This window comes from Ruegeria sp. TASC047 (assembly GCF_059612445.1).
The window spans coordinates 1-48,771 of record NZ_JBXWQP010000046.1 but is presented as its reverse complement, the minus strand read 5'-3'; the positions used below and the strand labels follow the sequence as shown (position 1 = coordinate 48,771).

Below are 48,771 nucleotides of genomic sequence, written 5' to 3'. Positions count from 1 at the left end.
TTCGGTCGCTTGTTTGCCATTCTTAGTCCTCCGTTTCCTAAACATAGCGTCGGACCAGTTCAGTGGGGGAGGCTCAGTAGAGCTTGTCCTTGGTGGGCATGTCGGACGGATTGCCGTCCCACTCAAGAACCCTGCGGTCGATCCGGTTGACTTCCTGAACGATGGGCAGCTTCAGCTTTAAACCGGCCGTTATAACTGGTTCTCCCACGGGTTTGCCGAATTGGGTGATAATGGCCTGTTCGACTTCGCCAACTGTGTAGAGGGAACCGGAGGCAATCACGCCAACTGCAGCCGCAATCCCTGCAATGAGACCCAGTCTGATGCTCATGACGGATCCTCCTGAAGCCTGTTGAGGTTCAAAAGCGGCAGGATGCTCGCAGTCGATCCTTCGACAATGATTTTTGACAGGATTGTGGGCAGAACATCCTGGAGGGTTTCTATGTATATCCGCCGCCTCGTGACCTCTGGTGCCTTGACGTATTCGGCCAAAAGCGCGGTGAACCGCGCAGCGTCGCCTTCCGCCTCGTTGATGCGTTTCAGGCGATAACCGTCAGCCTCTCGAATCCGCTGATCTTTCTCGCCCTCGGCCAGCGGAATGACTTTGTTGTACTCGCGGCGCGCCTCGTTGATCAGGCGTTCCTTTTCCTGCTGTGCCTGGTTGACCTCATTGAATGACGCCTGAACAGGCCCCGGCGGGTTGATGTTCTTCAGCTGCACCTGGTCGATACTGATGCCCATGGCGTATTTCGTGGACAGAGCCTGCATCTTAAAAAGTGCCTCGCTCTCAATCTCTTGCCGGCCGATGGTAATGACCTCGTCAACCGTGCGGTCTCCAACGACCTCGCGCATCACCGACTCAGAGACGTAGCGTAAAGTCGCGCTTGGCTCGCGTACCTCGAACAGGAACTTCAGGGGGTCCGAGATCCGGTACTGCACCACCCATTCCACAAGCGCGGCGTTCAGATCTCCCGTGACCATTTCGGTTTCGCGTCGGCCGTCTGACGGGCTTTGGAAGGGATCACTCCTGCCCGGCGTGGTGAATCCGAATTCCTGCTTCAGCTGCCGTTTCACGGGCACCAGTGTGGCAACGTCGATGCCAAACGGGAATTTGAAATGCAGGCCAGGCGGAACCTCAGCAGTGTATCTGCCAAAACGCTGGACAACGGCGACCGAGTCGCTCGGGACAGTGTAATAAGAAGACCAGGCCGCGACCGCCGCCAAGACTATCGCTCCTGCAACCAGTACCCCTCTCAGAGGCGGCCGCCCTTCAGGGAGTAATCCGCTCAGGCGGTCGCGGCCTTGACGAAGAATATCGTCAATCTCGGGAGGATTGCTCTTCTGTTTGCTTTGCCATGGCCCACGGTCTTCCGGGCCGCCGTTCTGGTCGGGCATATCGTTTTCTCCCTTGCTCGTGCGAACCGGCACTCGGCGCAGACCCTAGCGGTCGGCGGGGTGGATCCACGTGTCTTATTCCCTCTGTGTCGGCATTCCTTCGTTCTCCGCAGCCTGTATTTGTGAGTTTTCTTGTGGCGAAGTACCTGTTGTATCCGCATCCCGTGCCTCTTTGTCCGCCTGAGATGCGCGCCCGCCCGCGTAGAGATGCCGAAGCTGCATCTCGGAAACACCGTCGGCCTCCATCACCAGCCGAACCATCGGGTCTGCCAGCATTTCTTCGAGGAAAATTTCGGCCAGATCTTTTCCGGTCAGCTTGTCCTTTGCCAGGGCGTCATCGAGGTCGGCCAGTGAAACGGTCAAGGTTCTCGCTAGGCCGGGGTGGGATGCCGGAGAATGCAGCCTCACCGCTACAGATGCTTTCCAGACTTCCGGGTGCAGCTGGTCGGGCGGGGAACACAGTTCCGTTTCAATGTCATACTCTCCTGCCGGAAGCCTCTCGTCGAAGTCAGGCACACTGAAAGGCCGGGCGAAAACCGCAATGGACTTTCTGACTAGCTCGTTCACAGGAGAAGTCCTTTCATCAAAGCGACAAGCGCGCCAAAGCTGCGGCTGCCAGAGCATTGCCCTTGTCGTGGTAGTCCCCGTGGAATACGCCATCCACCTTGACCTCCCAGATCCCATTCCTCTCTCTGACACGGACACGATCAGCTTGCGCAGTGGGATAATAGGGGTGTGCCGAAGTTTGTCTCTTTTCCGGTTGGTGCAATGGCTTAACGAGTACGCTGGAGCTCACCGCCTTTGGCAATTGCGTTTCTCCAAGGGCCATCACGGCGCGAATAAACTCCTCCGCGTAGTCATCCGCGTTCCGGTGGTCATGCTCGTGCCGCACCATGGCCATCGGCTCAACAAAACGCTTCTTCAGGTGCTCAACAAAACGCGGTTCAGTGTGGGACATGTACGCAATGAGCGCCTGGAGAACTCGCTCATGGGCCAGAACCCGCCGTTCAAGATCTGTGGTTTCAGGTAATAACGATGTCATATCAAATTCATCCTTCGCCGCTTGTGTTGTCCGGACGCTCAGGCGTCTTACCAATGTTAAGAGAGGCAAGGCAGGCCTGCGCGATGTCCAGGTCGGGCTTCGTTGATCCCGGTACGGTTGCCCAGCCAGCCGAAATCAGGGCGTCTCTCTGTTGGTAGGTCGGAGCATCCTCGATTGCCTCTAGTTTAGCTGCCCGTTCCGGATCGGTTTGGGCCATGTCCAGGCAGACAGGTACCAAGGCCGTGACAACATCGCCGCGGGACATGGCCATAGCCATGCCATACGACGTTCCGCTGGTCACCCAGCCGCCCAAGGTAAATCCGCCGAGGCCCAGTAATGCCCCACCAATCACGGCGCCGCTGATGCCGGGTTTAAGCCATTCGGGAGTGTTCATCGTCGTTCCTCCAGCGGGGAAAGCGCCGCCTCGCTATCTTCAAGTGTCGCGTTACTGGTCTTGGCCAAGCGCTGCTTCCAGGTCGGCCCAGGTAATTGGCCGCAACTCTGTCCGGCCCGGCAAACGCCCCTTGCCGTGTATGGTCAGGTAAATCGCCGTTCTGCGGTAAGCCGTGAAACTCAGCCCTTCGATAAGTTCCTCCTCGACCAGCACTTCGTATTCGCCGGAAGGCAGTTCGTCTGGATATCCGGACAAGGTAAACGGCTGCGGGAAAGTCACGGTGGATCTGATTGATCGCAAGGCCATCACCGGTCTCCGCGATGTTTGCATGTCTTCCGCGCGGCCTTGGCTGCAGCATCCCGGTTGCAGAGAGGCAGCCAAACTTTGCGGTCCTCATAAATTATCCCGGAACCGGGCGGTGCGCGCTGACCCATGTTAGCGCCGCTGAGACCCGCGGAGATCCTGACAGTGCGGGCGAACCTGGACCTGTCCCGCGGCTTTAATTCAGGGGTTTGAATACGGGCTGATCTGCGTCAGCGCCTGCTCCGGGCGATGCCGGTATGATCGGAGTTATCCGAAGCTTTTTACCCGGCAAGGGGCGGCCCCGCTCATCCGCAACAGCCGCTCCCAGATCCGGGCACATCAAATGGGAGGATATGCCGATGCCTGCAGCTGGCATTCATTACCCGCATAACCCTGAGTTTGACCGCTTTTTGCAAGCCTTCGTTGGCGAGGACCGGAATGGCAATGCTGTTACGGTTCTTTCGGCGCTTGCGCGGCTTGATCTCGAGCCTTGGGAGGAGGCAACCGCGCTTGCGGCGTTGGAAAAAGAGGCCGCGGGCTCGCGACTGGAGATGCTGCTGTCGCAATTCCGCGACGTGCCCGCACTCAAGAAGGATAGCGGAACGCTCGCGCGGAAACTGACCCGCCTTCTCCCCAAACATCGCAAGCGCTTGACGGTTGTTTCTGGCGGTACAGAAAACGGGACGGCAAATTTGTCTGGATTGATCTGGGCGGTACTGACGATTCTCTTTCTGATTATGCAGTTGATACTCACGGGCGCTCCGGGGACGGGCCAATGAGGTCAGGCAAAGCACAGAATGGCGACCCCAGTGATGGTAAGGACTATGCGATCCTCTGGGATCTGGAGGAGCGGTGCTGGACCAGCGGTGCGGACAGCGCCCGCACTGTGACTGCAAAAAATGCAGTGATGGTGCTTCCCTATCCGCCGGGCATCCTTCAGGGCGGGCAGATACTGGAGCATGTGAAGCAAAACACGGGCTGGCGAACCGTGGAAATGAAAGACTGCAGCCAAATCAGGCAAGGGGCCGTTGCGGTACTCGCCTACCGCGTATTCGCCGAGAAGTCAGGCTTGCCAATCTATGAGGCGCTCTGCGCGTCCACATATCTGCTGGACAACAGCCGGTGGCTGCGGCTTTCACATCAGCAAACCCCCACCACCTGACGCCAGCAGGATGAATCCTCGCCTTGGGGCGAAACCTTTAACGCACATTCCGGCATGTGAACCGGCTCATAAGTTTTTTCAAATATCACCGGCTGTAAGACGCGGACCCCGCCCCGAGCTTACAAGCTAACCTGCGTCAGTGCTGCGGAGCGGAGAACATGGGTATATGGCTTTGTGCCTGCCGAATCTCCGGCGGCACTCATTTCCGAGCAAAATAGAAGCGCGTGAAGCGTGCGGTTCTTGAAACGAGCCGCATTGCCCAGCGTTTCCTATTCTCGGAATGTCCAGGAAAGGACATTCTAATGACGCCTGAACAAACCAATGTCACCGAGAAGATGATCTCGGTCAAAGCAGCTTGTGACAAGGCACCTGCCGGTCCCAGAAAGGATCGGGCGCTGGAACACTACCAGGCTGCCGAGAAAGCGCACGAGGCGAATAACTACGACGAGACGGACAGGGAACTCAACGCGGCTGCAGAAGAGATTATCTGACTTATTTCGTCTTAGAAGAAAATCAGGCCGCCCAAGTTTAGCGACGGGCGGCCTCCTTCATTTCAGAAGTGGGCCGGTCTGATCCAGATACGCCGTATCGAAACCTGAAATGGCCACCAATCCGTCATAGTCGTCGAACGTCACGCGGCCATCCTGAAAGGTCAGCAGCCGTTTTTCGCGAAGCTGCCTCAAAACACGGTTCACATGGATGGCGCTTAAGCCGAGTGCATCAGCAAGATGGTACTGCGTCAAAGGGCAAGTGAATCCTTTCTTGCTCCCCATTCCGATCAGCCTCAGCCGTTCCGCCAGTTCCAAGAAGAAATGCGCCATGCGCGAATCTGCGGCGCGTCGGCCAACCCCAACGAGGTGTTCGACGACCATGGCTTCGTCCCGTGATGCTGCCCAGAGAACGGCTGCCGCCAGGCGAGGCGTTTTCTCGAATGCTTCCAGAAGGTCGCCCCCCAGAACCTCCACCGCCTGAATGTCCGTGACCGGCTCGAAACTGTGGTCGGAGGTGCGCAGAAGGACGCTGCGCAATCCAAGAAAATCCCCTGGTATCTGGAAGTCTACGATCTGTCGGGTTCCATCCGGCTGAAGCTTGTAGGAACACACCCAACCAGCGGCCAGAATGTAAGCGGCCTGATCCGACTGCCCCTGATGCACAAGATCACGCCCCGCGGTGAAGGAACGGCGGCGCAGATGCAAACGCTTCAAAACGTCCAATTCATCGTCAGACAAGGCGACGAAGACTTGCAGCTTCCGTGTCAGCGGGCTTTCAAAGATATCCGTCATCGGGGCCTCACAAGCCGGAAAAGCTCCAGGCGCAATCGTGCAGAGACTGCTTTCGGTTAGCCCAACATAGCCTTTTTTCTGCGAAGATGCTTGTGATAAGCGAGGCCGCCCGGTCGCGCGTTACTTTAACCGTTACCTGGAAGGAAGTCACAAAATGCGTAGCGAACAGGACTTCTCGGGAATGGCGGCCCTCGCAATCTGCGAGTCGATGCTGCTGGCGATGAACGATCACAAGCTTCTCGCAGAACGTGAGATCATGGGTATCCTTCGCGATGCTGCAAAGACGCATGAAACCGCGGCTGTAACTGATGGAGAGATAGAGGCGCATCGGTCCGTGGCGGTTCTCATCAACCGGATCATTGCTGGCGGGAACTCCGTTCGGAGGCCGCCGGGATGACACATAATTTCAGCGAGATAGATATCGCCCATGCCGTTTTCGTCCAACTCGAATAACGCACGGGGCCAACAGCCCGACCAGCAGGACATGCCGGGTGGCATGGGCCACCAAGACGGCAGCATCCAAACCGACATGCAGACTGCCGGATCTGCCTCGACCGCGCGGCAAGCGCGGCTCCAGCCAGGACCCTTGCCCGTCACGGGCGGGGCACCCGGCGCGGGATACCCCTCCAGTGTAGCCGGTCCAAGACAGGAAGAGGCGCGGCTGACCGCATCAGACTGGACACGAACCCTGATGAAGTACCGGCAGCCAATCCCCTCTCGCAGTATTTTCGAACTGACGGTCACGCTCGCGCCTTTCGTGGCAATATGGGCGGTTGCCTGGTGGGTGCTCTCGATCAGCACCGCGTTGGCACTGGCTCTCGCGTTGGCGAATGCAGCCTTCCTGCTCCGGCTGTTCATAATCCAGCACGACTGCGGGCATGGTTCCCTGTTCCGCGACCGGCGTCTGTGCGATTGGATCGGTCGCGTGATCGGCGTTATCACGCTGACACCCTACGACGTCTGGCGCAAGACCCACGCGATCCACCACGCCACGAGCGGAAACTTGGACCGGCGGGGCATCGGAGACCTGCCGGTGCTGACAGTCAGGGAGTACCGCGGGAAGGGATGGCCAGGCCGTACGCTCTACCGCCTGTTACGCCATCCGGTTTTCCTGTTCGGGGTGGTGCCGTTCTACACGTTCTTCCTGCACAACCGGCTGCCAGTACACCTGATGCGGTCCGGCTGGCGCTACTGGTTGAGTGCGATGGCGACAAATGTTGCCATTGGCCTCACTCTGACAGTGATTGTCTTGCTGGGCGGTTGGGAGGTAATGCTGTTCGTCTTCCTGCCGACGATGCTTCTGGCCGCAATAGCCGGCATGTGGTTTTTCTACGTGCAGCATCAGTTTGAGGAAACCAGCTGGCGGCACGAGGAAGACTGGAACATCCGGGACGCGTCCCTTCACGGCAGTTCGCACTACGCTCTGCCCGGCATCCTGCGCTGGATCACCGGGAACATCGGAGTCCACCATGTGCATCACCTGGCCAGCCGCATCCCGTTTTACAGTTTACACGACGTAGTCAAGGATCACGACGTCCTGGCACAGACCAGACGCATTACGCTTTGGGAAAGCTTCCGCTGCGCGCGACTACACCTTTGGGATGAGAAAAGCCGCAGATTGCTGTCGTTTGCAGAGGCCCGGGCACTTCCCACCTGAGCCTTGCGTAATATTGCCACTGGTCAGTGAATTGGTGCGTTGGATAGGAAACTGGGAGCACCTCAATAGGACATTTGTTGCTCCACGGACGGCCACGTCTGTGCCAGTAGAGTTTCTTTCTGAGCCAGTATTGTCGGGACAATTGGGCTGACTATTCAGTTGTCGCTCTATTCAGGAAGGTGGATGCTGCGACCGGTATATCGTCAGCGGCAAAGGTATGAATGAAGGAGGGCGGACTGATTGATCTCATAGCCGACTATGAACCCTATCTTGCGCTCGCAATTGTCATCCTTCTGTTCGCAGCATTTCTTTCCGAGCGCTTCGAACCGGACGTAACCGCTGCGGGGGCCGCCGCGCTGTTTGTCGTATTGGGGTTTGTCCCCACGAATGAAGTTCTGGCAGTGTTTTCGAACCCTGCACCCATAACGATCGCCGCGATGTTCGTAATCAGCGGCGCGCTGGTCCGAACCGGGCTTCTCGACGCACTTGCGAACAAGGTTGTCGCCGCAGGGAGCAAGCGCCCGGTCGCTGGTATAGCGGCGTTTCTCATCGCGACGCTAGTCGCCTCGGGTCTGATTAACAACACGCCGGTCGTCATCGTTCTCATACCGGTGGCCATTCGTTTGGCGCAAGGCCTGGGCTTTGCTGCGACACGCCTGTTGATTCCGCTATCCTACATGTCCGTCCTGGGCGGGACGTGTACTCTGATCGGCACTTCGACCAACCTTCTGGTGGACGGCGTTTCCCAGGCGTCTGGCTTGGAACCGTTTTCAATTTTCGAGATCACACCGGTCGGTCTGGTGGCCGCGGCCACAGGCGGTGTGGCGCTCCTCCTGCTTGGACCTGTCCTACTGCCGGACCGAAAGGATATTGCGGAACAGGGCGGCGACGATAAAGCGACTTTTTTGACCGAGGTACGCCCGCAAGAGGACTACCCCAATATTGGTCGAACGATTCATGAAATCGCCGCCCTCAGCCGAAGAGGTGTTGAAATCGTCGGCATCCGTGCGCGGTCTGGAGTCAAGAGAGAGGGATTGAGTGAACACATACTCGAACCGGGCGACAGGATCATTGCCAAGGTTGCGACATCAGAACTGCTCACCCTCAGGAAACTTGAAGGGATCGAAGTCGGGTTGCGCCAGGGGCCATCGGCCGAAAACACCTCGGAGCTGATCGTCGCCGAAGCTATCGTGACGCTTTCACGCCGAAGCCGCGGAGTGCGCATTGCCCAGCTTGCCATGGGGCACCGATACGGCATGCGTGTTCTTGGCGCCCATCGACATGGGGAAGTGCTTGGACCCGATCTGTCGACGGCGCTTTTGCGCCCCGCCGATAAGCTGCTTTTGGAAGGAACACCTGAAGGCTTTGCCCGAATGACCGAGGCGGGCGATCTTGCCGCGATCACGGATGCCGGGGGCCGCGCCTTCCGCCGCGGTAAAGCGCCGCTAGCTCTGTTCGCGCTTTTCGCGGTTGTGGCGCTCGCCGCAGCCGGGTTCGCCGAGATCAGCGTGCTTGCCCTTGTCGCGGTCGCTGCCATCCTCGTGCTCCGGTGCATCGACAGCGGCGAAGCCTGGGCGTCCATCGACGCCAGCGTCCTTGTGCTGATCTTTTCCATGCTAATCGTCGGAAGCGGTATGCAGAATGCAGGAGCTGTCAACCTGATCGTGGAGACATTGGTGCCGACTCTCGTAGAGTTGCCCCTAATTGTTACGCTCGCTGCGATCTACATACTGTCTTCGGCGCTCACCGAGGCGGTTACCAACAACGCCGTTGCCGTCGTCGTTACACCTCTCGCGATCGGTGTTGCGGAACAACTCGGTGTCGACGCAAAGCCGTTCGTCGTCGCTGTGATGTTTGGTGCAAGTGCAAGTTTCGCCACTCCGGTCGGCTATCAGACCAACACATTGGTATATGGCGCAGGGAACTACAGGTTTTCCGACTTCCTCAGGATCGGCGTTCCGATGAATCTTATCGTCGGCGCAGCCGTGGTCGGGGTGATCCCGGTATTCTTCCCATTCTAGGGTATCCGGTCTTGTTCTACGGTGCTTGTAGCGCATTTTGCGCGCGTTGCATGAATTGTCAGCAGGAGCAGCATGAGGATCCCGGCCGTTGCGGCAATAGCTGATCCTGACAGACCTGTTCATACTTCGCGGCGCGCCGAGTTTCATACGTTCTGACAATGGGCCGGAATTTGTCGCCCAGGCTGTCCGAGACTGGATCGCCGCCGTTGGCGCCAAGACCGCTTACATCGAACCTGGGAGCCCGTGGGAGAACGGATATTGTGAAAGCTTCAATGGCCGGTTCAGGGATGAGCTGCTCAACGGCGAAATCTTCTACAGCCTGCGCGAAGCACAAATCCTGATCGAACAATGGAGGAGACACTACAACACAAAACGCCCCCACAGTGCACTGGGCTACCGCCCGCCAGCGCCCGAAACCATCATCTCAATGGATCACAGGCCAATGATGCACTAACAATCAACTTGGACCAGTCAGATGAGGCTGCTCAGGAGCATCGAACGCGGGGATTTCGATCGTCGACAACTATCCCGTCGAAATCCGGTTCTACGACCAGGGCGATTACGACTTCGTTCTGGACCAGATCGCCCGGAACGCCGTTCTGAACATGTCGATGATCGACCAGGACATCACCTATGGTATCTTCACGCTCAAAGGCTCGTCCGCCGCTATCAAATCGTTGCGTGCGGCCTGCAACTCCGGCGCATCGGCGTCTCAGTCCCAAGGCATGGAAGCGCCTGAGGGTATCGTCTACTGCGGCGGCGGGGCCGTTCAGCGGGTCATCGAATATGCAATCGTTGGCCAGTCCGGTGACCAGTGGGATGCCGTTGTGACCGTCAATGGAGACACTGTTCGTGCCATGACCTCATACAGCTTTTTCGGAAACTCTCAGCCGCCAGCCGGTTTCCAGGTCGCGCTGCTTGGCGAAGACCGTTCCGAGTTCCTTGTCTTCAGCGACGGGGGCCGGAACTGGATCGAGTTCGGCGACTACTCCTACGAACAGTGCAATTGACGAGTTGTCTGGGAAGGCGATCACGGGCTCTTGCCAAGGAGAGGGTCTTTGCACCAGCCTTCCTCCCAAACTCGTAAGCGAATTATCGAAGACATGAACAATCGAAAGGCAACCAAATTGAGCACAACGCTTAAACTCGTTTCCGGCCTGCTCGTGGGGCCTCTGCTCACGGCTTGCGTGGAAGATACCGGCTCCTCTAGCTCGGCTCCCAATCGCGCGGATCAGGATTGCTTGACAGCCGTCGCCCAAGCGACGGGCAATAGTCAAGTGAGCGTCCTGTCTTCCGAGGCCCGCGAGGCCAATATCCGAGTGATCGTCGGCGTCGGACCAGATGCAGCACCTTGGCAGTGCATCACCTACGGAGATGGAACGACCGAAGGCATCATGTCTTTGACAAACGAAGGTAGCCTCTGACGCGGCCATGGCGCGTACCTCCAGTATGCCTTCCGTGCGACGATAACGGCTATCCAATCGCAGTGTCGTCAGCGCGGCAGGCACTACTGGATTGACCGGACAAAAAGCGCGATCGGCTGTCCGTATCGAGCTCGCCAAAGTCGGCTTCATGAGTGGAAGGAGAAAAAGCAATGTGGCCCCCCCTTGTCGTATCCATTTGCAAAGCCCCCTGGCGGCTCCTCTTGCCCGCGGTCTCCGCAGTGTTCTGCACAGCCTCGGCGAGCGCCCAGGATCTGTCCGATTTGCCCAGCCAATTGCTCGAAAAGGTCGAGGCCGCCCAACAGGCATGTTCAGATTTCGAGAACGGGCAGTTCGCCCTCGAGTTCGGAGCCGTGCACCGCGTCGACCTTGATGGCGACTACTATCTGGACTGGGTTCTGGATGAAGTCGGGTTTGCCTGTTCCTCTGCCGTCTCGCTTTATTGCGGCACTGGCGGCTGCATGTCTCACTTCCTGGTCGGTGATCGTATGTCCTCGCTTCTGAACCGGGGATGGGAGATGACGAATATCGGCAGGGATCGCGTGCTGCTGGCGGATGTCCACGGCTCCCAATGCGGTGGCATCAACCCGACACCCTGTATCGTGGCCAGTGCCTGGGATGCTGAGGAGAAGGTCTGGCGCAGCACTGTCGCACAGTGGGAGTAGAAAAGATGATCCGCCTCGAAAAGGCGATGTCCGTCATCGCTGGCTGCGCCGTTGCACTGGCCCTGACGGGATGCGTCGAAGCGCCCCCCGAAGTCGCGATCAGTGAACCCGATCCGGAACTGGTCTTCGTCCGCGGTTACCGCGGTGCTGACCGAAGGCATTGCGGACTGTTCTGCCTGATGCAGAGAAATTCTGCTCCATTTGTCGGTCAAGCAACACGATTGTCACTCTGAGAGAAGCTGTACCGAAAAGGCATGCCGGGGAAGAGGCGTCACCGATTTACTTTTGTGCGCCTTGGGTTGATGGCGAACAAAGCCGTTTCAAACGCAATGCTTGTTCCTTTCAGACGTTGGAGCCTAAGATCACCTGAAAACTAAAAGAACAGACAGGAGCCGAACGCCGTGGCCAACATGCCGAGTACTCATCGCAATTGGTATGCCGCGATTCTTGCGCTGTTGCTGTCCACGGTCACTCTCTCTTCTGCGCTTGCGCAAGTCGGGCAGCATCCGTTGGTGCCTTGCGACACAAGCAGTCCTCAATCGACCCTGCGTTCATTCTTGCAGGCAGTGGACGAAGTCTATGCCATCGCCAACACCCCGGACGCCGAAGGATACCAGTCTGTCGTGCCGCTCGAGCGTGCCGCACACTGCCTCGATACATCAGGATTTCCCGCCGAGATACGCCGTAGACAGGCGGTGGAAGCGGCGCTGATGTTGGATGACGTGTTGAACCGCGTCGACAAGCCCGAGCTTTCCGAAGTGCCCGGCGGCGATGGCGAATTGCCAAAAAAATGGCGCTTCCCTAATACGCCCATCACGATCGGGCTCGTCGAGGAGGGCCCGCGGGCCGGCGAGTATCTGTTCTCGGCGGAAACCACCGTGAATGCCCGCCGGTATTACACTCTGATGCTTGAGCATCCGTACCGGGACGGATCGACCCCAGGTCTCTATACGGCCTATCTGACAACCCCCGGGCGCGGCATCGAACTGGGGTGGAGTGCCAATTTTCCGGAATGGAGCAAGAATATCGCATTGGGACAGACGTATTGGCAATGGATTGCTCTGGCTCTGGTCTTGCTGTTTCTGGCGCTTGTATTTGTTCCAATTGTTGTGCTGGCCCGCCGCGCGAGTTCCGAGGCCGGCCCGGAGACAACCTCACGTGGTCGCGGTCGGTTGCTGGCCTCTCTTGTGCTTGGTCTTGCCGGAATCTTGACTGCGGAATGGTTCATCGACGAATTTGTTAATCTCACCGGCGATCCGCTGGTGGTTGTTTTCTATCTCTTAGCGGCGATGCGATATGTTCTTCTGGGTTGGATTGTTTTGATTAGCGGCAGTCTTTTAGTCGATACTGTCATTCATGTGAAAGGTATGCGACCGGGATCAGCCAGCGCGCTACTAATGAGGGTCGGAAGCTGGATCGTGATCAGCTTTGTGCTGGTGGGACTGGGGATAGCAGCGGCACAGAGCTTTGGTTTCCCGGCCTATTCGATAGTGACCGGTTTGGGTGTCGGTGGCATTGCCATCGGGTTCGGGGCACAATCGCTGGTTCGGGACATCCTGTCCGGTGTTTTCTTTCTGCTGGACGACGCCTTTCGGGAAGGAGATTACATCGTGGTCGGTGAGGCACAGGGGACGGTCGAGAAGATTTCGATCCGTTCGATGCAGTTGCGTCACCATCGCGGCGCGGTGCACACGATTCCCTATGGCGAAATTCTGCAGCTTACGAATTACAGCCGTGATTGGGTTATCTTAAAGCTTAAATTCACCGTACCTTTCGATACCGATCCAAACCAGATCAAAAAGATTTTCAAAAAGATCGGTGCCGAAATGATGGAGGACCCCTTGTACAAGGATGACTTTCTGGAACCGTTCAAAAGCCAGGGCGTTTTCGATTTTGACGACGTAGGCATCGTGGTGCGCGGCAAGTTCATGGCCAAGCCGGGCACGCAATTCACGATTCGCAAAGAGATTTACAATCGCGTGAAGGCGGAGTTTGATGCCGCCGGGATCGATTTCGCGCGCCGCGAAGTGCGCATCGCGCTGCCTGGTGAAGCGCGTGGCGAGGAACTTTCAGGGGAAGCGAGAGTTACGGCGGCCGCCGCAGCGGCTAGTGCCCTGCAAGCTTCAGAAAGCCTGAAATAGTTCATAAACCACAGGTCGTACTCAAGTCATGAGGCAGATGGCCGTTTCAGGACGACCGGTTTGCTGCGCCAGAAAAGGACGCGAATTCAATCCGGCTGCATTGGGCTGACCCCGGAAGCGGACGTTGGGCACGAGGCGTGCGAATGAAGTACCAAGAGGGGATTCAAGCCATTGGCGGCAGACAGCACGATGACCAGCTATATCCGAAGTCGAGCCTTGATTACGTGAGCAATCAAAAACGGAGCCAAAAAAGCCCTCAATTGAAGGCGATTGCGATCGGGATGGACCCCAGCACATCCTGGAGTTCCGTGGCGCGCTGGTTTCGATCAAACCGAGCATTGTTGTTCAAGCCTTCTCCGATGAGCTTAACTATCTCCGGAGAACCCGCAAATTTCGAATGGCTACCCGATTTTGAGTTGCTGATCTGAGACAAGTCAACCGCAATGACCCCGAGTTCTGACAGTTCCTGAATGTCCGAGGCCCCAACCCGAGGCACTCCGCCTGAGATTCGGCGGGAAACGCTCAGGGCGCTGTCGTCTTCAGACAAGAGCACGTAGAACCGGTCGAACTTGGTGTCTATTTGGTCGAGTTGGCTTCGAAAAAGGTCCATATCGATGTCCGGAGACGCCAAAACAATGGTTTGAAGTCGACCAGTATTGTTCAGCCTGCCAAGTTGAGCCTGATCGCGCATCGCTTCCATCGTCAGGAATGCGCCCATTGAGTGCGCAAACACATCATAACCTTCCGCGTTTGTGCGGGCCATGATTGCACTAATTTCCCCAATCTTCGGCCGGGCAACCAACGCACTGTTAAGGTCGTAGACATATCGAGTAAGGCTGGCGGCCGAAGCCCACGAGAACAATACGGGCACACCCTGAAACCCACTATCCTCAACGAATTGAGCCATTCTCAGGAGAGAGTCGCTGGTGGTGTTATTGTAGCCGTGCACAAAAAACAGGATGTCCCGTTTGCCCCGGGGAAGTTTCGCAAGCTCTTGGTTCACCGAGGAAATAAAGGCTCTGTCGTTTGCGTAAACCGTTGGATCTACGATCGCAAATTCCGTACGCGGGTCCGGGGGCAGTCGCTTTGGCCGCTCCAACTCGCCAACTACGTGATTTGGCGGAATTGAAACCTGAACCGACGCCAATCCCAACTCAGGGGCGCGGCTACCGGAAAAGAACGCCCCCACCTCTTCAGTCGCTTCCCGTGTAGTTGCCAGAAAGATCTTACGTTTGACCGCGCCCTGAACCGTCAGTGCCGGCACGTCCGGATTGTCCACACCAATCAGTGGGGGTGGAGCTGCACAGCCGGCCAGTGACACTGCAGTGACTGCAAAAAACAAGGCTAAGGAGCGGCCTCCAGCCAGGACCAAAGCATCAAAGCCCCACCGGTAAAAAAGTTTTTGCATCGGATTCACCTTTCAGAAACATTTCTATTCGACCAAGCTACGTTAATCGAACATTGCTCTCGCCAAACAAAAGCAACAGCTACCCGGATGCCTCCTGCATCTAGAGACCAATGTAGCTCCGTTATTGCTCGCGGAAGTTACTGGGCGATCTCGGGCTCCGGAAATGACCACGATCCATCAAGAATTTGCTCCTTGGGTTGATACAGCCTGACGATGAAGTTCCAGCCGGGAACGATCGGCAGGAAGTTGGGTTAATCGGGATCGCCTCCGAAGTGGATGGTCGCACTTCCGTCGTCTGCTCTCTCCGCCGTAACGCTGTTGAACGAGTAGGCGTTGAACTCATTGACGGGCATCCAGCCTTGTTCGTCGTAGAGGGTCACAGACCAAAAGGCATCCACAGGCACATCCTTGACCGTGAGCTTGTAGGCGGTCTCGCCATCATTCTGCTCGGGAACGAAATTCAGGTATGTTGCCGCTTCTGCCGGTAACCCGCCCCAGCCGAGCGCGGCCCCTAGCATCCAATATACGGGGTCCAGATCCTCCTTTCGGCCGAACATCTTCGACGAGTCCGCGACCGTGGACCCAACCACGTTGATCGCATTGCGCGTCTGTTCCAACGCGTCCTGATCCCAATTGGGCAAATCAAGGACGCCAATATCCGCCTGCTCGACCTTCACCGCATCCTGAAGCCGGTGCGCGGCTGCCACATCTGCCGCATCGTTTGGATCCATGAAGGTCCGCACAGTCAGCATCACATATCTGGTGCCGACATTTTCTTCGGTCAGAGTGATCACGTTGGGGCTGTAGGCCGCGTCGAGCGAATGGTCCTGGTTCACAACCATCAGGGACTGATAGCGACCCCCGGTCTCCGGCAGTGTGATGGTAAGCGGCGACGTCAGATCGAAAACACCGAACGAGTACAGCGTATCCCGATTGCCCCGAACAGTCACCTGATTGTCAACATTGTAGGGCTCACGACTATGAAACAACTGCCCGAAGGTGTATGGCTCTTCTGCATAGCCTCTCATCTGAAAATCCGACTCTGCGCGGACGTAGTTGTCAGATGTGACCGTCTGAGGGGCTTCTGCAAAAGCCGGCGTCAAAGTCACGGCTGACGCCCCCACAAGAAGCAAGGTTCGCAGAAGGCAATACAGGTCTTTCATGGAGTTCTCCTTTCGAGTTCTTCTTCAGTCCACCAGCTGTATCTCGCCCGGCCGCCAGGTGCGGTCGAACCAAGGCTCCAGCGGGCCGTAGAGGCGCAGTGCGGTGAACCACCCCTTGCCGGGCACGGTCTGGATCCAGTTCGCATCCTTGCCCTCGGGCGCCTCTGGGCCGAAGTAGAGATCGATCGAGCCGTCCGGGTTCACGTCCATGTCATGCCGCTGGTTGTTTCGTCCCGGAAACGGTTGGCTGGTCTGCAATTGCGACCGCGTCTGCGGGTCATAGGCGACCACCGACCAGAAGTCTTTCGCGGGTACATCTGCTGGAATGTTCAGCTTGTAGGTCTTGGCGCCGTCCATGTAGGCGCCGGTCTCGTCCACATTGATCATGGCATACTGAGACCCGGCCCCGACCATGGGGACGACCATGGCGGGCGTGATGACCGTCGCGAAGTAATGGAACAGAATACGCGCATCGAGGTAGCGGCCCCCGGCGCCGTCGTTCTTCAGGAATTCGTGACTGCCGCCGACAAAGCCGGTGTACCACCCGGAGCCCTCGTAATAGTAGGTTCCCTCCTCGCGCGAGCGGATCCAGATTGCGCGCGCGGTCGCGTTTCCGACAGCAACGGCGTCTTGGAGCAGCTTGCGCATGCGTTCGTCCGGGTCGAACTCCTGGCCCTTCTCGATCCCGATCGAGGCGAACAGCCCGCGCAATTCAGGATCAAGGAACCCGATCGGTTCTCTCTGGATGACCTCGTCCAGTTCGTGAAAGAACTCGAAGTTGTTGGCGTGAATCGTGTTGAAGGGCTTCTCGGACCCGTTAAAGAACTGCATGTCCGGCGGATCGCCAGCCTCGGAAAGCGGGTAGATCTTCAGCCCGTTACGGAACATTGCAGACGCCGCATCGGGTTTTCCATCCACGAGGAACCCGCGCAGGATCAGCCAGTTCACGTAGCTTGGCGAGCGCGTGACAAACATCTTCTCGGTTGTCCCGTTCACCTCGACGTCCTGTTCCAACCCGCCGATCGGGGCTTGAAGGGGGCCGTCATACTCTGGGGGCAGGATCAGGTACTTGCCACCGTTGCCCTGGTCGGGGCCAGGCGCGCCCATATCGATCACGAAACGGAAAAAGGCGTCGTTCACCGTGCCCGGACCCGACCCTTCAGGGATCTCGACCACAGTGGGTCCGTCCGCGTTCAGGTCGAGAAAGGCGGCCGCATAAACGGTGTCCGTGTTCCCCGTCAGGAAGATCGGGTCGGAATCCATCAGATCGTCAAAAATGACCACGTGATGGCTTTCGGTGGCGCCAAGTTCGACGTTGCCGCGCCGCAGGCCCTCGATCGACGATGCAGGCATGCCGTTGAGGAATGTCTGCACCCCCCGCATGAAATCGAGGTTGTCGTAGACAAGCGCCACGGTTTCATCCGCGGGGCTTCCGTCGAAGAATTGCAGGGTTCCGATACGTGTCTCCACGGTGTCCGGCGTGAGAATGGTTTCGGGGATCTCGTTGTTGTAGCCCGGCGTCACATCCGCGCTCGCCGGTTGCGCGAAGGCCATCACTGCCGCCAGAAGCGCACCGCCGTTCATTGTCTTCAGGTGTCGCATGTCTCGTCCTTTCAATGTCTATTTGCGGATCAGGTTGGAAGAGCCGTTGGTGGCCCAATGGGTGCCGTAGAGCGTTGAGATCCAGACGCGGGACAGCGCCGTGCTGACAGGCTCCGGTCGCTGCCGTGGACGGGTTCCGAATGCTGAAATCGCGGTTCTGGCGTTCATCCGGTTGAGCGCAAAGATGACCGGCTCGGGCTCGAACGCACCAACGAGACCTTGTTCCTGGTCAGCCCGGACCCGCGCCGCTCCCGCAACATCGAATTCACCAAGAAACGACTCCCAGCCCTTCTCGAAACGCGCGTCGCTAGCGGCAGCGTCCGAGATGGCCTTCAGGAACGGCCCACGCTGAAAGCAGACGCGCATCAGGGCTGCAATTGTTTCCGATATCAGCCTGACAGGGTCCCCAACGCCCGTGAGCCAGGGCCTCACCGCGTCGAAGATCTCATGCTTGAGAAGGTCCAGCACGGCCTCCATCGGCTCGTGGAGGTCATTGAAATGCGCATAGAATGTCGACCGCGATGATGAGGTCAAATCCATCAGCGAGGAGATCGTCATGTCAGCAAACGGTCGCGACCAGGTGAAATCCAATACGGCGTTCACGATCTCCGCGCGCGTGCGTTCGGATTTTCCGATCTTCTCGATCGCTTGCGGCTGGGCTCGCAACGGGGACGTCGAAATTATTTTGACATGGTGTCAATCATAGATGGCGCCACGTCAGAATTCAAGGTCCGCTTTCAGGCTGCGCGACAATCGCTACAGTCGCAAACCGCAGATACCAGACACTCAAGTTTGGATGTCGACGGGCAGGTTTGTCCTGCAATCTGTGAGTTCGAGCATCCCTGGATTTTGCGCACGCAGCGAATGACCGGAATGCGGGCTGCGACAGCAGCATCTCGACCCAGTGGTGAATGGCAGGTAAGGGCCGACCTTCTTGCCGCGACTGCAAGCGTGTGAAGCCGCAGCAATGGCGGCAAAGGGCTCTGACCGCCAGTCGGTGCGAGCCGCAGAGAACGACCATTCGCGTCGCGAGCAGCGAAATTTGTCGGGTAACCTCAGCGATTCTCGCAAATTTGGGCGCAAGGAATGCCTTGCCCCAAGTCGCCCAAGTTTATCTCGCCCGGTCCTTCACAGACATCTGTGGTTCCAGCGCACCGCCTCTGGCAGGGCCGCGCAACGGTTGGATCAGCATCCTGTCTATCCAGAGATCACGACGCGTGCGGAATTGCTCGATGCCTATATCCATCCCCTCGTGCCCCCTGATCGGCTGGGCGATGTAGGTGCCGAGCAGCCTGTCCCACCACGGCAGGTTGAACCCGAAGTTCGAGTTGGTCTCGCGTGGGTCAACCGAATGGTGGACGCGGTGCATGTCGGGGGTCACGACGAAGAGGCGCAGCACCCGGTCCACCGGGCGCGGCAGGTCGATGTTGGCGTGGTTGAAGAGCGCCGTGGCGTTAAGCATCACTTCGAACAGAAGCACCGCCACCGCAGGCGGGCCGAGCGCCGCGACAACTGCCAGCTTGATCCCCATCGAAATCAGGATTTCCAACGGGTGAAACCGCAGCCCCGTTGTCGCGTCGAAGTCGAGATCGGCGTGGTGCATCCGGTGCAGCCGCCAAAGCCCCGGCACCGCGTGGAACATGACGTGCTGGAGGTAGATCGCGAGATCGAGCAGCAGCATCGATACGACGACGGCAGCCCAGACCGGTATGTCGATGTTGTTGAACAAACCCCAGTCGCGCTCTTCGGCCATCACAGCAAGCGCGACCGCGAGGATCGGGAAGCTAAGCCGCAGGATCACGGTATCGAGCACCACGAGTGCCAGGTTGTTCGTCCAGCGGATAACGCGTGGGATCTCCCGACGTCTCCGTGGCGCCGCCACCTCCCACAGTGCCATGGCAACTAGGACGCCGAGAAAAGCGGCAAGGCGGATGGTCGGTTCGACAGCAAGGATGGTCTCGGACATGGGTCTTAGACTTCGGGCTTGTGGGGCGCGACGGAATCTCTATCATTCAAGTTATCGCTTGAATGATTTACCGTCTGGAGGCGTCCCGTGTCAATCTGCCCGAAGACTGCACTTCTGGAGGAATACGCGCGCGTCGCCCGCGCTCTGTCGGCTCCGGCCCGACTCTCGCTGCTCGAACAACTCGCGCAGGGCGAGCGTGGGGTGGAGGGGCTGGCGGAGAAGACGGGATTGACCCTCGCCAACTGTTCGCAGCATTTGCAGCAGCTGCGCCGCGCGGGCCTCGTCACCAGCCGCCGCGAAGGCAAGGCGATGATCTATCGGCTGACCGACGCGAAGACGCTGGAGCTGATGGACCTACTGCGCATCGTGGCGGAGCGGAACCTCGCGCAGGTCGAGCGCATCTTGCGGGGTCTCTCGGGCGGCGAGGACGCACCGGAGCCCCTCAGCCGCGCGGACCTTGCCGCCCGGCTCGCGGAAGGTTCCGTCACCGTGCTCGACGTGAGACCGAAGGACGAATACACCATGGCGCACGTTCCCGGCGCGCTGAACATCACGCTGGCGCAGCTGGACCGGATCCTCCCCAAGCTCGCAATGGAGGACGAAATCGTCGCCTATTGCCGCGGACCCTATTGCGTCTACGCGCATCAGGCTGTCGCAGCCCTGCGGAGCCGAGGGTTCAATGCGCGACGGCTGGAAGGCGGTTTGCCGGAATGGCGCGAGGACGGGCGCGAGGTGGCGACAAGCCTTTCGGCATAGCCCGATCCTCCGCTAACAGGTGATGTCGCCTGTCACCTCAACGGGACGGCCAAGCAGCACACGCAGATTGCGCTTGATCAGATTGTTCCAGACGAGTTTGGGAAAGCTCCTAAGGAAATCCTGGGCCGAGCCCTTGCCCGCGCGACCAAGCGTGAAAAGCGCGACCGTGGGCCTTGCAGGGCGGAAGAGGCTTTTTGCGCGGATCGGCTGGCTTGCTCCCAACGCCTGCAAGGCCTTCGCGGTGGCTGCCGGGTCGTTCCAGTCGGATTTGAACACGATAAAGCCGTTGCGGTTTATGATGAAAACCGAGTTGGGCAGCCCGCCATAGGCCCGGTGAGCCGTGCCATCCAGATCGTCGATCAGAACGCGGCGCGTTTCACCATCTTCGTCGACGAGGCGGCGGGCACTCGCGATCTTGTCCTCAATCGTCCGATGCGCGGCGATGTTCGCACCGGGATGCGCCTCGCGCACATAAAGAACAACGCTTGCCACATCACGAAGACCAGACATTGCTCTGCGGCGGCTTTGGAACAGAGGACACGTGATGGTTCCGATCTCAAGGACCAAAAAGTCGCCCTCAAAATCCAGCAACTTGCTAGGCTCGCCTGTAGTATCAAACACGCGCGCATCCGAGGCCTTAGTGCCAATCTCCGGACCGCCGGGGGCGTGGAAATCAACCTCGTCAGACGAAAACGTTTCATAATTGTAACCGGTCATCTCAAGACTCCTTCGTAATCTCGATGTCGCGACAGGGCGCACTATCATCGCAAGACGGTTGACGAACCCAATCCACGGGCGCGGGTTTCTCGGCGATGGTCCAATGCGTCAAACGCCCGGCTAGATTTGCGGTCAACGTTTCGGGCTGGTCAAAGCCGACCAGCCGCAGCGTGTCTTCTGTCTCTTGCACACTCGGAAAGCGGTAGATCGTGTCGGGGAACCCGTCCACGGCTCGCTGATCCGCCGTCGACCGGTAGCATAGCACGAACCGGCCGCGTGGGCGAAGCACGCGGAACGTTTCGGCGAGATGCGCGGCCGGCTCCGGCCAGAAGTAGATTGTGTGCACCGAAAGCGCCTTGTCGAACCGGTTCGTGTCAAAGGGCAGCGACGCAGTGTCGGCACGTTGCAGTGTGAGCCGCATGTCCCAGACAGCCTCGAGGTTGCGGGCACGGGCGCGCCTCAGCATGACATCGGAGAAGTCGACACCTGCGCTTTCCCTCAAACGCACCTTTCGATCCACCGTGAATAGCGTCTCGCCATGGCCACAGCCGATGTCGATCAGGCGGTCACAATCCGCGAGGTCAAGCAAATCAAGGGCACGGTTGTTCTCGGGTCGCGTTTCGCGGGCCATGACGCGGGCGACGATGGCGCCGAGCAGTCCTGTCGGGCGGCGCCCCTGGCGGGCAATGAATTCAGGTTTGGTCATTTTGAGTCTCCATGTTTCGAGTATGGGGATCAATCAACGCTGTTGAGGACGCGGCGGAGTGCGCGCACCGAGTGCCAGCGTTGCGTGGTGCAGAAAGGACCGGCGCAGCCTTTCAGGATGATCGTTTCAGGCCCATGCCGCGCAATCGCACCTCGATAAGTGCGCCCGTCTTCGGGATTAAGAAGTCGACCCGACCAGCCTTCTCCAGAACGTCGCAGGTCAGTGACGATGTTATCGCCCGGTTGCGCGTGCGGGGTATCGGCAGGATCCCAGGCCCAGACCAACCGACCACAGGTTCCCGCGTTGTCAGTCTCGCAGGGCGCGAACTGCAAGATGATCCCAAGACCTGGAGAGGCATATGCACCGATCAAAGCGTCGGCACGAGCCTCACTGGCGCCGAGACCAATGAGAATGGCGGCGGCGAGAAATATGGCTCGCACCTCAGGTCCCGAAACCGGCCGCACGACCCGTCGGAATTCTTCGTGGTAGTCCGGGTGTTCTGTCCCCATCCAGCGATCCCACCAGGTGAAGTAGAGACCGAGGTTATAACCCGCGTGGGCGTGGTGGAGGTCGTGATGAGTGACGGTGGTCATCCAGTCGAACAGCGGTCGGCCATGACGGTTTGACGGGAACAGCTCGTACCCCGAATGCCCCAGGGAGTTCCGCAGCATCATGTGCGTGACGAATATGAGAATCGCGACCGGATGGGCGGGCAGGACGAGCAGGATCAATGGCAGGAAGATGGCATTCGCAATCGCCTCGCCCAGATCGAAACTGTAGGAGGTGAAGGGCGTCGGATTGTGCGAGCGGTGATGCAGCCGGTGAAAACGCAGGAATAGCGACGGATAATGCAGCAGCCGGTGCGACCAATAGAACCAGGCATCGTGCGCGACAATAAGAACGGCAGTACTGAAGGCCAAATAAGCCCAGCCATAAGCACCGATCTCAGTATAGATCGGGACGATCCCCGCTTCGGCCCCCAACACGATCAGCGTCCCGTTCAGCGCGAAGACAAGAACCGTGCGCAGGCTGGCCAGGACCTCACGCCGGATCTGACCGCCGGGCGGATCGCCGGCCCTGATCTTCCAGGCGCTGAGTCGGGCGGCGAGAAGGAGGTTGACGATCAGGTACACGCCGCCTGCGCCAATCGCGTAACGCAGGAAATCTGTGATAAGGACGCCGGAAAAGACCCCGGCGAGGTGAGTGAAAAGGCATTGATCCGGCATTCTGTGCTCCTGATTGCGTTGCTTCAGTCCACATTGCGGAACCGGAGTAAGAACGCGCGCCGTTTTCGGAATGCACCGCGAAGTTTCCGGAATCGGCGCGGATTCTCGAGATCCGGCGATCCGACCTGGTTGACCGATCAGCCAATCTGCGGTTCGCTTTGGTCATGGATGACCTGCTGATGAGACTTGACCTGCTCTTCAGAGGCGGTGCGGTGACCGCGCTCGCGCTCTGCGCGCTTATCTTCCTGGCTGACCGTACCCAGTGGCCAAGAAGCCTGTCGGTGCCAGCGCTTTGCGTCGGGCTGGGCGCCTACCTGCTGGTCTCAACGCCGAACCTCGATCTCTATGGGACCTCGCTGAAAGCGGTTCTCGTCATGATGGCCGGCGTGGTTCCTATCCTGGCTATCTGGGCCGGGGCGGAACTGTTCCTTGATCGGCCGGATTACCGGCTCTGGCACGGCGCAGTGGCCGCCCTTGTCGCGTTTGGCGCCTGGCTTGCGCCGGTTCTTCCCTTCGCGGCAACCGTCAGAGGCATCCTTGTCGTCCTGCTCTATGCGGGGTTGCTGTACATCGCACTGTCCACAGCTGCCGGCGACCTGGTCGAAAGCCGCCGGCGTTTTCGACGATGGTTCGTGGCGCTGATGGCACTGACCGGTCTCGGAATTTCGCTGGTCGAACTTCTGCGACTCGATGCCGACCTGCCACCCGTGGCGTACCCGCTGCATGCATCAGCATTTCTGTGTTTGACGATCCTGTTTCTCATCTGGGCGGCCCGGATCTCGGATGATCTGTGGTCAGGTCAGAGTTCAAACAAGCCGAGACCGACAGCCATACTTTCAGCCGCCGATGCAGCGGTCCTGCAAAGGGTGGAGGCGGCCATGGCGGAGAACATCTGGCGGCAAGAGGGGCTTTCGATTGCACAACTTGCGGCACATGTGGATGCGCCGGAACATCGTGTCCGGCGAGCGATCAACAAGGGGCTCGGGTACCGAAACTTCGCGCAGTTTGTCAACGAACGAAGGATCGATGCAGCCAAAGCGATCCTGTCCGATCCTGTACGAGCCGACACGCCGATCCTGTCAATTGCCTACGACGTGGGTTTTGCGTCCATCGGTCCCTTCAACCGCGCGTTTCGCGATAAGTTTGGCAAATCACCCAGCGACTACCGATCGACGCGCTAGCGTTCCAAGGTCTTTTGCATTCCGCCTAGCGAACGACTGTCAGGCCACAAAGCAAATAGAGATGGAAAGTCACATTTGGCAGAATCTCGCATGCCTGATTTCGCTGCTGTGACTGTGCCGATGATTTTCTATTAACTCTAGCTGCTGTGAACGGCCGCTTCGGTGTCTGCGTCGCCGCGCAAGAAATCTGCGTACTGCGACCGCGAACCGATGCTGCGTAAGCCATAACTGCAGGTGCACAAGGCGGGTTTGTCCGCTTCCTTCCAATACGTACATCTCGAGATTTCGCTATGGCAGCGAATGACCGCTTAAGGGGCTGCGACCGCAGCATCGAGACAATGCGCTGGATCTCGGCTTTAGGCCGTGTGCGACGATGAAAAGGATCTCTGACAGGTGTTTGCTGCGCAGCATCCGAAGGCAGCACCGAGCCCGAAGCCCCCGTTCGCTCGTAAGGCATAGGCGGCCTCAGGCCGATGCTGTAATGACTTCGGCTTTCGAGCGGAGCCACTTGATGAATGCCAACACTTCGGGGCGTTGTCGTCCTGGCGAGGCTTCGATGCGGTAGACGCCAAAAAGCGGTTCGGAAGCGAGCACAGTGACCCGGCCAGACGCGATGTCTTCCGTAAAAAAGGCGCGGGCAGTATAGGTGATGCCATCGCCGCGTCGGACCGCTGGCATGATCAGGTTGCCCGGCATGTGGTTAATCGCCAAAGGTCGCTTTGGGACGATGCCATGAAAAGTGAACCACTCCGCCGCCTCGTTAGTCCCTAATTCCTGCAGCCAAGGCAAATCGGCAAGCGACTTGTAGTCTGACAGATCACGTGCCCCGATAAGCGATGGCGCACCGATAACAACCATGTCTGTCTTGAGGACAGCCTCGACATCCGGCTCGGCTCGCCTTTGATCGCAATACCTTATGGCGACGTCCATTCCACCCGGCCTGAGCTCAACGATCTGTGACGTCGGATTGAGCATCAGGGTAATTTCCGGATTCGCCCGCTGGAATTCGCCGACCCTCGGCATGAGCCACTCAACAGCGAAGGCTGGTGGCATAGTCACTTGTACCGGCCGGAGAGCAGCTTCTTCATTTATGCGCTCCAAGCCGCGGCTGATGATATCGAAGCCTGCTCCTAGATCTCGCGCCAATCGGGTGCCGGAACGCGTCAGTTCAATGCTGCGGCCGACCCGATCGACCAAGACAATGCCAATTCGGCTTTCCAGCGCTTTGACCTGCTGGCTCACAGCGGCCTGTGTAACGTTCAGGTGGTCTGCGGCAACTGCATAGCTGCCTGCATCCGCAACGGCTGCAAAGGCGCGCAGACTGTTCAATGGCGGGAGCTTCGACCAATCCATATGATAGATTTTCTAAAGTGATCGTATTTTTAATGAGTCGCATGAAATCAAAATTTTAGCAATATTTCTCTTATCATGGCGTTGGAACTGGAGGCTCAGAAGATGGAAAAGCTAAAAGGTGGATGCTATTGCCGCGCCGTGCGATACGAGATTACCGGTCGACCGGAATGGTCAGCGCATTGTCATTGCCGGTCCTGCCAGTTGGCGCTTGGCGGCGCCTTCGTGACTTGGGCAAAAGTGGCCGCGAAGAATTTCGAAGTGACCAGCGGTGCCATCAAGACCATCGAAAAGACACCCGGTATCCGCCGAGGCTTTTGCGGCGATTGCGGAACAACACTGACCTATGCCGCAGAAGGTGAGGTGGACGGTCAAGATTGGAGTTCTGATGCTTGGTTTGCCGCCGCCACCCTTGACGACCCCTCGGTGGCCGAACCGAAGTCACACGTCTTTGTCTCGCACCAGCAGCCCTGGATCAAGCTCGCCGATGGGCTGCCGACGTTCCAGGAGTTTTGATGTGACCAACCAAGAAAGGGACACTATGAGCGAAGCCTACACATACGCCTGCCGTGATTGCGAGGGCATGGAAAACTGCCCCGGCGAGGTCACCGCTGGTTCGAAGGATGAAGTCTGGAAGCTGATGGAGCTTCACGCCGTCATTGCGCATAAGGAAGACCCCAGTTCGTGGGACAAAGAAACGCGTGCGTATTTGAGCACGTTGATAAGGGCCAAATGACAACGGACCCTGGTTGGACAGATTCTTTTGTCGGATGGCTGGTGTTGCCAAGCCATACCCATTCCCTTGTTATTGCCTTAACAATACGCTTGTAGTCTCATATAAAAACTCGCTGGGGGTTAATGGATGACTGGGCAAGCTGATTTCGAGGGCCCGGTGGGATCGACCGGAGCGTTGAACCATTTAGACCCAGCACCACGCAAATACGCTCAGGGCGTCAAGCTCTTCGAGCGTCGGATCTTCGACATTGACTTACAGACCGCCATAAATCCTGACGACGTCGAGAACTGGCTACTTGGTGCAGCTAGCAAAAGCGTAAGCGCTAATGCGCTGGTCGAGGGATTTGCATGCCGCCTTTCACAGGCTGGGCTCGGTGTCGAAAGGTTCCTTGTCAATGTTGGCACATTGCATCCTCAAATTTCTGGCTATTCTTGGGTTTGGAGTTCGCTAGACGCGATTTGCGACGAGATCCAGATTGCGACGGAAACACTGACCTCAGACGCGTTCCGAAATAACCCGATTTCCCGCGTTGTTGAGCACGGAGAGGTCTTCCGTATCTTGCTCTCACCCGAAGCGACAGGGGAACGAAGTCCGCTTATGGAGGAACTTGCTGAGGCCGGATACTCGGAATATATTGCGATGCCCCTCTCCGCACGCAGCGAGAGATACAATGCGGTGACCATGGCGACGCGCCAATCGGGCGGCTTCACGCCGGTGCAATACGATAACTTGCTGAGGCTTCTCAGCGTGTTCGCACTACATGTCGAACGTCACATCGCCAGTCGGATCACGGAGAACATCGCGATCGCCTATCTTGGCAGAAGTGCCGGGGAACGCGTCGTGAGCGGATCGATCAAGCGAGGATCGGGCCTCCCTATCCAGGCGATTGTCTGGAGTTCGGATATGCGCGACTTCTCCACCCTGTCGGAACGGATGAGCAATCAGGCGGTGGTCGAGTTGCTCAACAGATATTTCTTGGTACTTGCAGAAGCCGTGATGCGCCACGGCGGCGATGTATTAAAATTCATCGGAGATGGGATGTTGGCAGTGTTTCCGCTCGCCGATTTCGACTCCCCCCAAAAGGCTGCAAGAGCCGCCTCCACAGCGGCTCGGGAGGCTGTCGAAGATCTCGATGCACTGAGTAGAGCGATGGCACAGACGGCTGATTGGGAAAGATTGCAGAGTGGTATTGGCTTGCACCTTGGCGAGGTATTTTTTGGAAATGTAGGCGCGGCGCAGCGTCTGGACTTTACTGTAGTCGGCGACGCCGTAAACACCGCGAGCCGCATTGAAGGACTCTGCAAAGTGTTAAAGCGAGACGTTCTTATGTCGGCGAGCGTTGCCTCGCTGATCGACGAAGGTATCGAAAACCTGGGCGCTCAGAGCCTGAAGGGATTGCGCAAAACCGAACAGGTCTTTTCGCTCTCTCTCGATGTCTGAATATCGAGCCTCAGGAACCAGGAAACCTACTGGCATTATCGCGTTAACCCATCGAATGCCAGAATGGCGCAAAAGCATCTCGAATGCGGAGCAGGATTAGCTAACTTGGGTTCAAAGTGCCATTTCGCTGCGGGTCCCCAATGACCCTTTGTGACCCTTTCGAAAAGCAGCCTCTTCGATAGCGATCCGCCTCGAACCGGACGTTCGGCCTTCAATGACGAGCGACGGCTTAGTCCCGCAACGCGGTCAGTCGTCCAATTTCGATAAACGTCCGTTGTTCATGAGAGCTGCCGTCGGAGGCTAGCATCGTCAAAAGGTATAAAACCTGGGTCGGTTTGCCCGTTTAAGTTGGGACATTTTCACAGCCCTAACTCTAAAATATACCAACATTTACTATCATCAATCTTATTAGAAGAATGCGTATCAAGGGAATCGATGGCGAGAAAATCTGGGCTCATATCCATCAACAGAAACACAGGGGATAAATCAGGGGATACACAAGATCCCGCTCTGAAAATCATTATATTACAGCATCTTATCATTTAAAGTGGTGCCCCCACACGGACTCGAACCGCGGACCTACTGATTACAAATCAGTTGCTCTACCAGCTGAGCTATAGGGGCACTGGCAGTCGATTACTTCGTCCGACAGAGGACTGCAACCCTCATTTTTAACTCAAACTTGGGGATTGCCCGATTTCCTGAGAAAGTGCAGAAACCGCACGGTTGGTTCGTTGCAGATTTTCACGCGACGCAAAGACATGGAATGGGATGGACCCAGCCCCTGTGGGAAAAAGGACAAAAGATGCAGGTAGTAATCCATGCCGGGGCCGCTTTCGCCGATGAAGGGCAAGTGCTGTCCTCGCTCTCGGCAAACAAGCAGGCCTTGGCGGATTGCCGTGCTGCGATCTTGGGACCGCGCGGCGGACGTCAGTTTGTCAAGGTTCTGTCTGATGCCCTTGCTCAGGATTTGTCTGATGCAGAAACACAGGACGGGCTGCACGCCCTTCTTCCGGATGATCCAAATGTTGATCGTGTCATCCTCTCGAACGACAAGTTCTTTGGCCCAACACGCTCTGCCCTGCAACATGGACAGATTTACCCTTTTGCCGGGCAGCGGACAGCCTATGTGCAGACCTTGCTGGACGATGCTCAGGTCGAAATATTTGTCGGTCTGGTGAACCCCGGTTTTTTCATACCCAAGGTCCTTATGTCGATCCATGAAGATCACCGGCAGGAGATTCTGACCAGCACCGATCTGAGTTGCCTGAGCTGGTTGAGTATGATCGAAGATCTGCGCGATCTTGCACCTCAGGTGCAGCTCACTTTGTGGAAGAACGAACATTTGCCACTGATTCTGGGGGATATCACGCGCGCAATGGCGGGCCTGCCCGGTGACGCTCCTCTGGTGGATGAATATGCGTTGCTGTCGTCGCTTCTGACTGAAACCGGTCAACAGCATGTTCTGGACATCGTGCGGGGCGGCGTCGGCCTCGACAAGGACGCTCAACGCGAAGACCTTGCGCGGGTTTTGGAGGACTATGCCCGGCCCGATGAGGTCGAAGAAGAACTTGATCTGCCCGGCTGGAACGCAGACATCGTTGACGCATTTACAGAGCTTTACGAGCAGGATCTGGCAATCATCCAAACCATGCAGGGCATCCGGATGCTGTAACCCTTCTGTCGCGCCCGCACCCTTACAAATGCCTTTTCGTTTGCCGGATGATCCAGTCCGCAAATGCTTGTACGGCTTCGTTCCTCTGCCCGGTCGGCGTTGCAATGAAATATGCGCTGCCCGAGGCATTCACCAATTGCCCGGTCTGGACCAGCGCGCCCGACGCCAACTCGGCCTCGATCAGGTAGGACGGCAAAATCGCAGCCCCAAGTCCGGCAACTGCGCCTTCGATCAGCATCGAGAACTGATCAAAGCGCATCCCTGGAAAAACCGCCCTGGCGTCAAGCCCAAGGCTTGCATGATACTCGGACCATAGCCCGGGCCGTGAGGTCAGATGCAACAGCGGCAGATCGAACACATGCTGTTCCTCGAAAGGCCGTTGGTCGCCCAACAACACGGGCGCGGCTGCCACGACAAGTTTTTCCGGGAACAGCTTGCGTAGCCGCGCACCGGGCCAGTCTTCGTGCCCAAAGTGAATGGCAAGGTCCACGCGCCGCTCTTCCAGGCTGAACGGTGTCGTGTAGGAATGCAAATCCAGTTCGATCCCCGGATGCAGGTGCTTGAAATCCGGCAGTCTTGGCACCAGCCACCGTGTAGCAAAGGTGGGCAGGACCGCCAAGGTCAGCAACGACGCACCGTCACCGGCCGCGATCGCACGATTGATCGTACCGTTCAGCCGCTCTAGGTCGCCTGCAAGTTCTTCAAACAAAGCGCGACCCGCTTTCGACAAGCGAACGGCGCGCCCGACCCGGCGAAACAGCGTCACCCCCAGCGCAGCCTCAAGTTCACGCACCTGGCGGCTAACCGCGCCCTGCGTCACACCAAGCTCCTCTGCTGCCATGGTATAGCTTTCGTGGCGCGCGGCAGCCTCGAAGCTGCGCATGAGGGCAAAAGACGGGAGGGAGCTGATTCTGGGCATGTCACTTATGAGTTTTAGTCACAGAAACGATACAAAACAGCGTATTTTTATCAAGTTACTTTGCAGATAGAACCTCAGTCACCTCCAGAGGAAGATTGACAGTGTTTCACCGCGCAAACCGACTAAACGGTATCGAATTGTCCGAAATCGTGCAGATTTCCGAGGCCGCCGCACGCTTGCGTTCGGAAGGGCGCGATGTTCTGGCATTGTCGACCGGTGAGCCTGACCTGCCCACCCCGCCCCATGTGGTCGAAGCTGCCCACGCGGCAGCGCTGGACGGCAAGACGAAATACCCGCCGACGGCCGGGGTGCCCGACCTGCGTGCCGAAGTTGCCCGGCAGGCCAAAGCCGAAGTGACTCAGGTCATTGTGTCCACCGGTGCCAAGCAGGTGATTGCCAATGCCATGCTGGCCAGCCTGAACCCCGGCGACGAGGTCATCATGCCCGCGCCCTACTGGACCAGCTATTCTGACATAGTGCGGATGGCGGGTGGAACGCCCGTCATTCTGCCTTGCCCGATGGATCAGGGATTCAAGCTTCTGCCGGAACAGTTAGAGGCCGCAATCACACCGCGCACGCGCTGGCTGATGCTCAACACGCCGTCGAACCCGTCGGGGGCAATCTACACGCAGGATGAGATCGCCGCCCTCTCATCTGTTCTGTCCCGTCATCCACAGGTCTGGGTTCTTGCGGATGAGATTTATCGCCATCTCAGCTTTACTCCGTTTGTTTCAGTGGCCGAGGCGGCCCCTGACCTTGCCGACCGTCTGTTGATCGTCGACGGTGTCGCCAAAGCATGGTCCATGACCGGATGGCGCATCGGCTGGGGGATCGGGCCGGTCGAGTTGATCAAGGCAATGGTGGCCGTTCAGGGGCAGGTTACATCGGGCGCCTGTTCGATTGCACAATGGGCCTCGCTTGCGGCGCTGACCGGCAGCCCGGACCTGTTGGAAGAACGCCGGGTCATATTTACCGAACGCCGTGATCTGGTGGTTGCAGGGTTGAACACGGTTCCGGGGTTGCGCTGCGCGGCTCCCGACGGGGCGTTCTACGCCTTTCCTTCCTGCGCCGGACTGCTTGAGGATCAGAGTGGACCGTTCAAAAATGACGCTGACTTCTGCACCTGGTTGTTGGAAGATGCCGGTGTCGCTCTGGTTCCCGGTCGCGCCTTCGGGTTGCCCGGACATTTTCGCCTGAGCTTTGCTTATGCCCAAGATACTATTGCAGCGGGGCTTGCACGTCTCAAAGCCGCTGTAGAAAGGAAACTCTCATGAAACCACAATCCCGCCCCCAGCTTGGCCCTTTCACTTGGGATGACCCTTTTCTGCTGGAAGACCAGTTGGCCGAAGACGAACGCATGGTGCGCGATGCGGCCAACGCCTACGCGCAGGACAAACTGCTGCCACGTGTAACTCAGGCTTTCGCCAATGAAGAAACAGACCCCGAAATCTTTCGCGAGATGGGTCAAATGGGCCTTCTGGGCACGACTATTCCCGAAGAATTCGGCGGCATCGGTGCCAGCTATGTCACTTACGGTCTGGTCGCACGCGAAGTGGAACGGGTCGACAGCGGTTACCGCTCGATGATGTCGGTGCAGTCCAGCCTCGTCATGTATCCGATCTATGCCTACGGAACGGATGAACAGCGCCGGAAATACCTTCCGAAACTGGCCAGCGGGGAGTCTATTGGCTGCTTTGGCTTGACCGAGCCCGATGCAGGCTCGGACCCCGGCGGCATGAAAACCGTCGCGAAAAAGACTGATGGAGGCTATGTCCTCAACGGGTCAAAGATGTGGATTTCGAACGCGCCCATTGCTGACGTGTTTGTTGTCTGGGCCAAATCAGACGCGCATGACGGCAAGATCAAGGGTTTTGTTCTTGAAAAAGGCACACCCGGTCTTTCAGCTCCGAAGATCGAAGGCAAACTGTCGCTGCGCGCCTCGATCACGGGTGAGATCGTGATGAACAATGTCGAGGTCGGGGAAGATGCTCTGTTGCCGGGTGTCGAAGGTCTGAAAGGGCCGTTTGGCTGCCTGAACCGCGCACGATACGGTATCGCCTGGGGATCGATGGGCGCAGCCGAGGCCTGCTGGCACGCCGCGCGGCAATACGGTCTGGACCGAAAACAGTTCGGTCGCCCTTTGGCGCAAACGCAGCTGTTCCAGCTGAAGCTTGCGAACATGCAGACCGAAATCGCCTTGGGCCTTCAGGCCGCTCTGCGCGTGGGTCGTCTGATGGACGAAGCCCGCGCAGCACCCGAGATGATCAGTCTGATCAAGCGCAACAATTGCGGCAAGGCACTTGAGGTCGCACGCCACGCACGTGACATGCACGGCGGTAATGGCATCAGCCAGGATTTCCACGTGATCCGCCACATGGTGAATCTGGAAACCGTGAACACCTATGAAGGCACGCATGATGTTCATGCCTTGATCTTGGGTCGCGCACAAACGGGCCTGCAAGCCTTCGCCTGAGGACGACAAAAATGGATCGCGCAACCATTGTGCATGACAACTTCCTGCGCCGGGTTGCGGCACGGGATTTCCCCGCTGGCGCGACGCCGTCTGGCCCACTGACAGCGTCCGAAGCAGTCGGGCTATATCGCGCGCAATGTCTCAGCCGTGCATTGGACCGCCAAAGCCGGGCAATGCAGAAAGCGGGCCAGGGATTCTATACCATCGGCTCCTCTGGTCACGAAGGGATGGCCGCCGTGGCGGCAGCCCTGCGCCCGACAGACCCTGCTTTTCTGCATTACCGCGACGCCGCTTTTCAGATCGCCCGGTCCGATCAGGTGCCGGGGCAGAGCCCGACATGGGATATTCTGTTGTCCTTCGCTTCATCCTCTGATGATCCGATCAGCGGTGGGCGGCACAAGGTGTTGGGGTCAAAGGCGCTTTGCATCCCGCCGCAGACCTCGACCATTGCCAGCCACCTGCCCAAAGCTGTCGGCGCGGCTTATGCAATCGGGGCAGCCCGCCGTCACAAACCCGAACATGCAGAAATGCCGGATGACGCCATCGTCTACTGTTCCTTTGGTGATGCTTCGGCCAACCATTCCACTGCGCAAGGCGCGTTCAACACCGCGCAGTGGACGTCTTACCAGTCGGTTCCCCTGCCACTGCTGTTCTGCTGCGAGGACAACGGGATCGGAATTTCGACCAAGACACCACAAGGCTGGATTGCCGCAACATTCTCTCATCGACCGGGACTGAAGTATTTCACGTGTGACGGGCTCGACATTTTCGAAACCTACCGTGTCGCACAAGAAGCCGCCGCCTACGTCCGCAGCCGTAAGAAACCCGCTTTTCTGCACATCCGCACAGTGCGCCTGTATGGCCACGCCGGGGCAGATATGCCCACCACCTATATGCCAAAATCCGAGGTCGAAGCCGAAGAGGCGAACGACCCCCTGCTGCACTCCGTCCGTCTGCTGGAACAATCCGGTGCGATGCAAGCGGATGACGCGCTGAAGGTATACACCGACACCTGCGACCGCGTCACCCGCGTCGCCGACAAGGCGATCACCCGCCCTCGCCTGAAAACCGCAGGTGACGTGATGGCCAGCCTGATCCCGCCCGCACGCCCCTGCGCCCCTACCAATGGCCCGTCAGCTGAACATCGGGCTGAGGTATTCGGCGGCGACCTCAAAGCACATGCTGAACCCCAGATCATGTCACGCCTGATCAACTGGGCCCTGAGCGACCTGATGCTTGAACACGGCGAGATCGTGATGATGGGCGAAGATGTCGGGCGCAAGGGCGGTGTCTATGGCGTGACGCAAAAGCTCCAGGCCCGTTTCGGCCCTGACCGGATGATCGACACGCTGCTGGACGAACAGTCGATTCTGGGCCTAGCCATCGGGATGGCTCAGAACGGGTTTACACCCATGCCGGAAATCCAGTTCCTGGCCTATCTTCACAACGCCGAAGACCAGTTGCGCGGCGAAGCGGCCACCCTGCCCTTCTTCTCAAACGGTCAGTACACCAACCCGATGGTCGTGCGCATCGCCGGGTTGGGGTATCAAAAGGGTTTTGGCGGGCATTTCCACAATGACAACTCGGTCGCGGTGCTGCGCGATATTCCGGGGCTGATCCTGGCCTGCCCATCGAACGGCGCCGACGCTGCACGAATGCTGCGTGAATGCGTGCGGCTGGCCCGGGAAGAACAGCGGCTGGTCGTGTTTCTGGAACCCATCGCGCTCTACCCGATGCGGGACTTGCACGAAGCTGGGGACGCAGGCTGGATGCACACCTACCCCGACCCATCCGAAAGGATCGGTTTCGGCGAGGTCGGCGTGGATGGCGACGGCGACGATCTGGCGATTGTTACCTTTGGCAATGGCGTCTACCTCAGCCATCAGGCGCGCAAACCGCTGGAGGCCGACGGGATAAAAACCCGGATCATTGACATGCGCTGGTTGTCACCGCTGCCCAAAGACGCGCTGACCCGAGCCGTAAGCGGCGCCAAGCGGATATTGATCGTCGATGAAACCCGGCATCACGGTGGCGTGGCCGAAGCCCTGATGGCCCATTTCCACGAAACCACAGATGTGCCGATGGCACGTATTACGGCCGAAGACAGTTTTATCGCCACCGGCCCGGCCTATGCCGCAACTATGCCATCGAAAGACAGCATCGAGGCCGCAGCAAGATCCCTGATGGAGACGGGCAAATGAGGTCAGCAAAACAAACCGCTGTTGTCATCTGTCCGGGGCGCGGCACCTATAACAAACCTGAATTGGGGGTTCTGAGCCGCCATTTTACCGACAAAGCCCTGCTGGCCCATTTCGACGACATGCGCCGCACGCAGGGTCAGGAAACCCTAAGCGAACTGGACGGCGCAACGCGGTATTCCGTGGCAAAGCACACGCGCGGCGACAATGCCTCGGCCCTGATCTATGCCGCCACGCTGGGCGATTTTCGCACCATTGATCCAGAGAAGATCGACGTGGTGGCTGTGACCGGAAACTCGATGGGCTGGTATTCGGCCCTGGCCTGCGGGGGTGCCTTGACCGCCGAGGCAGGGTTCGAGGTGGTCAACACCATGGGAACACTCATGCAGCAGAGCCTGATTGGCGGCCAGTTGATCTATCCGTTCATGGATGCCGACTGGCAGCCGAACCCGGTACGCAAGGCCGAACTGCTGGCTCTGGTCGCTGAGATCGACGGCACCGGCGCGACCCTCACCCTGTCAATTGATCTGGGCGGGATGCTGGTTCTGGCCGGGAATGAAGCTGGGTTATCCGCCTTTGAAAACAAGGTGCCTGTGGTGCAGGAACGCTTTCCGATGCGGCTGGCCAACCACGCAGGGTTTCATTCACACCTGCAACGCCCAGTTGCCGAAGCCGGTCGCAACCGCCTTGCCGCAGATCTGTTCCGGCAACCCAATTTGCCCATGATAGATGGCCGCGGTCAGATCTGGTGGCCCGGCGCCTGTGATCTGGACGCGCTTTGGGACTACACCTTGGGTCATCAGGTGACCGAAACCTATGATTTCACAAAGGCCGTATCACAAGCCGCGAAAGAGTTTGCACCCGACATGTTCATCGTCACTGGACCGGGAACCACACTGGGCGGAGCCGTCGCGCAGTGCCTGATCCTGAGCAATTGGGATAAGATGCAGGACAAAGCAAGCTTTCAGACCATCCAACGCGAAGAACCTTCGCTAATCTCAATGGGGATCGAGGATCAACGCACACGTGTGACCTGATCTTGCACACCCTGGCGGTTCGCCCGGCGCAAACCGATCTATCGCGGGCACTCCGCTCCACTCTGTGCACCGAACCATCTGTTCAGATCCCACCCGAGCAAGCGCCCTGCATTTCAATTCCACGATTCCGGAACCGGAAAAGGCGACGGAACGCTCGGCCTTCAGGTCACTTCCCTAATGAGCTCCAAATCAATGGCCACTCAAGACCAAAGAAAACACCGGAAGCATAAATACTTGAATTCTCAGAATAATCGCGTGCACCAACCCCAGCGTATCCACGGCGTGTAGATAGGCCCGCTCGACAGAACCAACGTCACCTTCGTGTAGAACGTCATGATGATTGCTGTATGCATTCGCCAAACACGTGGACCCGGTCAAAACTTCGTCGACACTGCCAGGATAAACGGGCTCCAGGAAAACCGTTAGGCTGCCCGGCATCAAGCCAATCTGGGGATCAAGAAGACGGTCCTCCTGCCTGATCTGCCCCGAGGGTAGAACATCCTGAATATCGACTACCACCATCGGAATTACAGTGAACGGTTTGGAAAGGCAGGACATTTCGACGTAGCTCCCCACCTTGATGACAGGCGCGGAAATCTGGCCGAAACTGGCTAGGAATCGCTTATTGCTGGAGAATTTTTCAGGGATAAGGATCCCTGCAGGGCGCAAGATCGGATTGACATAGTCTCCGACCTGCAAAGTGAACTGCTCGACTGAACCATCCACACCTGCGTAGACGTAAGTTTTGGCGAGCTCTGCTTCCGCTTGTTCCAGAGTCGCTTTTGCCGCCTCCAATTCAGCAGGTATTTGTTCCTTCAAACGCTCTTGAGCGGCCAGCTGATTGGCCTTGGCAGCTTCCAACTCGTTCTGCCTCACCAAAGCCAGATTCGACGCTTTCACGAGTCGCTGTTCGAGAGCCGCACTCGAATTCTTGTCAGCAAGTTCTCTTTCCTGGTCAAGGTCATATTCTGCTTGCGCCAGATTGGCCTTCGCCATTTCCACTGTTGCACTGGCAGCCGCCAAGTTCGCCTCGGCTACAGGGGTCGAAGCTTCGGTTTGCAGAATTCTTGTATTGGCCGCGAGAACTGCAGCCTCTTGGCTGGCGCTGTCCAGACGGAAAAGAAGCTGGCCCCCTTTTACAGATTGACCGTTCTCGACCAAAACCTCCGACACCCGCCCCCCCGTTTCCGGGAGAATTGTAACCGTTCGAAAGAACGAACGGACATTCGTCGCAGATGGGTGATAGTAGAAAACAACAGTGATCAAGGCCAGCGTAAGAAGCAGACATGTCGTCAAGCCATATCTCAGCTCGTACCATACCGAGAAGAGGTTTATCTCCTGACCCCATTTCTTTCCTTGCCAGTAACGGCGAAACAGGTAATCCGGGAAAATTGTGACCAAAGAGCAAAGCAGGAACTCAAGCATTTCCGTCACTTTCCATTTTGGGTTGGGCAGTCTTCTCATCGCGGGGCGCAGCGACAGAAAGTTGAATTGCGTCAAGAGATGACGCAATCGACTTGAGCGGATTAAGAGACCGAGCTATGGATTTGATAGGGGTCAAGAAGTCGGGAAACTTGAAAGCCGCAATGACCAAGGCAATCACCCAAAACAGATTATTGTGCGTGAACAGGGCAAGCAGTGCCAATATCCCCACCACTTGAAACTGGGTATGGCCAGCTTCATGTGCGATGTTTTCCGGCACGGAATGAAGTGTAAAGTACACGGCACCTGCAACGACGAACATTCCAATAAGTGCAACCACGACCAAGATGAACAAAAGGTCGCTTCCATCGCTTGAAGGAAAAAACGCCGGCAAATGACCCGTCGCCAACGGGTGCATGCTTTGTGTCTCAGAAAGAGTACTCATACTTTATTCCTCAGTCTCGTATCTGCTGCCATCGTGCGACACCCAAAAGGCGCATTTACAGGATAGCATATTTGGCCGCGCCCGTGATTTCCGCGTCAGTTGTTGTTTGACTGGATACGTTGCAGGATGACCTCTGGATTGAACGACGATGCTACCTGTTGCGGTGGAAACTCCAAAAGACTCTTGAAAAAGTCCCTGGCCGTGGCTTGAGCGATCGTGCCGACAAACGTTCTGTCAAATGCCCACTGGTCATAGCTGTTGCTGTTGAAGTCTGCCGTTTCGAAGGGGTCTGTTCTGAGGTTGTAGAGCTTTGGGAAGCTGAGCGGGATCATAGGCTCTTGCCAAGCGCCCAAGGCAGTGCCTCGTTGCTCGCTAAAGACCAGCTTCCAATCACGGAAACGCATGGCCGCCACACCTCCGTTGTCAGTAAAATAGAAGAACTCCTGTCGAGCACCGTCCTCGGTTTCGCCAGTCAACAGAGGCAATTGATTGTAGCCATCCAGATGCACACGATATGGTCTCCCATTTAGCTCATGGCCTTCCCTCAGCTTCTCAACAATGTCTGCTTCGCCTGCGGCTGCCAGCAGTGTTGGGAACCAATCAAGATTGGACATAATCTCGTTAGACACCGTTCCAGACGGAATGCGGCCTGGCCATCGCACCGCTCCGGGAACACGATATGCACCTTCCCAATTGGTGAACTTCTCGCTCCGATAGGGAGTAATCCCACCATCAGGCCATAGGCTCGTCTGAGGCCCGTTGTCGGCATGATAGATGACAATGGTATTCTCCGAGAAACCAAGATCATCCAGTTTTCCTAGAAGAGAGCCGACCCATGCATCATGCTGCAACAAACCGTCGGCATATTTGCCTTGTCCTGAAACTCCTTTCCACTCATCAGGCACATAGGTGGGGTAGTGCATTCTGGTAGAGTTCATCCAAAGGAAAAACGGTTGGTCGCTTTCTTTTGCCAGTTCAAGAAAACCAAAGCCCTCGGAAAGCACCTCATCATCAAAGGTCTTCATGCGTTCCCGATCCAGAGGGCCTACATCCTCGATGGTCTGCGTCCCATCACCGTTTGCGACACTTCTGACAGGATTTCGAGGCCCCAGATTTTTCCTGAAGATTGGATTTCCGGGGTAATCTTCGTTTTCTAACTCGTTGTACGCATTCAGATGATACAATATTCCGAAAAAGCGATCGAACCCGTGCATTGTTGGCAAGTGTTCATCGCGATCACCCAGATGGTTCTTTCCAAATTGCGCAGTGATATACCCCTGATCCTTCAAAGCCGTGGCTATCGTCGGATTCTGTTCGTTCATTCCATTCTTGTCGCCGGGCAGGCCCACCTTTGCGAGGCCAGTTCGAACTGTGGCCTGACCGGTGATCAAGGCGGAGCGCCCTGCGGTGCAAGATTGCTCGGCATAGTAATCCGTAAAGGCCATGCCGTCTTCGAACAAACCATCAATGTTCGGTGTTTTGTAACCTCTTGAACCTCTATGATTGAAGCTGAGATCCCAGATTCCCGTATCATCACTCGTGATGATCAGAATGTTGGGCTTCCGCTCTTCGGCAAATGCAGCTCCCATGACCCCTGTCATCAGAGTTGCAACCATTACGCTTCTAATCAAGGATTTAGTCATAGCACTCCAGATCCATTCTTTGCCTTCGCCAATTCAGCGCAGCGATTATTCAGCATGGCCACCATCGACCCAATCGTTGATCATTTGAGCGAAATCTTCTCGCTTATCCTGATATGAGAAATGCCCACACTCCTCAAAAACTCGAAGTTTCGCGTTTTTTAGTCGCTCCTGGAACTTGTACGCCGTTTCCACGAGCAAGAGTTTGTCATCCTCTCCCCAAAAAATTTGGATCGGCAGATCAATTTCGCGAAGATAAGGCTCAATCGAGTCAATGATTTCCGGATAGGCTTTGAACCATTGCATGACGGCGGGTATCCTGCCACGGTAGGACGCAAAATAGTCCTCTACCTCGTCATCACTAGGAGTATAGTTTACATAGGCGAGCTTGTTGGCTCCAACCACGAATGGCCCGGCCCCTCCAATCTTGAATATCAGGCGCCACAATGGTGAAGTGACGGCCCGGTCGATGATTGAACCATTATGCGATGGGGTGACGCAAGGTCCGTCCCCCAAAACGAGACTCTTCAAACGATGATCACGATGAATGGCGTAGTGTAGCGCAACCGGCATGCCAACGTCGGGTCCAACCAGATGAAAATCCGAGATTCCAAGCTCGCGAACAAACAGATCCAGGATCTCGCTTTGAGCTTCGGTATTCATCACTTCGTGGCCGCCTTCGCTCCGGCCGAAGCCGGGAAGGTCGAGCCCGATCAACCGAAACTTTTTGGCAAGACTTGGCCAGATTTGTTCGAAGCAACGAATGCTCTGCGGTAGCGGACTCAGAAAGAGTATTGCCGGACCGCTTTCGTTGCCTGCAGCCGAGTACCTGAGGCGAAGACCCTTGATGGTCATGAACTGAAAGCTCATCTTGTAATCGGTCAACGCGTCCATTTTATCGCTGGACCTTTTCTGAACAGCTTTCAGCGCCCGATACTCGGGTGTTATGAGCATCAAACCTGACGCTATGAATTCGTTGAAGATTGCTCCGGGTATTGATGTGAACTTCATCGTCTGCCTCGCTGCTGGAGGTCAAGACTGCCTATGGCTAGGCAGGACGAGCAATCCATTGTACGATTCCGGCAAGTGAGGGGCCATCAGCGAGGAATAAATTCGGAAAGATGGAGGCCGGTGATCATCTGAACCAACTGAAACGCATGACACTGAGACTCAGCCGTTTTGAGGACTTCCGCTATGCGATTCCAGGCTGGCGGGGAGAATTCACATTGCTGTCCAAGGGTGCATTTGAGGGTAAGCTCGAGGTGGCGCAAATGCCTCACTTGAGAGCGTTTGTCGCCGAGACCAGCAGTTCGCTCCTGACAAAGGGGCCTGCTGACGAAAACAGCGTCACCATCATTCCTATCACAAGACGCTCTCAGGCAACGCGTTGGCAAGGCAGACAGCTTGAACGTGGCGACATTCTCATCAGAGGCACTGGTATTGAATATCATAACTGCACGGAAAGCTGTGCCCAAATTGAAGCGCTGATTGTCAGCAAGCGGGTTCTCCAGAACGCGATGCAAATTCTGTCTTATGGTGAATTGGACATTGATCTCGAGACTTGGACAGTTCTTCACACCAACCCTGAAGGTGCGATGCTTATTCAGCGGCAAATACAAATGCTATGCCATGGCGCAATATCGCATTTGTCACAAGCGGACACCGAGGCAAGAATCCTACGCTGTCTGGTCGAAGCGCTGCAAGAAACTCAGTTCAAATCCGAGCACACGATTGCAAACGAGAAGCAATACAAACTTGTCGCCTCAGTGATCGAATACATGCATGCAAATATTTCTGCCCCTCTGACCGCCTTGGGCCTGTGCAAAGAATTTCATGTCAGCGATCGTCTTCTTAGGCATGCTTTTCACAAGCACTATGGTATGGGACCAATAGCATTTTTGAATGCGACTAGAATAAACCATGTAAAAAAATGTCTGGCATACAGTAGCCCTCATGATGTTCAGGTGTCAGACGTATTACGGGCACACGGCGTAAAAAGGCCAGGAACCTTTTCCCGCAAGTATTTCGACTACTTTGGAGAAAGGCCCAGTGAAACACTTGGAATACGCAAATATTGACCGCTTTTGAACATTGTTTTTGCAGACAGGTTGCCCATGGATGAATACACCCTCAGAATAACTGAGTCATCCAACCTTGGTATTTGTCGATCAATTTTGGGCCAAGCGATCCATGCCTAGAAAACGAGAGGTGACATTTCTGATCTTCTTTGACTGAAGTAACACCAGAAATTTGGATAGTTGGTTATTCGGCGTTGGGGACAGCCATCCTGTACAAAAAAGGGCGTCCAAATATGTCTGGCAGCGCCTTGCGCTGCGCTGCCGCGACTAGTTCCGCAATTTATCAGGCGTTCGACAGCGGAGTTCGGTAAAACCGCATCACGGCGCAGGCCTTTGACCTCGGTCGATGTCACAGCACGTATGCGAACAGGTTTTGAACCATATGCGACCGCGTTGATCGCGGGCGCGGTGAGGCCCGAAAACTACGGGTATATTGAAAGGGAGATCCTTAAGCACGTTGTCTTGCTTGGTCGAAAAATCGATCCACGAGATGGTGCGCAGGAGTTCACTAACTGGGATGAACTGACGTCAATTGTGATAGATTTTCTTGGCGGATCCGGTCCGAAAAATCAGCTTTAACCTCAAGCGAGTACCCAATAACAACTGGGTGTTACCGTATTAACCGACAAACGTATAGAGCTACCTATCCCAGCAAATCACAGTCGTCAGTTCTCTTCATCAGTGCCCGAACAGCACTGGCAACCTTGTCTGCTCCAACATTGCTTGCGTCGTTCCTCCAAATACCGACTGACGCATACGGGAACGCCCGTAAGCGCCCATAACAATGAGGTCGGCCCCCAGTTCTTGTGCGCGTTCCTGAATGCAGTGTTCTATTGAATTCCCGCCGCATGGGAACTGCGACACGGTCACGGTGCAACCGTGATGGCTGAGCCATCCAGCTAAGCCAGTTCCGGGCAATTGACCTTCTACGTCATCAAGCGACGGCAAATCAAAACACCCTATCACAACTTCGTTGGCCGCCAGAAGAATGGGTAAAGCTAAATGCGCAGCCCTAGACGCAGGCAGGCTATCATTCCATGCCAAAAAAATGCAGTCGCGTTGGGCAAACGGATCTCCATTTATCATCAAGGCGACCGGCGAATGGAACAATACTCCGTACGCGATCTTACTAAACAAATCGGGTTCTTTTCGCAACTCAGCGTCTAGAAAGGCGATATCAGAGCTATTGGCTTGGCCAGCCACAAGATGCTGTAGCTCTGTTCCAGATCCCATAAAGGTTATTACATTTGCAGATACGCTCTGCTCGACCAGAAGCGCTTCAACTTCCGTGGCGCGGGACTTCAAGGCGGCATTTTTTGCGTCAAGAATATCCAACCAGTTTGAAGGGAGACCCGCCTCAACAAACCTGTTTGATCCATACTTTAGGTAAGGCAGGTTGGGTAGGTCCACGATCAACACGCAAATCAAGTGACTGTTCTGATCACGGGCAGTTTCAGCGCATTCCAAAATCGACGCGTCGTCAACATCAACTCCTACATAATATGCCACTGTTCTGTATTGCATTCCCGACCTCCGTCTGGAATTTCAATTCGCCCAAGAGCCGTGCGCACGGCTTAAACCAACGAAGAGACAATATTGTTGGTCTTTCTTCTTACTTCGGCAACATAAAGAACTCTTCCAGCACAATCTTGCCTTTTGCCACCGAATACACTGCGGTCCCGCGCAACGTAATACGGTCACCCGTAGTCTTCTCAAGCGCTTCAGCCCTGAATTACCATTGACTGTACCATTCCTTGCTCGTTCAAATCTTGACAAGGATCAATAAGTGTATCGATGGATACTGTGCAGCCGGTTCGAACCAGTCTCGGCTAGGCTCGTAGACTTGCCTTTTAGGCCGCACCAAGTTCGCGCCACTCGGCGAGAGTGACGGTGCATATTAGCCAGAAGGCATCTCTGCTGGCTAGCGATCTTTCCTGGTTGAAGTGATTGGAGGCGTAGGAATGAACGACGGCGAACTTCTACTAACTTCGCGTCCGCATTAACCGCTGGTTCGTATGTCGCGGATAGCGGACGTTCATTCATTTGTCAGCGTGATTTCATGCACTGATGCCCGAGTTGCGGGCGAAATCGCCTGAGGCCCGCGATCTGAAAGAAGTTGTGGCAGAACAGGCCCTGGAACTGCGCCTGCTCAAAAAAAGCATGATCGCGGATGGGGGCGACGACGAATGAGGTATCCCGCATCCGAAAAACTGGAGATCATCCGCCTCGTCGAAGGTTCGCATCTCCCGACCAAGCGCACTTTGGAAAAGCTGAGCATCCCGAAGACCACCTTTTATCTCTGGTATGACCGGTATCTGTCGGGTGGTCCTGAGGCGCTTGAGGATCGTAGTTCTAAGCCATCACGTGTCTGGAACCGCATTCCCACGCCAGTGCGCGAGAAGATCAAGGACCTGGCTCTTAAGGAAAGCGATCTGTCGCCGCGCGAACTGGCCGTGCAATTCACCGACACGGAAAAGTACTTTGTGTCAGAGGCTTCGGTCTATCGCATTCTCAAGTCTTACGACCTGATCACCAGCCCGGCCTATGTGGTTCCATCGGCGGCTGACGAGTTCCGGGACAAAACCACTCGGCCGAACCAACTCTGACAGACCGACTTCACTTACCTGAAGGTCATCGGCTGGGGCTGGTTCTATCTATCGACATCCTCGATGATTATAGCCGCTACATCATCGCCTGGAAGCTCTGCACGACGATGAAGGCCAGTGATGTCACCGATACGCTGATCCTAGCTTTGCAGGCTTCGGGCTGTGCCCAGGCGACCGTCTTCCACAAGCCAAGGCTGCTCAGTGATAACGGATCCAGTTATATCTCTGGTGAACTTGCTGAATAGCTGGAAGATAAGGAAATGGATCATGTCCGAGGGGCGCCATACCATCCGCAAACTCAGGGAAAGATCGAGCGCTGCTCCAGACCTTGAAGAACCGCATCTTGCTGGAAAACTACTACCTGCCCGGTGATCTCAGGCAGCAGATCGATGCTTTCGTCGATCACTACAACCAACGGCGCTATCACGAGAGCCTGCAAAACTTCACCTCGGCCGATGTCTACTTCGAGCGCGGCCACACCGTTCTGAAACAACGAGAAAGGATCAAACGGAAGAAAATCGAAACCCGGCGATTGCTTCACCGCAAATCTGCCGCATAATCAAACCAAACAGATGCGCCAGATCCTCTCTTAGCTCAGGCGGCCATCTGTCCCAATATCCCTGACGACGGACAGGAGGAGAATATGCAGGTTTATCGAGGGATTTTACTGGCACTGTTAGTCACGGGGCCTGCACTAGCGCAGGAGGTCAGCGTCGGTGAGGGAAGTGACTTGTATCGGACGTATTGTTGGCAGTGTCACGGTTTCGAAGCGACCGGAGACGGACCAATGGCGGAAATGCTTGCTATTCGTACAACCGACCTTACCAAATTGGCAGGCGAAAACGACGGTGTGTTTCCGATAGTTCGCATAGCTGAACAGATTGATGGTCGTTCACAATTGCTCGCCCATGGGGGCGAAATGCCAATCTTTGGCGCGGTGTTTGAGACAGACCAACAAATCGCAGTGGCTCTACCTAATGGGCAACCTATGATGGTAGGCCTGCCGTTGGCGAATTTGCTCGCCTTTCTTGAATCGATCCAGTCTGAATAGTCACTGACCAATCTGCTCATCCGTGTCAGCCGTTCGTCTGATTGACATGAGAGTCAACGGCGGCCCCAACACCTCGAAGGCCACAGTACTGGCTAGAGTAAAGGCCATGATCAACGCGGCCCAATGTGGAAATTGCTCTCCGGCGACGAGGGCCATTCCTACCGCGACACCGGCCTGTGGTAACAAAGCTGGACCGTACCAGCCGGTCTGACGGCTAGGCAGGCCGCCAAGTCTCGCTCCGCAGTAACCTCCGACGAGGCGGGCGACGGCGCGCAAGAATAGGAAAAGAGCACCAGCCCAGCCCATCAAGCCGAAGGCTTCAATTTCCAGCGTGGCGCCAGCCAGTAGGAAGAACAAAATCATGAACGGCCACTGAATGTGCTCGATCTCATGAAAAGCACGGTCATGATGGCGGGCAAGATTTCCGATCACTGCGCCCGCAACCATGCCTGCGACAAGGAACGAAACTTCTAGCCACAACGAAAGGCCTGCTGTCAGAAAGACGATTCCCACCGCTTCGGCTTGCATCGGCTCTCCTGGGTTTAAGCGGCCAGTTAGGTAAGCGGATGGCACGCCTAGTGCGGAACCCAAAAAAATAGCCCCTCCGAAATCCCACATCGCTGTGGTCGTGATGGTGGCCCAACCGTCCGAATGACCGGCCAGAACCAATGCGACGCTGAAAACGATCAGACCCCAAGCGTCATCAATTGCGACTATGCCCTTTAATGTCTCGGTGAAGCTGTTGGACACCCCAGATTGTTTGATCACGTCCGTCATGGCGGCCGGAGCCGTAGCCGTAGCAATTGCCGCCAGCACCAACGCCAACCCGAAGGGTACGCCAATTGCGGTCAGTCCAGCAGACACAATAACAAGGGTTGCAACCACGATTGAAATCGAAATCGTCAGAATGGCTCGGCCATGCCGTACCAGGTTCTCGCATGTCAAAGATCCTCCAAGAAGGAACGCGACCATCGTCAAGGCCACAATGGATATCTCGTCGAACCACATTGCAACGCCGAGTGGGATCAACCCCATTCCGGCGTTCCCGGCGATCAGACCGAGGAAAAGTAAGGTTGTAACACGAGGAAGATGCGTGGCCCGGCCAAGTTGGTCGGCCGCGAATCCGGCAAGGAAGAGGACACCAAGGGTAATCAGAAAGCCGGCAATGTGCATAGAAAACCAAACGTTAAGTTCTTATCTAGACTACTCTAACTCCAACACTGTCCTCTAGGAACCGATGTCGGAGAGAATGTGAGTGTCCCGTTGCAGCCTATGCCGAGGGTACTAAAAATAAGGGATATTGATCTGTATTAAGGCGAAAGCGCGCCGCAGGTAGCACAATAGCTCATTCAGTAGATGAGGAGGAGTTTTCGATGTCGACAAAGAAATCCAACACAAATAACCCGACCTCACTTTTGGATGTTTTCAAGCAAATGCAGCCGCCCATTTCTGGCAACCCGGCCTTCGGTGCCCAGATCGAACAATTTTGGGACGCGCAAGAGAAATTGCTCGAAGAAACAGAGGCCTTTGCGCAGCATTGGTTCGAACGGCGTCATGAGGCGGTCCGGACGGCTCTAAAAGCTGCACGCAATGTGTCTTCCGCGAACCCGTCCGATCCTTCTAAAGCCTTTCAGAGCATGGCGGAGTGGCAGCGCCATTCGGCGGAGCGGTTGGTTGCTGACGCTCAGGAATGGTTCGAAACCGTGTCCCGTTGTGCATCTTATGTCGCTGAAACCGAAGCTGAAGCTGTTGAGAAAACAGTTGATGATGTTGTAGCCGCTACAAAGGGCGCGGGGAAATCTTCAAAGTCTGAGCCTGTGTAGGTTTCCTGCTGCCGAGGAACCAAACTGGATTCATCGAAGCAGTAGATAGGAGGTCAAATGTACAAGAATATCCTGATCCCGGTTGCTCTGGACCAAGAATACGACACACAAGCGTCGTTTGAAGTCGCGCGCCAATTGGCTGATGCGGACGCTGTATTCACTGTGATACACGTCCAAGAGCCAATTCCGGCGTATGTAGGGTCTCAGATTCCCAGCGAAGTACTTGCCAATACGCGGCATGAAATCCTGGAAAACCTGCATCAAACTGCTTCTGAAATTCCAGGCGCGAAGGCTCGGCTCATCTCTGGGCACGCGGGTAGGGCTATTGTAGACTTCGCAAATGAGAGCGACGCGGATTGCATCGTCTTGGTTTCGCACAAGCCTGGTTTTGAGGACATATTTTTAGGTTCCACTGCGAACAGAGTCGTGCATCACGCCAGGTGCTCGGTTCACGTAATTCGCTGAACCAAACCTTGCGGTGCGAGATCTTGATCGAATGGCCTCTTTCTTCGTTAGTGTTGATTGTCACTGAGCGGCAATTCAGGAGACGAATTTCCGCTCCTGACGTAGAATTTTTCCTGTGGTGGTCCGCGCTTCGACGGCAGCATCAGCTAGACCGGTGTGTTTGTGGGCTTCACTGTACGCGCAGCCATCGGTGACGCGAAAGCTAACCTTGAACTTGCTAAGATCCGAAAACCACGTGCACCGTGGCAATGGGTCAAAGGTTCAAAAGCCAAGAGCGAGGCTAGAACAATCCTGACAAATTAGAACGTTCGCTTGCCACCTTACAGGTCGGCGCCAACTCCAATCGCAGGCTCGTGCAATGCGCGGGCCTCATTCTTGTCGGCGGAGAGAACTTTCTTGCCAACAGTAACCTGACCGTTCATCAGAAAGGGGAGCAGCCAGTCGCGCAGGTTTGCAAGTTCTTGGTTCTGTTTCTTCAACTCAACCTGTTGTTGAAGCATGGGGCTGACAAGCTCGTCGAACTTTTGCAGGTGTTCAGAAGGCGGATCAATGACGCGACTCTGCTTCAAGTGATCTTGGGTAATGTGTCCCATCGTCGTTTTGCGCCGTTCCGCCATCATTTTGAGATGGGCGAGGTAGTTTCGCAGCTGGAAATACACCCAAGGCTTAGTATGACCCAAGGGAGTCACCTTGAAGGTGTGTTGATTAAGAGCGCCGCGACCACCAGCCCAAATCATAACTTCAAGTGTCGCCGACCAAGAAAAGAGGATGTCACCATTTTCAACGATGGCAGCGGAAGGCAAATCAGTTTTCGCTCTTTCTGTGCCTTTGTTGAAACCCTCACCCATCTCTCGAATTTTGATTACCGGTAGATAAGATTCCCCTGTTGGCCGATGCTTTTGCATGGCCAAGCCATTGAAGTAGTTAGCAATGCTCCATAGCGATGTAGCTCCCCAACCCTCGAGAACTTCGCGCTTGAGTTGGTCGCACCAGATCATTTTGCCGCCTGACGACTTATAGGGTTTGCCGCTCTCATCAGGGAAGTCGAACTGAATGAACCAATAGTCATAGATCAGCTTGGCCATCGCCTCGAGCTCAGCGTTGATCTTTGTCCGTCGTCAGGGATTTTGGGACAGATGGCGCTCTGATCTAAGAGAGGATGTGGCTCATCTGGTTGGATTGATTA

The 48,771-nt window shown here is 56.5% G+C and carries 49 protein-coding genes, 1 tRNA gene and 3 pseudogenes; 27 read left to right on the top strand and 26 right to left on the bottom strand.

The genetic code is table 11. From position 1 onward, the window contains the following. Positions 1–73: 73 nt before the first annotated feature. The 6 genes from AC2FLO_RS17520 to AC2FLO_RS17495 all read right to left on the bottom strand — a co-directional run bounded on the left by AC2FLO_RS17520 (position 74) and on the right by AC2FLO_RS17495 (position 3,134). Positions 74–328, bottom strand: a complete 255-nt coding sequence (locus AC2FLO_RS17520) for an SPFH domain-containing protein (RefSeq protein ID WP_496754524.1) — start codon at positions 326–328, stop codon at positions 74–76. Further along, positions 325–1,392: an FtsH protease activity modulator HflK gene (gene hflK / locus AC2FLO_RS17515; protein ID WP_496754523.1), complete on the bottom strand. Its 1,068-nt coding sequence runs from the start codon at positions 1,390–1,392 to the stop codon at positions 325–327. The genes AC2FLO_RS17520 and hflK overlap by 4 nt, the downstream gene beginning before the upstream one ends. Positions 1,393–1,467: 75 nt before the next feature. Continuing rightward, positions 1,468–1,959, bottom strand: coding sequence for a hypothetical protein (locus tag AC2FLO_RS17510; protein WP_113789389.1), 492 nt, complete (start codon positions 1,957–1,959; stop codon positions 1,468–1,470). A 16-nt stretch (positions 1,960–1,975) separates the two neighbouring features. Further along, positions 1,976–2,434 (bottom strand): hypothetical protein, encoded by a 459-nt coding sequence (locus AC2FLO_RS17505; protein ID WP_496754522.1) that lies wholly within the window; start codon positions 2,432–2,434, stop codon positions 1,976–1,978. A 7-nt stretch (positions 2,435–2,441) separates the two neighbouring features. Continuing rightward, the gene (locus AC2FLO_RS17500) at positions 2,442–2,828 is read right to left on the bottom strand and encodes a hypothetical protein (RefSeq protein WP_496754521.1); all 387 of its coding nucleotides are present in this window, start codon (positions 2,826–2,828) and stop codon (positions 2,442–2,444) included. A gap of 51 nt (positions 2,829–2,879) precedes the next feature. Then, a complete protein-coding gene (locus AC2FLO_RS17495; RefSeq protein ID WP_496754520.1) occupies positions 2,880–3,134 on the bottom strand; it encodes a hypothetical protein in 255 nt (84 codons plus the stop codon). 356 nt (positions 3,135–3,490) lie between these two features. Here AC2FLO_RS17495 and AC2FLO_RS17490 point away from each other — a divergent pair, with 356 nt between their 5' ends. From AC2FLO_RS17490 to AC2FLO_RS17480, 3 genes are all read left to right on the top strand, one after another. Beyond that, positions 3,491–3,910, top strand: coding sequence for a hypothetical protein (locus AC2FLO_RS17490; protein WP_496806802.1), 420 nt, complete (start codon positions 3,491–3,493; stop codon positions 3,908–3,910). After that, positions 3,907–4,293, top strand: coding sequence for a hypothetical protein (locus AC2FLO_RS17485; protein WP_496754517.1), 387 nt, complete (start codon positions 3,907–3,909; stop codon positions 4,291–4,293). Before AC2FLO_RS17490 ends, AC2FLO_RS17485 begins: the two co-directional genes overlap by 4 nt. A 302-nt stretch (positions 4,294–4,595) precedes the next feature. Next, the gene (locus AC2FLO_RS17480; RefSeq protein ID WP_496754516.1) at positions 4,596–4,784 is read left to right on the top strand and encodes a hypothetical protein; all 189 of its coding nucleotides are present in this window, start codon (positions 4,596–4,598) and stop codon (positions 4,782–4,784) included. A gap of 57 nt (positions 4,785–4,841) precedes the next feature. Here the strand turns inward: AC2FLO_RS17480 and AC2FLO_RS17475 are convergent, their stop codons facing one another. Next, complete coding sequence (locus AC2FLO_RS17475; RefSeq protein WP_496754515.1) at positions 4,842–5,576, bottom strand: Crp/Fnr family transcriptional regulator; 735 nt, start codon at positions 5,574–5,576, stop codon at positions 4,842–4,844. Positions 5,577–5,730: 154 nt separating this feature from the next. Between AC2FLO_RS17475 and AC2FLO_RS17470 the strand changes: the two genes are divergently transcribed. From AC2FLO_RS17470 to AC2FLO_RS17430, 9 genes and pseudogenes are all read left to right on the top strand, one after another. Beyond that, complete coding sequence (locus tag AC2FLO_RS17470; RefSeq protein WP_298938063.1) at positions 5,731–5,973, top strand: hypothetical protein; 243 nt, start codon at positions 5,731–5,733, stop codon at positions 5,971–5,973. A gap of 294 nt (positions 5,974–6,267) precedes the next feature. After that, positions 6,268–7,233, top strand: coding sequence for a fatty acid desaturase (locus tag AC2FLO_RS17465; RefSeq protein ID WP_496754530.1), 966 nt, complete (start codon positions 6,268–6,270; stop codon positions 7,231–7,233). Positions 7,234–7,454: 221 nt separating this feature from the next. Next, on the top strand, positions 7,455–9,254 hold the full coding sequence (locus AC2FLO_RS17460; RefSeq protein ID WP_496754513.1) for an SLC13 family permease: 1,800 nt from the start codon (positions 7,455–7,457) through the stop codon (positions 9,252–9,254). A 106-nt stretch (positions 9,255–9,360) separates the two neighbouring features. Continuing rightward, positions 9,361–9,708 (top strand): annotated as a pseudogene (locus AC2FLO_RS17455) (integrase core domain-containing protein); the annotation flags it as partial. Between the two features lie 151 nt (positions 9,709–9,859). After that, positions 9,860–10,264, top strand: a complete 405-nt coding sequence (locus tag AC2FLO_RS17450; protein WP_496811733.1) for a hypothetical protein — start codon at positions 9,860–9,862, stop codon at positions 10,262–10,264. Between the two features lie 267 nt (positions 10,265–10,531). Continuing rightward, positions 10,532–10,678 (top strand): hypothetical protein, encoded by a 147-nt coding sequence (locus AC2FLO_RS17445; protein WP_496811732.1) that lies wholly within the window; start codon positions 10,532–10,534, stop codon positions 10,676–10,678. A gap of 221 nt (positions 10,679–10,899) precedes the next feature. After that, the gene (locus tag AC2FLO_RS17440; protein WP_496754482.1) at positions 10,900–11,361 is read left to right on the top strand and encodes a hypothetical protein; all 462 of its coding nucleotides are present in this window, start codon (positions 10,900–10,902) and stop codon (positions 11,359–11,361) included. Positions 11,362–11,366: 5 nt separating this feature from the next. Further along, positions 11,367–11,594 (top strand): hypothetical protein, encoded by a 228-nt coding sequence (locus AC2FLO_RS17435; protein ID WP_496754481.1) that lies wholly within the window; start codon positions 11,367–11,369, stop codon positions 11,592–11,594. 177 nt (positions 11,595–11,771) lie between these two features. Further along, positions 11,772–13,502 (top strand): mechanosensitive ion channel family protein, encoded by a 1,731-nt coding sequence (locus AC2FLO_RS17430; protein ID WP_496754527.1) that lies wholly within the window; start codon positions 11,772–11,774, stop codon positions 13,500–13,502. A gap of 256 nt (positions 13,503–13,758) precedes the next feature. On the opposite strand, the gene AC2FLO_RS17425 is transcribed toward AC2FLO_RS17430, so the two are convergent. The 5 genes from AC2FLO_RS17425 to AC2FLO_RS17405 form a co-directional block, all read right to left on the bottom strand. After that, complete coding sequence (locus AC2FLO_RS17425; RefSeq protein WP_496754525.1) at positions 13,759–14,910, bottom strand: alpha/beta hydrolase; 1,152 nt, start codon at positions 14,908–14,910, stop codon at positions 13,759–13,761. A gap of 251 nt (positions 14,911–15,161) precedes the next feature. Beyond that, the gene (locus AC2FLO_RS17420) at positions 15,162–16,073 is read right to left on the bottom strand and encodes a DUF1214 domain-containing protein (protein WP_496754479.1); all 912 of its coding nucleotides are present in this window, start codon (positions 16,071–16,073) and stop codon (positions 15,162–15,164) included. Positions 16,074–16,097: 24 nt separating this feature from the next. Beyond that, on the bottom strand, positions 16,098–17,675 hold the full coding sequence (locus AC2FLO_RS17415) for a DUF1254 domain-containing protein (RefSeq protein ID WP_496754477.1): 1,578 nt from the start codon (positions 17,673–17,675) through the stop codon (positions 16,098–16,100). 18 nt (positions 17,676–17,693) lie between these two features. After that, positions 17,694–18,341, bottom strand: a complete 648-nt coding sequence (locus AC2FLO_RS17410) for a TetR/AcrR family transcriptional regulator (RefSeq protein ID WP_496811731.1) — start codon at positions 18,339–18,341, stop codon at positions 17,694–17,696. A gap of 445 nt (positions 18,342–18,786) precedes the next feature. Then, complete coding sequence (locus tag AC2FLO_RS17405; protein ID WP_496754474.1) at positions 18,787–19,641, bottom strand: sterol desaturase family protein; 855 nt, start codon at positions 19,639–19,641, stop codon at positions 18,787–18,789. Between the two features lie 87 nt (positions 19,642–19,728). On the opposite strand from AC2FLO_RS17405, the gene AC2FLO_RS17400 reads away from it, so the two are divergent. Next, positions 19,729–20,397, top strand: a complete 669-nt coding sequence (locus AC2FLO_RS17400) for an ArsR/SmtB family transcription factor (protein ID WP_496754473.1) — start codon at positions 19,729–19,731, stop codon at positions 20,395–20,397. A gap of 12 nt (positions 20,398–20,409) precedes the next feature. Here the strand turns inward: AC2FLO_RS17400 and AC2FLO_RS17395 are convergent, their stop codons facing one another. From AC2FLO_RS17395 to AC2FLO_RS17385, 3 genes are read right to left on the bottom strand one after another with little or no spacing between them, the layout of a single operon-like run. After that, a complete protein-coding gene (locus tag AC2FLO_RS17395; protein WP_496754472.1) occupies positions 20,410–21,114 on the bottom strand; it encodes a deiodinase-like protein in 705 nt (234 codons plus the stop codon). Position 21,115: 1 nt separating this feature from the next. Continuing rightward, entirely contained in the window at positions 21,116–21,820 is a 705-nt protein-coding gene (locus AC2FLO_RS17390; RefSeq protein ID WP_496754471.1) for a class I SAM-dependent methyltransferase, read from the bottom strand. A 29-nt stretch (positions 21,821–21,849) separates the two neighbouring features. Next, entirely contained in the window at positions 21,850–23,046 is a 1,197-nt protein-coding gene (locus AC2FLO_RS17385; RefSeq protein ID WP_496754469.1) for a sterol desaturase family protein, read from the bottom strand. 164 nt (positions 23,047–23,210) lie between these two features. Between AC2FLO_RS17385 and AC2FLO_RS17380 the strand changes: the two genes are divergently transcribed. Continuing rightward, a complete protein-coding gene (locus AC2FLO_RS17380) occupies positions 23,211–24,227 on the top strand; it encodes a helix-turn-helix domain-containing protein (RefSeq protein WP_496754468.1) in 1,017 nt (338 codons plus the stop codon). Between the two features lie 465 nt (positions 24,228–24,692). Here AC2FLO_RS17380 and AC2FLO_RS17375 read toward each other — a convergent pair whose 3' ends face one another. Then, a complete protein-coding gene (locus AC2FLO_RS17375; protein WP_496811730.1) occupies positions 24,693–25,580 on the bottom strand; it encodes a LysR family transcriptional regulator in 888 nt (295 codons plus the stop codon). Between the two features lie 102 nt (positions 25,581–25,682). Here AC2FLO_RS17375 and AC2FLO_RS17370 point away from each other — a divergent pair, with 102 nt between their 5' ends. The 3 genes from AC2FLO_RS17370 to AC2FLO_RS17360 all read left to right on the top strand — a co-directional run bounded on the left by AC2FLO_RS17370 (position 25,683) and on the right by AC2FLO_RS17360 (position 27,753). Continuing rightward, positions 25,683–26,093, top strand: coding sequence for a GFA family protein (locus AC2FLO_RS17370; RefSeq protein WP_496806715.1), 411 nt, complete (start codon positions 25,683–25,685; stop codon positions 26,091–26,093). A 1-nt stretch (position 26,094) separates the two neighbouring features. Continuing rightward, entirely contained in the window at positions 26,095–26,313 is a 219-nt protein-coding gene (locus tag AC2FLO_RS17365) for a DUF1059 domain-containing protein (RefSeq protein WP_496754463.1), read from the top strand. A 126-nt stretch (positions 26,314–26,439) separates the two neighbouring features. Beyond that, the gene (locus AC2FLO_RS17360) at positions 26,440–27,753 is read left to right on the top strand and encodes an adenylate/guanylate cyclase domain-containing protein (RefSeq protein ID WP_496754461.1); all 1,314 of its coding nucleotides are present in this window, start codon (positions 26,440–26,442) and stop codon (positions 27,751–27,753) included. A 548-nt stretch (positions 27,754–28,301) separates the two neighbouring features. Here the strand turns inward: AC2FLO_RS17360 and AC2FLO_RS17355 are convergent. Then, a tRNA-Thr gene (locus tag AC2FLO_RS17355) sits at positions 28,302–28,377 on the bottom strand. A 181-nt stretch (positions 28,378–28,558) separates the two neighbouring features. Here AC2FLO_RS17355 and AC2FLO_RS17350 point away from each other — a divergent pair. After that, a complete protein-coding gene (locus AC2FLO_RS17350) occupies positions 28,559–29,428 on the top strand; it encodes a hypothetical protein (protein WP_480473567.1) in 870 nt (289 codons plus the stop codon). A 22-nt stretch (positions 29,429–29,450) separates the two neighbouring features. On the opposite strand, the gene AC2FLO_RS17345 is transcribed toward AC2FLO_RS17350, so the two are convergent. Next, positions 29,451–30,347, bottom strand: coding sequence for a LysR substrate-binding domain-containing protein (locus tag AC2FLO_RS17345; protein ID WP_480488363.1), 897 nt, complete (start codon positions 30,345–30,347; stop codon positions 29,451–29,453). Positions 30,348–30,448: 101 nt separating this feature from the next. Between AC2FLO_RS17345 and AC2FLO_RS17340 the strand changes: the two genes are divergently transcribed. The 4 genes from AC2FLO_RS17340 to AC2FLO_RS17325 are packed head-to-tail and all read left to right on the top strand — an operon-like array spanning position 30,449 to position 36,055. Further along, positions 30,449–31,621, top strand: coding sequence for a pyridoxal phosphate-dependent aminotransferase (locus AC2FLO_RS17340; protein ID WP_480588805.1), 1,173 nt, complete (start codon positions 30,449–30,451; stop codon positions 31,619–31,621). Next, positions 31,618–32,820, top strand: coding sequence for an acyl-CoA dehydrogenase (locus AC2FLO_RS17335; RefSeq protein ID WP_209508024.1), 1,203 nt, complete (start codon positions 31,618–31,620; stop codon positions 32,818–32,820). The genes AC2FLO_RS17340 and AC2FLO_RS17335 overlap by 4 nt, the downstream gene beginning before the upstream one ends. Positions 32,821–32,831: 11 nt before the next feature. Then, entirely contained in the window at positions 32,832–35,021 is a 2,190-nt protein-coding gene (locus tag AC2FLO_RS17330; RefSeq protein WP_496754458.1) for a dehydrogenase E1 component subunit alpha/beta, read from the top strand. Next, positions 35,018–36,055: an ACP S-malonyltransferase gene (locus tag AC2FLO_RS17325; protein ID WP_496754456.1), complete on the top strand. Its 1,038-nt coding sequence runs from the start codon at positions 35,018–35,020 to the stop codon at positions 36,053–36,055. The genes AC2FLO_RS17330 and AC2FLO_RS17325 overlap by 4 nt, the downstream gene beginning before the upstream one ends. A gap of 189 nt (positions 36,056–36,244) precedes the next feature. Here the strand turns inward: AC2FLO_RS17325 and AC2FLO_RS17320 are convergent, their stop codons facing one another. From AC2FLO_RS17320 to AC2FLO_RS17305, 4 genes are all read right to left on the bottom strand, one after another. Continuing rightward, on the bottom strand, positions 36,245–37,480 hold the full coding sequence (locus tag AC2FLO_RS17320) for an HlyD family secretion protein (RefSeq protein ID WP_496811729.1): 1,236 nt from the start codon (positions 37,478–37,480) through the stop codon (positions 36,245–36,247). Further along, a complete protein-coding gene (locus AC2FLO_RS17315; protein WP_480588801.1) occupies positions 37,473–37,922 on the bottom strand; it encodes a hypothetical protein in 450 nt (149 codons plus the stop codon). Before AC2FLO_RS17315 ends, AC2FLO_RS17320 begins: the two co-directional genes overlap by 8 nt. A 95-nt stretch (positions 37,923–38,017) precedes the next feature. After that, complete coding sequence (locus tag AC2FLO_RS17310; RefSeq protein WP_496754453.1) at positions 38,018–39,538, bottom strand: arylsulfatase; 1,521 nt, start codon at positions 39,536–39,538, stop codon at positions 38,018–38,020. Positions 39,539–39,610: 72 nt separating this feature from the next. After that, positions 39,611–40,573, bottom strand: a complete 963-nt coding sequence (locus AC2FLO_RS17305) for an alpha/beta fold hydrolase (protein WP_480588803.1) — start codon at positions 40,571–40,573, stop codon at positions 39,611–39,613. Positions 40,574–40,683: 110 nt separating this feature from the next. On the opposite strand from AC2FLO_RS17305, the gene AC2FLO_RS17300 reads away from it, so the two are divergent. Continuing rightward, positions 40,684–41,640, top strand: coding sequence for a helix-turn-helix domain-containing protein (locus AC2FLO_RS17300; RefSeq protein ID WP_496806716.1), 957 nt, complete (start codon positions 40,684–40,686; stop codon positions 41,638–41,640). Between the two features lie 678 nt (positions 41,641–42,318). Here the strand turns inward: AC2FLO_RS17300 and AC2FLO_RS17295 are convergent. Together AC2FLO_RS17295 and AC2FLO_RS17290 are read right to left on the bottom strand one after the other, a co-directional pair. Beyond that, positions 42,319–43,164 (bottom strand): universal stress protein, encoded by an 846-nt coding sequence (locus AC2FLO_RS17295; protein ID WP_496754449.1) that lies wholly within the window; start codon positions 43,162–43,164, stop codon positions 42,319–42,321. 326 nt (positions 43,165–43,490) lie between these two features. Continuing rightward, positions 43,491–43,619 (bottom strand): annotated as a pseudogene (locus tag AC2FLO_RS17290) (IS6 family transposase); the annotation flags it as partial. Between the two features lie 115 nt (positions 43,620–43,734). Between AC2FLO_RS17290 and AC2FLO_RS17285 the strand changes: the two are divergent. Both AC2FLO_RS17285 and AC2FLO_RS17280 read left to right on the top strand, forming a co-directional pair. Then, positions 43,735–44,805 (top strand): annotated as a pseudogene (locus tag AC2FLO_RS17285) (IS3 family transposase); the annotation flags it as partial. A gap of 228 nt (positions 44,806–45,033) precedes the next feature. Next, positions 45,034–45,297 carry a hypothetical protein gene (locus tag AC2FLO_RS17280; RefSeq protein WP_496755290.1) on the top strand — a complete coding sequence of 88 codons (264 nt, stop codon included), beginning with the start codon at positions 45,034–45,036 and terminating at the stop codon, positions 45,295–45,297. Here AC2FLO_RS17280 and AC2FLO_RS17275 read toward each other — a convergent pair whose 3' ends face one another. After that, the gene (locus AC2FLO_RS17275) at positions 45,298–46,470 is read right to left on the bottom strand and encodes a cation:proton antiporter (protein WP_480586353.1); all 1,173 of its coding nucleotides are present in this window, start codon (positions 46,468–46,470) and stop codon (positions 45,298–45,300) included. Positions 46,471–46,670: 200 nt separating this feature from the next. On the opposite strand from AC2FLO_RS17275, the gene AC2FLO_RS17270 reads away from it, so the two are divergent. After that, entirely contained in the window at positions 46,671–47,120 is a 450-nt protein-coding gene (locus AC2FLO_RS17270) for a phasin family protein (RefSeq protein ID WP_480586351.1), read from the top strand. Between the two features lie 57 nt (positions 47,121–47,177). Beyond that, positions 47,178–47,585, top strand: coding sequence for a universal stress protein (locus AC2FLO_RS17265; RefSeq protein WP_496755272.1), 408 nt, complete (start codon positions 47,178–47,180; stop codon positions 47,583–47,585). Positions 47,586–47,905: 320 nt separating this feature from the next. On the opposite strand, the gene AC2FLO_RS17260 is transcribed toward AC2FLO_RS17265, so the two are convergent. After that, positions 47,906–48,670: a restriction endonuclease subunit S gene (locus AC2FLO_RS17260; protein WP_496755270.1), complete on the bottom strand. Its 765-nt coding sequence runs from the start codon at positions 48,668–48,670 to the stop codon at positions 47,906–47,908. Positions 48,671–48,771: the final 101 nt, after the last annotated feature.

Excerpts from the sequence above, each read along its gene's own strand:
- AC2FLO_RS17345 (WP_480488363.1), bottom strand. The coding sequence starts at position 30,347 with ATGCCCAGAATCAGCTCCCTCCCGTCTTTTGCCCTCATGCGCAGCTTC.
- AC2FLO_RS17325 (WP_496754456.1), top strand. The coding sequence starts at position 35,018 with ATGAGGTCAGCAAAACAAACCGCTGTTGTCATCTGTCCGGGGCGCGGC.
- AC2FLO_RS17275 (WP_480586353.1), bottom strand. The coding sequence starts at position 46,470 with ATGCACATTGCCGGCTTTCTGATTACCCTTGGTGTCCTCTTCCTTGCC.
- AC2FLO_RS17465 (WP_496754530.1), top strand. The coding sequence starts at position 6,268 with ATGAAGTACCGGCAGCCAATCCCCTCTCGCAGTATTTTCGAACTGACG.
- AC2FLO_RS17260 (WP_496755270.1), bottom strand. The coding sequence starts at position 48,670 with ATGGCCAAGCTGATCTATGACTATTGGTTCATTCAGTTCGACTTCCCT.
- AC2FLO_RS17370 (WP_496806715.1), top strand. The coding sequence starts at position 25,683 with ATGGAAAAGCTAAAAGGTGGATGCTATTGCCGCGCCGTGCGATACGAG.
- AC2FLO_RS17495 (WP_496754520.1), bottom strand. The coding sequence starts at position 3,134 with ATGGCCTTGCGATCAATCAGATCCACCGTGACTTTCCCGCAGCCGTTT.
- AC2FLO_RS17270 (WP_480586351.1), top strand. The coding sequence starts at position 46,671 with ATGTCGACAAAGAAATCCAACACAAATAACCCGACCTCACTTTTGGAT.
- AC2FLO_RS17505 (WP_496754522.1), bottom strand. The coding sequence starts at position 2,434 with ATGACATCGTTATTACCTGAAACCACAGATCTTGAACGGCGGGTTCTG.
- AC2FLO_RS17395 (WP_496754472.1), bottom strand. The coding sequence starts at position 21,114 with ATGACCGGTTACAATTATGAAACGTTTTCGTCTGACGAGGTTGATTTC.
- AC2FLO_RS17415 (WP_496754477.1), bottom strand. The coding sequence starts at position 17,675 with ATGCGACACCTGAAGACAATGAACGGCGGTGCGCTTCTGGCGGCAGTG.
- AC2FLO_RS17390 (WP_496754471.1), bottom strand. The coding sequence starts at position 21,820 with ATGACCAAACCTGAATTCATTGCCCGCCAGGGGCGCCGCCCGACAGGA.
- AC2FLO_RS17520 (WP_496754524.1), bottom strand. The coding sequence starts at position 328 with ATGAGCATCAGACTGGGTCTCATTGCAGGGATTGCGGCTGCAGTTGGC.
- AC2FLO_RS17320 (WP_496811729.1), bottom strand. The coding sequence starts at position 37,480 with ATGCTTGAGTTCCTGCTTTGCTCTTTGGTCACAATTTTCCCGGATTAC.
- hflK (WP_496754523.1), bottom strand. The coding sequence starts at position 1,392 with ATGCCCGACCAGAACGGCGGCCCGGAAGACCGTGGGCCATGGCAAAGC.
- AC2FLO_RS17315 (WP_480588801.1), bottom strand. The coding sequence starts at position 37,922 with ATGAGTACTCTTTCTGAGACACAAAGCATGCACCCGTTGGCGACGGGT.
- AC2FLO_RS17265 (WP_496755272.1), top strand. The coding sequence starts at position 47,178 with ATGTACAAGAATATCCTGATCCCGGTTGCTCTGGACCAAGAATACGAC.
- AC2FLO_RS17295 (WP_496754449.1), bottom strand. The coding sequence starts at position 43,164 with ATGCAATACAGAACAGTGGCATATTATGTAGGAGTTGATGTTGACGAC.
- AC2FLO_RS17475 (WP_496754515.1), bottom strand. The coding sequence starts at position 5,576 with ATGACGGATATCTTTGAAAGCCCGCTGACACGGAAGCTGCAAGTCTTC.
- AC2FLO_RS17375 (WP_496811730.1), bottom strand. The coding sequence starts at position 25,580 with ATGGATTGGTCGAAGCTCCCGCCATTGAACAGTCTGCGCGCCTTTGCA.
- AC2FLO_RS17350 (WP_480473567.1), top strand. The coding sequence starts at position 28,559 with ATGCAGGTAGTAATCCATGCCGGGGCCGCTTTCGCCGATGAAGGGCAA.
- AC2FLO_RS17450 (WP_496811733.1), top strand. The coding sequence starts at position 9,860 with ATGTCGATGATCGACCAGGACATCACCTATGGTATCTTCACGCTCAAA.
- AC2FLO_RS17330 (WP_496754458.1), top strand. The coding sequence starts at position 32,832 with ATGGATCGCGCAACCATTGTGCATGACAACTTCCTGCGCCGGGTTGCG.
- AC2FLO_RS17380 (WP_496754468.1), top strand. The coding sequence starts at position 23,211 with ATGGATGACCTGCTGATGAGACTTGACCTGCTCTTCAGAGGCGGTGCG.
- AC2FLO_RS17360 (WP_496754461.1), top strand. The coding sequence starts at position 26,440 with ATGACTGGGCAAGCTGATTTCGAGGGCCCGGTGGGATCGACCGGAGCG.
- AC2FLO_RS17470 (WP_298938063.1), top strand. The coding sequence starts at position 5,731 with ATGCGTAGCGAACAGGACTTCTCGGGAATGGCGGCCCTCGCAATCTGC.
- AC2FLO_RS17430 (WP_496754527.1), top strand. The coding sequence starts at position 11,772 with ATGCCGAGTACTCATCGCAATTGGTATGCCGCGATTCTTGCGCTGTTG.
- AC2FLO_RS17485 (WP_496754517.1), top strand. The coding sequence starts at position 3,907 with ATGAGGTCAGGCAAAGCACAGAATGGCGACCCCAGTGATGGTAAGGAC.
- AC2FLO_RS17280 (WP_496755290.1), top strand. The coding sequence starts at position 45,034 with ATGGCGGAAATGCTTGCTATTCGTACAACCGACCTTACCAAATTGGCA.
- AC2FLO_RS17335 (WP_209508024.1), top strand. The coding sequence starts at position 31,618 with ATGAAACCACAATCCCGCCCCCAGCTTGGCCCTTTCACTTGGGATGAC.
- AC2FLO_RS17300 (WP_496806716.1), top strand. The coding sequence starts at position 40,684 with ATGGAGGCCGGTGATCATCTGAACCAACTGAAACGCATGACACTGAGA.
- AC2FLO_RS17385 (WP_496754469.1), bottom strand. The coding sequence starts at position 23,046 with ATGCCGGATCAATGCCTTTTCACTCACCTCGCCGGGGTCTTTTCCGGC.
- AC2FLO_RS17305 (WP_480588803.1), bottom strand. The coding sequence starts at position 40,573 with ATGAAGTTCACATCAATACCCGGAGCAATCTTCAACGAATTCATAGCG.
- AC2FLO_RS17500 (WP_496754521.1), bottom strand. The coding sequence starts at position 2,828 with ATGAACACTCCCGAATGGCTTAAACCCGGCATCAGCGGCGCCGTGATT.
- AC2FLO_RS17425 (WP_496754525.1), bottom strand. The coding sequence starts at position 14,910 with ATGCAAAAACTTTTTTACCGGTGGGGCTTTGATGCTTTGGTCCTGGCT.
- AC2FLO_RS17420 (WP_496754479.1), bottom strand. The coding sequence starts at position 16,073 with ATGAAAGACCTGTATTGCCTTCTGCGAACCTTGCTTCTTGTGGGGGCG.
- AC2FLO_RS17405 (WP_496754474.1), bottom strand. The coding sequence starts at position 19,641 with ATGTCCGAGACCATCCTTGCTGTCGAACCGACCATCCGCCTTGCCGCT.
- AC2FLO_RS17480 (WP_496754516.1), top strand. The coding sequence starts at position 4,596 with ATGACGCCTGAACAAACCAATGTCACCGAGAAGATGATCTCGGTCAAA.
- AC2FLO_RS17460 (WP_496754513.1), top strand. The coding sequence starts at position 7,455 with ATGAAGGAGGGCGGACTGATTGATCTCATAGCCGACTATGAACCCTAT.
- AC2FLO_RS17435 (WP_496754481.1), top strand. The coding sequence starts at position 11,367 with ATGATCCGCCTCGAAAAGGCGATGTCCGTCATCGCTGGCTGCGCCGTT.
- AC2FLO_RS17310 (WP_496754453.1), bottom strand. The coding sequence starts at position 39,538 with ATGGTTGCAACTCTGATGACAGGGGTCATGGGAGCTGCATTTGCCGAA.
- AC2FLO_RS17490 (WP_496806802.1), top strand. The coding sequence starts at position 3,491 with ATGCCTGCAGCTGGCATTCATTACCCGCATAACCCTGAGTTTGACCGC.